Genomic DNA, 57,671 nt, shown 5'->3' on the forward strand with positions numbered 1-57,671 from the left:
CGGGACATCTAGCCAAGACTCGGTGAAGGGGGAATCTCCCGCTATACGAGAAGCGTTAGCGGGATGAGCGTCAATTTGCCGATAAAACGATTGTGGTGGGTCACACAATTACATTTACGTTTCCCGGTGTGGAAGCAGGGAAAATTGTGCGAGGGGCTGGTTGGTTAGGGATTGAAACGGGTGCCTACCATCGTCGCAGTGGCTGGTTGACGGCACTTGACTGGACAAATCAGTGGGTCTATCAAGTGAATGTACTCTACGGTGGTATCCGCCAAGGGGAATTGACTCAGTTTTTGGCGGATTTAGGAGATTGCTCCTACAATATCAGCTAGCGCTGGCGCCACGCCGACCACAAAAGACAAGCAATGCCGATATTAATGGCAATGTCCGCCACATTAAAGACAGGAAATTGAATCAAGCGAAAATCCAAGAAGTCAACCACCTCGCCCGTGAGAAAGCGATCAATGCCGTTGCCCAAGGCGCCGCCGAGTAAACAGCCATAGCCCACCTGCTGCCATCGATCTAATCTCGGACCTAGCACGGCCCAAGTGATCAGACCCAAGCTAACGATGAGAGACAACCAGCGCAACCAAACACTGCCATTGGCAAAGAGGCTAAAGGCCGCCCCAGTATTTGTAACGTAGGTAATGTGAAAGACACCGGGGATAATGGGCGTTGTTTGCGGTGGAATGGTTAGGGCATAGGTGGCCACAATCCATGCTTTCGTCAGGCGATCGCCAAACAGGGCAAGACCCGCAGCCCACCAAAAAATGGGATTCTTGATCTTGAGCTGCTGACGATTCATCGCGCAGGGCTGAGGGCAGCTACAGAGACCCGAGCTGCCACCTGTTGAGCGATCGCCCGCAGGGCTTGAGCGGAAGCAGACTGCGGCTGGGCAATGAGAATCGGCTGACCCAAATCTCCCCCTTCGCGAACCGGCAATTCCAAGGGGATCTGTCCTAAAAGGGGCACGCCCATTTCTGCCGCCAAGGCTTCGCCGCCGCCACTGCCAAAAATGTCATAGCGACGATTGGGCAGATCAGGGGGAATAAAGTAACTCATATTTTCCACGAGTCCGAGAATCGTGACCCCCAACTGCTGAAACATCCGCAATCCGCGCCGCGCATCCCCAAGGGCAACAGCTTGAGGCGTTGTCACAATCACCACCCCTGCCATCGGAACCGCTTGTGCCAGGGTGAGTTGGGCATCCCCAGTACCGGGGGGCAAATCCACAACCAGATAGTCCAGTGCGCCCCAGTCACTTTGGTAGAGGAATTGGCGAATAATGCCATTGAGCATAGGACCGCGCCAAATGACCGGCTGATCCCGATCAATGAGGAAGGCCATGGAGACCACTTTCAAGCCGTGGGCCACCGGCGGTACTAGGACATCGCCTCTGGCTTCCTTGCGCACTTCGACAATAGCTTCCTCTAGCCCCAGCATCGTCGGAACATTGGGGCCATAGATATCGGCATCAATCATGCCGACGGCTGCGCCGGCCTGGGCAAGGGCAAGGGCTAAATTCACCGCCACGGTACTTTTGCCGACCCCGCCTTTACCACTGGAGACGGCAATGATGTTTTTGACCCCCGCTACATCGGTGCGATCGGGCAGGCTCTTTTGCTGGGGTGTTTCGGCAGTAACCGCCACCTGCACATCCATGACCCCCGGCAGGGTAAAGACGGCTTTTTTGCAATCTTCGACAATAAATTCCCGTAGGGGGCAGGCGGGGGTTGTCAGCACCAGTGTAAAGCGAACCGTGCCATCCTCAATGGCAACATCGCGGATCATGTTCAACTCCACCAGCGATCGCCGTAACTCGGGATCTTCCACAGGGCGGAGAGCGGCCAAGACAGACTCGACAGTAAGAGGGGCACTCATGCAGGTGATTCGTTACATTCGCTACTTAGATAGCGATCGTACCACTGCCGGGCAGATTCCCCCGCCAACCACAGCAGCGATACAGCCCTGTGCCCAAGGATTCCATAGGCCTAAAAGAGCTAAGACCGCTCTCAGACAGGATTACATCACCCATATTTCAGAAAAGGGCGGTATTCTGGAAAGTACGAGCTATTTGGGATCAGAAGGACTGCAACGTTGACTCACTCCACCCTCCACCAACCCGATACAGCCACTGGCCAAGGCCTGCAACGCCAACTCATTGTCATTCTCGATTTTGGGTCGCAATACTCCGAACTCATTGCCCGCCGCATTCGTGAAACCCAAGTCTATTCCGAGGTCATTTCCTACCGTACCACCGCTGCGCAACTCGCCCAATTGGCTCCCAAGGGGATTATTCTCTCCGGTGGTCCTAACTCTGTTTATGACGAGAATGCTCCCCAATGCGATCCTGAGATTTGGAACCTCGGCATTCCCATCCTTGGCGTGTGCTATGGCATGCAACTGATGGTGCAACAGTTGGGGGGAACTGTGGAGCGAGCCAGCGCCGGGGAGTATGGCAAAGCAGCGCTCTTTATTGATGACCCCACGGATCTGCTCACCAATGTGGAGCAGGAAACGATTATGTGGATGAGCCATGGCGATAGCGTTACGGCACTACCCCCCGGTTTTCGCGTCTTGGCCCATACCCACAATACGCCAATGGCGGCGATCGCCCATCCGGAGCGGAAACTCTATGGCGTTCAGTTCCACCCAGAAGTGGTGCATTCCGTGGGTGGCATTGCCCTGATCCGCAACTTTGTCTATCACATTTGCGATTGTGAACCCACTTGGACCACCGCTGCCTTTGTCGAAGAAGCAATCCGGGAAGTGCGCGCCAAAGTGGGCGATAAACGAGTGCTCCTTGCCCTGTCGGGGGGAGTGGATTCTTCGACGCTGGCTTTTTTGCTCCACCGTGCCATTGGCGATCAACTCACCTGTATGTTCATTGATCAAGGGTTCATGCGCAAAGGGGAACCCGAACGACTCCTCAAGCTCTTTCAAGAGCAGTTTCACATCAAGGTGGAGTACGTCAATGCCCGCGATCGCTTCCTTGCCCAACTGGTGGGCGTCACAGACCCCGAAGAAAAGCGCAAACGCATTGGCCATGAATTTATCCGTGTTTTTGAGGAAGAGTCCCAGCGACTAGGCCCCTTTGACTACCTTGCTCAGGGAACGCTGTATCCCGATGTCATTGAATCGGCAAATACCAACATTGACCCGCAAACCGGTGAGCGCGTAGCAGTGAAAATTAAAAGCCACCACAATGTTGGCGGCCTCCCCGAAAACCTGCGCTTTAAGCTGGTGGAACCCCTGCGCAAGCTCTTTAAGGATGAAGTGCGCCAAGTGGGGCGATCGCTCGGTCTGCCCGAAGAAATTGTGCGACGGCACCCCTTCCCTGGCCCCGGTTTAGCGATTCGGATTCTCGGTGAAGTGACCCCTGAGCGCCTAGAGATCTTGCGGGATGCGGATCTGATTGTGCGGCAGGAGATTAACCGTGCCGAGATGTACCACGACTTTTGGCAAGCCTTTGCGGTGCTGCTGCCAATTCGCACCGTGGGGGTCATGGGAGATCAACGAACCTATGCCTATCCAGTGGTGCTGCGGTTTGTTACCAGTGAAGATGGGATGACCGCCGACTGGGCGCGGGTGCCCTACGACCTCCTAGAGCGCATTTCCAACCGCATTGTCAATGAAGTACCGGGGGTGAATCGGGTAGTCTATGACATTACCTCCAAGCCGCCCGGAACTATTGAGTGGGAGTAAATTTGCCAGAAGGGACAGCGATCGGTTTAAGTGGAAGAGATGGTGGTGTGAGTGATGTGGCATGAATGGCAAATGGTTGCTGGTCTTTGGTTTTAGTGCAAGTGCGTGGTTGCCCTTAGCAGCAACGGCGCAGTCTAGCCCATCCCAATGGCAAATTGAGGCTCGGCCAACAACCAATCCAACCTTTGAAGTGGCACCAACAGCGGAGGCTCCGCTCCAATGGCAAGCCGTTCCCGAACCGAGTAGCGATCGCCCTTGGCAGCCGGCAACGCCAGAAGAACTGGCACAACCTATTCTCCCCCCCGTGGCTGAGCAGGCACCGGCACCCATCATTGCCGAGGAACCTCAGTATCGCATTCCACCGTTGATGCGTCCGCCTACTCGTCTCTTCAACTTAGAGACCGCCAATATCCTGCCTGAGCAAAACCTTGAACTGCGGGGGGGATTCGCAATTACGATCCCCAAGTGGCCGGAGGCGGTGGCGGTCTGCAAATTTTCTATGGCTCCATTGACTATGCCATCAATCATCGCTTGCAAGTCAGCTTTAGTGGCAATTACTACGACGACCCCTTGGGACGTTTGGTGAAGGGGCTACAACCCGATCTTCAGTTGGGGGCGATCTCCGCCGGTCTCAAATACCAAGTGCATCGCGGAGATAATTTATCTGTGGCTGTAGCTGTCTCCCTAGAGGCGGTGCGGGTGCGATCGGACAATTTCCTCTTTGTGCCGGGGGCTGCGCGAGCGGGGACGTGGACAGTTTCAGCTTCGTTGCAAGCGCCGATGACCTATTCCTTTAATCCCCAGTTGCAGTGGCACTTTACACCCAACCTCACCTAACTTTCCCGATACCCTTAACAAGGGAGGGGACTTTTACGGCACGAACTTCAACTTCGGCACAGGCATCAGTTGGCAACCCCATCCTCGCTTTAACCTTTTTGCCGATGTCAATATGCCCATAGGCCTTGGGGGCAATGCCGTGCGCAGTAGTGATGGGGCGATCGTTAACCTGCCCGTGTGGAGTGCCGGTGTGCGCTTCCTTGTGAATCCATCAGTGAGTATTGATTTGTCAGCCACTAATGCCTTTGGGATCACTCCTGCAACCCGCACCTTGGCTTTTTTACCCGGTGCTGATCAAGTGGGTGTCATGGCAGGCTTGAGCTACGCCCCCAATATGGGACCTGATTTTGCGCCGCCCTTTTTGCCCAGTTTTCGCAGTGAGCCGCGGCAACCCCTCAGTGATCGCGATCGCCAGCTTTTGCTGAATGGTCTGACCCTTACCTCCCCGAGCACCCTTGATCCGGGGATGCTACACCTGCGGGGCAACAGCAGCACCACTGGAACCGGCTTTCAGGTGGGCTTTGTCTTGCCTACGATGCCCAATTTGCCATTGCCATTGAACAGTGGAAGCGCGGTGAAACGCTCATCGAAAACATCAACTACAGCGGTAACTTGCAGTTGGGGCTAGCGGCTAAGTTGCGTTTCCTCGATCAGGCTCAAGGGGATCCCTTTTCTTTGGCCTTTCAAGGCTCATTTAATCGTGGCATTAAGCAGGGGGGCGGTAGCAGTCGTTCCCTAGGGGGCTTGGAGTTGGCCTTTATGTATGAGCCAACCAAGAATGTGGCACTGCTGCTGAATCCCAAGGTGGGAATTTTTACCCCAGATCAAAGATCAAAAAGTGGTGGGTGGCGTGGGGGTCGGCCTCAATGTTGAGATAGTCCGTAACCTCCAATTCATGGCCAAAGCCACTCCTGTCTTTGGTCAAACGGGGGTCTATAGTGCTGGCTTGCGTTACGTTGATCTCTATGGATCAACAGCAGTCGGCAGCAGTATTCCCAATGCAGGTCTTGTTGGTCAAGGATCCTTAGGAGTAGGGGTCAACCTCCATTGGCTACTTGGCGGATCACGACAGCCAGAGAATTAAAGTCCTACAAGTTCAATAGTTGACTGTTAGTCCCCCCTCAAGAGCAATGAAGGGGGAAGTGGGCTACCGCCTAACTGCCATAGACGCCCTGATCGTCCCGTTGGAAGAGGCGCTTGATGTGCTCCCACGCCTTAACGAGGGCATTTTTTTCATCATTAGACTCCTTCAGAGCTTCGTTATAGGCTTCAACGAATTTAGACTAAGCGGCCTCCGAGAGATCTGCACGCACCTCTGGGGAAATATCCTCTGGGTCAGAAACTGCCCCTCAGGCTGACGCGGAATTTGCATTTCGGTAATCGCCACCTCTTGACCACCGGCAGATTGTAATAGGAGAAAAATCTCCCCTGCTTTGTCCTCAGGAACTTCAACAACCAGCAAAAACTCTCCCGCCTGTACCCGCGTTTGATAAATGGCGGCTTTGTCCTGCGGCATTCCTAAGGAGATCAATGCGGATCCTAGCCCAGCCCCTAAAGCACCATAAAGGGCACCACTTGTTGCTCCCAAGAGAGCAGGGGCCACAACGCCAATAATAAGGAATGAAGAGAACACCGACGCCGGTCAGCAGACTCAGCAGCGAACCAAACACCGAACCGTAAAGAGCACCAGTGGTGACGCCATCTAAAATAATATCTTTCTTAGTAATAAATCCACTAATACGGGCTTCAGACTGAAAATTACGGCCAATGATCGAAACATTTTCCTTGGGCACACCGCGATTCAAGAGCCGTTCAATCGCTTCTTTAACCTTGGCCTCTTCCTTGAAAGTGGCCGAGACACATTTCGTTGTCGGTTGAGCAAAAGTCGTATCCATGGGTTGATTTCCTCATCAAGACACATCCCCAGTATAGATAGGAGCAATCATCGTTGACACCGAACCTTTCAGACAAGGAAACAGTACCCTCTCCCCACTCGACTAATCGCGAGCAAGGTTTTCAAAACGAGTGTATTGGGGGTCAAAGAGGAGTTTGACTGTCCCCACCGGACCATTGCGGTGTTTGGCAATTAGGAGTTCACAAATGCCGCGATCAGGAGTGTCAGGGTTATAGTATTCATCGCGGTACAGCAGGATCACCAAGTCAGCATCCTGTTCGATGGAGCCGGATTCGCGCAAGTCTGACATCAGAGGGCGTTTATTTTGCCGCGATTCCACACTGCGGCTGAGTTGGGAGAGAGCAATCACTGGTACATTCAGTTCCCGTGCCAGTCCCTTGAGGGAACGGGTAATTTTCGAGAGTTCCTGCACCCGGCCTTCTGTGGTCTCTTCGCCGCCCATCAGTTGCAGATAGTCAATCAAAATGAGGCCAAGACCGTTGGGATGCTCGGCATGGAGACGACGAGCCGTGGAGCGAATCTCTCCAAGGGTAGGGTTGGGAGTGTCGTCAATGTAGATGGGCAGTTGGGAAAGAATCCCGATCGCCCGACTCAGGGGTTCCCACTGGTGTTGGCTAATGCGACCTGCTCGTAAATAGTTGCTGTCAATGCGAGCTTCACTGGCAAGGAGGCGTTGTACCAGTTGTTCTTTGGACATCTCAAGACTGTAAATGGCCACCCCCAGATTGTGAATTTCGGCAATGCGGCGGGCAATTTGCAGGGCGATCGCCGTCTTACCCATGGAAGGACGACCCGCAATAATGATCAAGTCCGATCGCTGGAAGCCTTGGGTCATATTGTCCAAGTCATAAAAATTGCAGAATAGACCCGGCTGAATATTGCCGATCGCCCGCTGCTCTAACTCCGTAAACGTGCGGGTGAGAATTTCATCAGTGCGGGTCAACCCCTGCTGAATCCGATCCTGCGTCACACTAAAGATCTGCTGCTCGGCCTGATCCAAGATCACATTCAATGAGAGGCTGCTATCGTAGCCCAACTTCACCACTTGGGTACCCGCTTCAATCAGCTTGCGGCGCAGGTATTTTTCCTTGACCAAGAGGGCGTAGCGATCAATATTAATGGCGCTAACGGTGCGCTCGACCAGTTCCGCCAGCTTTGTGTGACCTCCCACTTTTTCCAATAGGCCCTGATCCTGTAGCCAAGCAGTGATGCACAGGAGATCCGTAGGGCTGCCACGACTGTGGAGGGAAATAGCCGCCCGATAGATTTCGCGATGGGCACTGAGATAAAAGGCCTCGACCGGCAAAATATCCACCACACGGTTAATCGCTTCCGGGTCTAAGAGAATACCCCCCAAGATCCACTCTTCCGCTTCGAGGTTCTGGGGGGGAATAAGTTGACTATCGGGCTGGAAACTCGGTTCCTGAACCATCAGGGAAGTTAGCCCTAATCAGCAACCACTTGGATATTGAGTTTGACACTCACTTCGGGATGGAGCTTGATTTCAGCCGTGTAGGTGCCCAGTTTGCGAATCTCGGGCAAAATCATGTCACGGCGATCAATGGTTTCACCCGTAATCGCCTGGATCGCATCAGCCACATCTTGAGGCGTGACACTGCCAAAGAGCATATCCTTTTCGCCCACGGGCATAGAGATGGTAATGGTGGCCAGTTTTTCGAGGGTGGCTTTTTGTTTTTCCGCAGCGTCTTTGAGTTCGGCAAGCCGTTGCCGTTCTTTTTCTTGGAGCCGCTCTACCCGCCGTAAAGCATTGGGGGTTGCTGGCTCGGCAATCCCTCTGGGAAATAGGTAATTCCGGGCATAGCCGGGGGCGACTTCGACGACTTGACCCATTCGCCCGAGTTTATTGACAGTTTCATTCAGGACAACTTGCACCCGCTTTGCCATGGGGATCCTCTTTCATTGAACTGGATGGGTTAACAGCAATCGTCAGCGTTAGTGGCTACGGCTGCTATTTTAGGACAAATAACTATTGTATAGCCTCTAGGGTGCGAACACCTACGGTGCGCGACGCGATCGCGACAAAAAAGGGCAGAACGAGCGTTCCACCCTTGTACCGAGTTTGTTCAAAAGTTCAGGGTTCACTTACAGGGGATGGAAGAGCAAGTCGGGATAGAAGCGATTAAACTCAATCAAAATCCCGGCAGTAATCGTCATCCAAATGGCAGCCAGCACGGGCGCGGTGGAAAGATAGGTCAAAAAGTGTTTCATGGTACGTCGTCCTTATGACAATCAACGAACAGTGAAGCTAGCGAGGGGAAACAGTGATTTCGTTATCTTTGGCGGTAAGTTCACCCGATGCCAGCTCCTTAAGGGCGGCCAGCGGCCAAGCAAAACCTGTGAGCATGCATTTGATGGCAAGGGGCACATCAATAATGATTTCTTTTTCATTGGCCTCACCGCTGTTGCGCACAGCAATCAAGTAGGCGCGACCCACCCAGCCGATCCAGCCAGCAATGTACAGGAAGAGCACACTGGGAATGAGAAAATCACCGGCACGGCTGAGACGACCGTCCACCACGAGGTGGGGCAGACCCTCTTGGCCACAAAGAGCTTGACTGTAGCGCTCAAACCGTTTTTGACCGGAGGCGGGATCAGCGGTGGTATTCACAGCAGCGGCAGCACGTTTTTGAAAGGCAGGAGAATCTTTGCAGGGGACGAGTCCTGCCACATCAGCGGAGGCTAGAGGGGCAAAACCTAGCCACAGGGTCAAGACAAGGAGTAGGGTTAACAATCGACGCATGGAGTGTTGTCCTCAAATGCAGACAGGTCAAAGTGCATTCACGGGAGAGAGCAATCCCTCCCAAAGCTGCCATCATTTTAGCGGATGGGCTTCAACCCAACCCTAGGGGAAAGGTTAATAATTTTTACGAGGGCAAGCAGGGACTAATGCTTCCTCTGGCGATCGCTCTATGGTTGATCCGTGCTGCCGCAAAGACGCCCTCTATTGAGACCGACAAAGCTCCTTTGCTAGACTGGATCTATTGTTGGACTTGACTTTGAAACATTTGCACATCGGTGGCGCTGGGGGGAGAGCTGACCCACGGTGATTTCTCAAGTATGAAGAGTATTTCTCCTATTTTGTCCCCCATGGATGCTGACCTGACGTTTAACTTGCCCGATCAAAAAATTCTTGAAACCTTGCCTCCCCAACAATTAGTGGCGATTATTTTGCGTCAGCAGCAAATTATTAATCAACTGCGCCACACCCTCTCGCAGATTCCTAGCATCCCTGAGGTCATTCACCCCGATACCCCACCTCCTTCAGAACCCCATCTAGCACTGGTGAGCGAGGATGCGGTGTGCTACTTTCCCCTCACAGGGGGGAACTGCTGGACGATTGGCCGCAGTGAAGATAATTCGATTGTGCTCAGCGATCGCTGGATGTCACGGAACCATGCCATGATTCAGCGCATGGGGCAGGGGGAGTTTTATCTCATTGATCTGGGGAGTCGCAATGGCACGTTTGTTAATGGTCGCCGTGTGAGTATTCCCATTGCCCTACACAATGGCGATCGCATTACCTTTGGTCAAACAGAACTAGACTTTTTTAACGAGCCTTTTGCCCCTTTGTTTGCTGAAAATGCCACTTTGTCCTTGCCTCAATCCGAAGGTTCCTCCACGGCATTGCTCCATGTCCGCCGCCTGTTGACAGTTCTCGTCGTGGATATTCGTGACTTTACCAAGCTGACACGGCAACTTGAAGAGGAGCTACTGTCGGAGCTAATTGGCACGTGGTTTCATCGTGCCGGTGAGATTATCCGTCAATACGGCAGTTGGGTGGATAAATATATTGGCGATGCGGTGATGGCGGTTTGGATCCACGAAAGCGAAGAGATTGGCTATCAAGAAATTTGTCATACCCTCTCTGCCTTAGAGGATTTACGGCTGATGACGGGAGAACTGCACCAGCAATATCCCTTGCCGTGGCCACTGCGTATTGGTTCAGGCTTGAATACGGGCTATGCAATGGTGGGCAATACCGGGAGTGGCGATCGCCCCGACTACACGGCTCTCGGAGATACAGTGAACGCCGCCTTTCGGCTCGAGAGTGCCACCAAAACCATTGCCGCTGATCTAGCAATGGGGGCAACCACCTACCACTACCTTGTGCAGTCTTGTCCAACTCTTGTCCCCTTTCGACCGCAAGTGCTGAGCCTCAAGGGCTATGATGCTCCTGTACCCGCCTACGTGGGTACCTTTGATGACCTCCATGGGTTCCTTGCTCAAGCCCTCACAATTCGCGACACCCTACACTAGACACCCTAAAAAAAGCGATTAAGAGACAGTCTCCCTCTCATATTATTGAACAAACTTAGAACAAATTTAGCCTGCACTCCCCCATCCTCGCGTAGCAGGCAGGGGTTAAGGCGCGGCAATGAAGCGAAGCGGAGCTGCCAATAAATTAATCATCGTAGCCCTGATTCTCAATGTACTCACTTCCTAGCCATAATCAACAGCATGATAGTATAATTATTCATGGTATTTCAGTTGTTACCTTTGACGGTACTGTAATCCATCGGGAATTTATTACCTTGGAAGAGACATAGACCGCAGAGACAAACGACTGAAATCTGAATGGCAGTCAAAACATCGCTGCCAGAGGGATTCTTAAACTCACTTGCCGAAAGGACAGTGAGGAGTATGCGGGCAAACTTTCCCGATACTCACCTAGAAGCTGGGCTTGTCTGTGTGATCTGTAGACTCTCACTTCTCAGGTTAGCATAGACATCACCACCTCACCTCAGCAGGTGGTGTGAGCTTCATTCACCTGTAGGGGGGAGCCTAGACATCAGTCTGTTGTGGGCGCTATGCCTCAGGTTCCTCTGTCACCCTGCCAGTGATGGGCTACTGCCGCCTGCGCTTGCTGTGCGATGTGGTCAGTTCTTTACTTTGATTCTTAGATTCTTAATGAACCGCTGTTTTTCGTAATGACCTGTGAGATTTGGGAGGTAAAGGAATTATGCAACGTTTAGGCCGCTGGCTAGCACTGGCTTACTTCGTGGGCGTTAGCCTGTTGGGCTGGATCAACTGGAGTGCCCCAACCTTGGCGGCAACTGCATCCACGGAGGAAGAACTGGTCAATGTGGTAGATAAGAAGCTCGGTACTGCCTATGGCGAGAAAATTGACCTGAACAATACCAACATTGCCGCCTTCATTCAATACCGGGGTCTGTACCCAACTCTAGCGAAACTCATTGTTAAAAATGCCCCCTATCAATCTGTGGAAGATGTCCTAAACATTCCTGGTCTCACCGAGCGGCAAAAGGAAATCCTGCGGGAAAACTTGGATCACTTTACGGTGACTGAGGTGGAAACAGCTCTTGTTGAGGGGGGCGATCGCTACAATAATGGGCTATACAAGTAATCGCCCTTCTTAGATAAATTTTGGGTTAGCGTTGACTCCCGCAACTTCTGGATTTGATGTCTTAATCATTGGCAGTGGTGCTGCGGGTCTCAGTGCTGCCCTATCCCTTCCCTCTCACTATCGCATTGGCCTGATTACAAAAACTGACCTCCAGCAATCTGCTAGTGGCTGGGCGCAGGGAGGTATGGCTGCCGCTATTGACCCGGCGGATTCTCCCTTGCTCCATGCCCAAGATACCCTTGCTGCAGGAGCTGGCCTCTGCGATCCAGTGAGTGTGCAGTTTTTAGTTGAGCAGGCACCGGCGCAGGTTGAGAGGCTCTTGGCCATGGGGGTGGCGTTTGATCGCGCGGGCGATCGCCCAGCTTTAACCCTCGAAGCTGCCCATTCCCGTCCGCGGGTGCTCCATGCTGCTGACACCACCGGCCAAGCCCTGATTACGACACTGCTCGAACAGGTGACGGCTGCACCCCATATTACGCTCCTGCCGAATAGCTTTGTCTTTGATCTGTGGCTAGAGGGGGAGCAATGCTGTGGTGTGTGTCTCTTGCATCAGGGACAGCTTCAATGGCTGCGCTCAGGTGCGGTCGTTCTGGCCACCGGCGGTGGCGGTCAAGTCTTTGCCCAAACCACAAATCCTCCCTTGAGCACTGGCGATGGTGTGGCAATGGCATGGCGGGCTGGAGCACATATTCGGGATGTCGAGTTTTTCCAGTTTCATCCCACAGCTCTGGCGGTTGAGGGGGCACCGCGATTTTTAATTAGTGAAGCCGTACGGGGTGAAGGGGCACACTTAATCGACCACAGGGGTCATCGCTTTGTAACGGATTACCATCCGGCGGGGGAACTGGCACCCCGGGATATTGTGAGTCGTGCTATTTATCGTCACCTTCAGCAGAGTCCTGCCCCCCATGTTTGGCTGGATTTACGACCGATTCCCCGCGATCGCCTACACCACCGGTTTCCGAAAATCATTGCTGTCTGTCGGCAGTGGGGCATTGACGTTGAGCAGCAACCCATTCCCGTATCGCCGGCCGCCCATTATTGGATGGGGGGAGTCCTCACAGATCTACAGGCCAGAACCACCCTGCCCGGCCTCTATGCCGTTGGCGAAGTTGCCAGTACTGGTGTCCACGGCGCCAATCGCCTTGCAAGTAATTCCCTGTTGGAATGCTTCGTCTTTTCGGCTCAACTGGCTCATCTGCACCCGCAGCCTCTTCCGGCGGAGATCTCCCCGCCTCGCCAGCATGCCCTTGACGTTGAGCCGGTGAGCTTTCGGGGGTGGCGCCAAGATCTACGCGAACTGCTGTGGCAAAGTGCCGGCATTTGTCGCGATGCTCCAACGCTGATGGCCGCTCTGTCTCAAGTTAAGGAATGGCGCCAAGAACTTTTGACTCATCCGATTGCGATCGCCTTTCGTCAACTAGACCCTGCGCACTGCTATACCCTCAGCCATGAGGCTGCGCAATCCACCCTCTGGGAATGGGGGGAGCTACGCAATCTCCTAGACATTGCCTATTTAATTCTCAAGAGCGCCCTCTTTCGCGAGGAAAGCCGCGGAGGCCACTATCGCCAAGACTATCCCCAGCCCGATCCCAACTGGCAAACGCATACCCTGATTTGGGGCGAGCACTGGCAAAAAGCGGCGATTCAGGGCGTTCAGAGTAAACTATAGTGGCTATAGATTTCAAAAACTTTTTGCGGTGCTCTATTCCTATGATGCAGTCACGGCGTGTGCAGGAAAGTTTGGTAGGTCTGGTGATTCTTGCAGGCTTAGCGACATTGGGGGTCGGCCTTCTGTGGTTGCGGGGCAACCTTGCCGGTGCCAATAGCTACACCCTTGAGGTGGAATTGGATACCGCGCCGGGCTTGGCAGTGGGGACACAGGTGCGCTATCGCGGTGTCCAAGTGGGGCGAGTCACGGCGATCGGTTTTGATGCCAATGGTGTGCGGGTGAGTGTGCGCGTCAATAATGTATTGATTCCGCGTGGTGCTGTACCGGAAATTCGCCAATCGGGATTCATTGGTCAGGCCTTCTTAGACTTTACCCCCAAGGAGCGAGTACCCGAGATTCCAGAGGGGGTCACCGCCTTTGCTCCCAAGTGTCAGCCAGAGTTAATCTATTGCAATGGGGATCGCGTGACCGGCGTACGTACTGCCGGCCTAGAAGATTTAGTGCGAGCGGCAACCCGCTTTACCACCACCCTTGAGGAATCGGGGATTATCAACAACGCCAATACCCTCATTTTGGGCGCAACCCGCACCGTTAACCGTGCTGACCAATCGTTGACAAAGGTGACCACTGCCCTCGATAGCTTCAACGCCCTCAGCAGAGATGCCCGCGCCGAACTACGGAACTTTAGCACTGCATCTCAAGCCGTCACCCGTGCTGCCAACCAAATTAGTGAACTAGTTGAGGTCAACCGCAATACAATTAACTCTGCTTTACACAACATTGATGGGGCTGCCCGAGATCTGAGAACCACGCTCAATGCCCTTCGTCCTCTGACGAAGCAACTGGAGCAGGGAGAATTACTGGCTAATTTGGATCGGCTCATTAAAAATGGTGCAGAAGCCGCAGCCAATCTCAATAAAGTCTCTGGGACACTGAGTAGTCCGATTATCATGCTGTCGATCGCCCAAACTCTAGATGCCGCACGCGCCACATTTATCAATGCCCAAAAACTGACGAATGACTTGCTCAAACTCACCAGCGATGAATCCTTCCAGTCTGATTTGCGACGTCTCATTAAAATCCTCAGCCGCCTGCTGGCTTCAAGCCAAGACCTTGAGCAGCAATTCTTAGCACTCCATGCCACTTCCCTAGGAGAAACTCAGCTACTGCCCCCCAGCCCCACCCCCAGTCCAACGGTGGCGGCCATGCCAACCAACGAGGAAGAAGCCGCAATTACCAGTGATAGTAATACAAGTGATCCCTAGGCTGACAATGAGTGTACTGGAGTGCAATAATCCTCTAGATCAGACTACAACTAACGAGCAGTTTCTGTTCGACCCATGCGGGTAAAGCGGACTTCAATGCGGCGTCGGGAAACATCTGGATTGCGATTCGCCGGTGCTAATTCACCATTAAGTAGGTAGAGTTGACCCGCAGAGTAGGCACGGAATTGGAGGCCAGCCAGCTTGGGTTGTTTTGCTTGTGCTTTGCGGAGTTCGTTGGCGATCGCCAGTGCCCGCATTAGACCCAGATCAGCATTCGATCCGGGGATCAAACGATTTAATGCGTTGGTAGCTGCTGCCTGCTCGAGGAACATATCCAAGTTACTACTGCTGCCTTGATTGGGTTGGCCATCGGTATGCCCAATGATTTCCACCGTGTCAATGCCGTACAAGGTGCGAGTTTCAACAATTTTGGCAACTAAACTGTTCCAAATGTACTTGCGAAAGGCATCGGAGAGCTGCGCACTTCCGACCGAAAATCGAAACTTATCATTGTCAGGAATAAAGAGAATTGGCGGCGGGCCTTGGACTCTGCCTTGGCCTTTAACTTGTTGCTGCAATTCATGAATCTGTTTTTGATTAATGACGATAAAAATCAGCATAATAAAAGTAATCAGGCTTAAGATAAGTAAAGTGCCGGACATTAGATCCGTGTAGGACATCCAAGGGTTAAAGTCCTCTGGTTCCTGTTGCCAAGAGCGACGGAAGGGACGCATAAGCAATTACTTCGTTTGTGGGGCGGCGGGTGTAACTTTTTGGGAGAGGAGCACCAAATTGCGGTTTATTTGCTCCAAGGATTGAACAGCTCTCGTCATTGATTGGCTAGAGTCTTTGGTTTGTTGTTGCAACTGACTTAACTGCTCGTGGATTTGCTCTAGACCCTTCTCAAGGGCTTTGATCTGGCTTTGGCGATCGCCATCGCTGGCGGAGCGCTGCTTGCGATAATTTTCAAAGCTATTTTTGAGCGTGATTAACTGGTCGGTGAGGGATTTGTATTGACGATCTAACTGCTCTGTGACACGGGCAATTTTGTCTGCGGCTGTACTCAGTTGCTCCGCATGGGAGCCATTCTTTTCCAAAATGATTAATAACTGCTTTTGATTGGCTTGGTTTTGCTCGATGATATTAGACACTTCTGTGGAAAATTTGCTGACACCAAAACGCACTTGCCGCAGTTCCTCATTCCCCTGGAGGAGGTGTTGGCTAACATCACTACTGAGTCGCTCCATAGAGCGTAACATCGTTATCAATTCCTGTTGATTTTGGCTAAGGGTATTTTGTGCGCTCTGGGCGATCGCCAGCAGCTTCGCCAGTTGATCTGCGGCTTTTGCCAGTTCTGTGGACTTCTGCGCCACTTGCCAATTCACCTGTTCAATTTCGTTAACCAAGCCCAAAACTATTTCTTGAATATGTGTAAAGGTGCTCGTCGTCGTACTCAGATTGCCGGCAATCTCCTCAAAGTTCATATGGATACGATTAACCCGCTCTAGGGTGTCTGCAACTTTAGCAGTCAAGTCAATCACTTCGCTATTGAGTTGTTGCGATCGCGCCGCAGCTTCCGTCAACTGATCAATAAACCGGGCAAGTTGCTGTGCAGCTGTACTCAACTTCTCTCCAAATTGACTATCTTCTAATGCCCGCACTGCTGTCTGAAAAATATTTGCCCCGGCCACGAGATTACCCACGGCATTGTCAACTCTGGCAAAGACCCTCTCTGCCAGCTCAATATTTCTGTTGTGTGCTTGCCTAAGATTGGCCAATTCCCGCTCTAGGGGGGTTTCAATGGCTTTAGTAACCGTTTCGTGGAAATTCTCCAAGAAAACAGTAAAGTTGCGATCAATGGATTGAATCAACCGTCCGGTGGGGTTGCGTTTCTCACTGGCCAGCTCGTGATCTAAATACAGTTCTACCGCTGTGAAAAAATGCCGCCGCGCCAACGTCGTATTCCAAATAGAATTAACACAAGTCAGAAAGATGCCCAACGACAAGCTGACGACACTAGAGACAAAGGCCAATGACATTCCCCGCAAGGGGGCACGAAATTGCTCAATCAACTGTGAGAGCAATTGTACCGGCGCGTTTGCTTCGCTCACCTGAAGGTCAGCAATGGCAGATAAATTCCTCATTATACCATAGATATTGAGGGTGACTCCTAGAAATGTACCCAACAGACCAATGGCAATCAGTAAATTGGGCGTTACACGTGTCAAGTACTCAGCCTTCTCTAGAGACAATCCCCACAAGTGTTCTTGGGCAAGCGTGTAGTCCACTAAAGCAGCAGTGTTGATCTCGTCATACTTCTCTAAGCATCGAGTCATCCGCTCGCGCAACTGCCGAATTAAAGGGGGAGCTTGAGGAGTCTCACTGGCAACGGCCCAATCCCAGCGAATAAAGTACATTAAACGGCTAAACAGGCTCAGCCGCAGGGCAGCACTACAGAGAGCCGTCAGGGTCGGAATCCCAATAAAAAGTCGAAGGATCCACGAGTCTTGTACCTCTTCTAGAAAGAGATTAAATAGGTCCATAATTTTTCCTCGGAAAATGTTATTGCTGTTAATTGTCTTGATTGTTCCTGTGTTGCATATCAACATCCCGTTCCGTCAAAGGGGATGATTGCTTGAGTAATCGCTCAGTCTGAGGGATAGCCGAGGTCGAGGCCAAGGTTTTTCCCCAGTAATCCTCAATGCGTTTATCTAGTTCCTCAATTAACTCCTGAAGAATGCCTTTGCGGGCAATTCCGGTGAGGCCTTGAATTTCTGTCCCTGCCACAATGGGTACCATAGCAAAGTTAATGTGATCTGGCCGATAGGCACGAATTTCCTCAATTAAAGCCATGACATGGGGGCGATAGCTGTTTTCCCATTCTGCCCGATTACTCACCAAGAAATTAATCGCCTCATTCAGTTGTTGGCGCAGCATATCCGTTAAGGTCGTGGTGTGCTGGTCTTGGTTGCGAATCTCTACCCAAGTCAATTGATCAATAACAGCAGACCAATCATTGCCGAAGGTAATTTTCCTGCCGCCATTTTTTGGATTGAAGACAAGATTGTCGCCCTCTAGGGCAAACATTTTCAAGCCGAGGCACTTAAAAAATAGTTCCTGCACTTCCCGCACTACTTCTGGTGGGGGCGGCAAAATATCCGTGAGCGTAATCGTTTTATTGGTATGCAGACAGTCAAAATTGCCCGCCTCACCTCGGTTTTCGTAGGCATATTGGAAATTTTTCGCTGTCAAGTCATTGATTAACCGCAGGGGAAAGCCGGCATACTCCGTCATGAAAATCACTTGATGCTGCTCTGAAGCCGGCAATTGCACTCGCTGGGCATTCCCCAATAGCCCCGTTTCCGTCAGGAGTTGAGTAAAGGCCTGCACATAGGCATCCTCTGTGGCGGGTTGGTGGTAGGCAATAAAGACCGTTCGCTTATGGGGGGCGTTGTTGAAATAGCCGTCATTGAGATTCAGGGGCAGGAGAATGTCCGACTGGTTTTTCAGGGACGTTAAGTAGGCAATTAACTGCTCACGGCTGCCCATTTCCATAAAGCGTTGAATCGCCGATCCCCGCAGAGACAGCATCAATGTCGCAATCCGTCTGTCCACCACTTGATCAAGGGCAGCGGGAATTTCCGCCGGTGCAAACTGGGGTTTGAGGAAGTGTTCTAAACTCGGTGGTTCCTCTGCGCTGACAACCACTGCTTTTTGAATTACCTCAGTGGAAAGCTGGTTCAAGGCCAAGCGCCGCTCCCCTTCTCTGGGGGGAAGCACGGCATTAATCGCATGTTCGGTGTCTTGGGCATTGACAATGGGCAAGCCAATCCGCTCTTGGACATTGACTTCTGCTAGCTGTTCACTCCGCCGTTGCAGTATGAGGATATTTTCTTGGATAAAGGTGCGGAACTGCACCAATTGGGCAATTTTTTGATTGGTAAAAACAATTAGATCCTCTGTGGCTGAGCGCACTTGACGGCTCACCTGCGATTGGTAGTTTTGGCGAGCAAGAGTGACTACCTGATCCACAGCCACCCGAAAGGCAGTTTGAACTTTTGTCGTTTTGCCAAAGGGAAGAAACTGCCCCTGAATTGCCTGCACCTCATTTTGCAGTTGGGTGGTGATATTACGCAGTTCTGTATCAGCATTTTGGGGGCGATTGACCTCATATTGAGCACGAACACGCTCGAAGTTAGTCTTAAGTCCCTGTAGCCAGTTGATGGCATTGTCGAGGCCAAAGAATTCGTGATCCGGTTGCAGGATTTGCTCTAGGAATTGTTCAATACTGATTTTGATGTCATTGGTCACGTCTGACGTGTGTTCAACAATCGGTGTGAGCCAAACCCCCCGTTCTCTACTGTTGTCCGCAGGCCGCACAAAGTTGAGAAGTGCCATCGCATTCTGGGGAAACTGCGTTCTCAACATATCTTGCTGCCCACGGGATTGGGCTGCACTAATTTGACTATATTGATTGTTGCGCCAGCGTTCTAAGTTGGCACTTAGCGTTCCTCCTTGCACGGGGACGTTTTCCAACCGTTGTTTCAGCAGTTGCCCTAGATCATCTGTCCCCCAGTCAAGTTGACTCGTATAGAACTGTTGCATTTGGCTGTTACTGGGGGCTTGACCAAGACCATTTTTCCAGAACTCTAACACTTGAATTTTGATTTGGTTGGCGGCCAGCAAATTGATTTTGTCTTGGGGGAAGTAAATACTGGCCAATCCCATGGTCATGTAGCGCTGGCGATTCGGACGGGGATGTTTGTCATATTCTTCGGTGGAATCAATTGCTCTTAGATTGTCACGGGCAGAAACTGCGGCGGCAGCGGTGGCACTGCTACTCAAAAAGAGGCAAATTTTCTGAGCAATGGTGTTGGTGATTTTGCCCTTGGCGTTGGCATCTGTTGGTGGAATGATGAATGTACCGCCGGGGGTCGCATTGGAGATTAAGTAAGTATAGTCGTAGGGCGGGCGAGACTCTTCTAGACGGCGTTCGTTGGGGTATTGGGCATTAAAAATGGTGCCCTTGCGAGTATAGTAGTCTAGTTCCTTAAGAGCAGCGTAGCAGTTGGCCTTGACGACATCGTTGCCGCCGTAGAGATCGGGGCTGACGACGAAGTAGCCGTAGGTTTCAAAGTTAGGCACACTTGCAGCAAAGAGCCGCCGCAAAATGTAGCCGATATCGAGAAACGTACCGCTCCCCGTACCCCCGCAGAGAGAACCAGCTACAAAAACCCGCAAACCCGGTCTCACCTCAATGCCACGGGCAATCAGGGCAGCTGTATTGGCACCGACCACACGGCCATGGGCTTGGTTTAGAGCATGAACCACGTGCAGATAGTTCTTAAAGAGGGCAAAGCGACCCACCGCCCGCACGGCACCTGCTCCCTGCTCAATGGTGCTGAGATTGCGAATCAGTTGATCGGGAAACCATTCGAGAATATGGTCATCGGGAGTTTGCACATAGGCGTTTTTTTGCCGCCGATCGTAGTTCTGCTTGAATTCATTGACTTCGTTGAGGGCAACGCGGATATGGACTTCCTCGGCAGGGGTAAATTCAATACTTTGGCCTCGGTAAGGGGGAATCGGGCCACTGCGATCGGTATCGATCTGGACAAAGCTAATGATCGGTAGCTCTGCCAAGGAACCAAACTCTTCAATGATATTTTGGCGAATGCGAACCAGCACATCTCGCCCAGTGCCTCCTAGCCCCACGCAAATGACGGGCAGAACAGTCAAATTATTGTTTTCTGCGGTATTCGTCGTAAACATCCAGCCCCCTGTAGTCTGCTGCTCAACGAAAGCGATCAACCTTAAAGGATTACTTTATAGGATTATCCTGATGATTTCATCCTTGTATGCAAGGAGAACAAAGCTACGCTGTTTGGGAATCGTGATTGAACCAAAGATTGGCTGACCATCACAGGTCAAATCTCCTTCTAGAGCATGAATGATCAGGTTTTGGTTTCGCCGTTCAAGGGTAGCGATCGCCACCATACTGGGCAAGGGCACCATCAAAAACGTGCCAGTAACGTTACCACCCACACCAATTTTCTGGCCATGCTTGAGGGAAAAGTGATACTCTTGATCGCCCACTTGGACAGTGACAGACCAAGGAATTTGCTGCCGTAGCCAGTGTACAGCGAACCCCAATCCACCCCCTAAACCAAGAATCCCCAAGACACCGGCAAGCAGAATTTGCCACCATAGTTGTCCCCAGAGGTAGGCGTTCACTAGACAGACTTCTCCGCCACCGGGCTTGGGCGTACAGAATTCCTGGACGGTTGCTGGCACATCCACAACGGTTAACTGAAACTGCCCCGGTTGAATGCTGCGCTGCTGCATCGGCAAAGCTGCTAACCATTGGCTGCGCTGACTGGCCTCTGGCGTATTCACAAGGCCACAGCGACTCTTTGGTACCTCCTTCCACTGATGGGCTTGCCCTTGAGGAAGATTCAAAGGTGCATCTGTTAGCCAAATCACCGATTGGTTTTTGATCGGTTGCTGATTGTAGAGACGGTCTTGGTTGAGTTGCGCCAAATAGCGATAGATAAAGTGTTCGGCACACATAATATCGGTGCCCTGCTCCGTGCCCGCATTCATGGGCATAGCCTCTAAAATTTTGGGAATATCCCCAGACCCTTGGTATTCAAAGACCACAGGCGATCGCACCGTCATGGCGAAGGGCAGAATATGGACGGTATCTCCTTTGGTTAAGGTTTTTTCAATGATTTGCCGTAGGTGGAGCCGCCCCGGATCGTTGAGTCCGACACTTTCCGTAAGATCGATCGCCAGCACTACATCCCGACCGCCCCAACGGCCAACCCACGCCAGCCCGTCCTTTTGCTGGGGGGTGAGGGGACGATTGCCGGGAACCACAGGTGAATTCATAGTCAGCGGCTTAAATTGTGAGATTTCTGGGGTTAAGGGGGTCGCCTCTGTTTATCATAGACCTAAGGAATCAGTGCGTAGAGCCTCAATTTTAGAGTGATTGGTTGTTACTGGGGATACGACTCACCATGGAGAATGCCTTACCTGCGGTTTATCTGAGTGTGTTGATTATTCTACTTGGCGTCTCAGCTTGGTTTGTAGTCAAACAAATTCTCAAAACCCGTCGCATTGAATCTAGCTTGGCACGCCTCCAACGGAAACTGAAGCAGGAGCCGGGTACAACTCAGGAATACTTTGAGCTAGGCAGCATCTACCTCACCAAAAAACTCGCTAGTCAAGCAATTCCTCTGTTTCAAAAAGCCCTGAAGGCGGCTGAAAACGAAGGGGAAACCTATCTCGCCCCCATTTACAATGCCCTTGGCTACGCCTATTTCATGCAGGAGCAGTATGACTTGGCCATTCGCCAATACAAAGAAGCTCTGAAAAATCAACCGCAGTATGTGACTGCCGCCAACAATCTTGGTCATGCCTACGAGAAAAAGAATCTCCCCCAACCCGCCCTTGAGGCCTATCAGCACACGCTGAAATATGACCCCAACAACGCGATCGCCCAACGGCGGGTAAATTCCCTGAAAAAACGACTCAGTGGCGCAGCGGCTTGAGAAGACCTCAGGCAACAAAAAACTGGCTAGGACATTCCCCAACCAGTTCTCTACTCGCTACTTATATTTTCTAGGTATTTAGCTGGGTAAGTTAGCCCTCGGCTTAGGCGTCCCCTTCAATGTAGAGAAACAGCAACCCCATCACCACCGTGGGCATCAGCCAGCACACCACGGGAATAAAAATCCAAGGCAAAAAGGATGCAGCGTAAGATCCCATCATAATCAACGGTTCTCCTTCTGGGTGTTCAAAACTAAAGGGTGACCAAGGCTCTAGTTAAACAAGCCAGTCATGATGCCATCGACAACAGAGAAATTCTCAAGGAGGAAGAAGGCAACAAAAGCTGCCCCCATGGCACCCACAAAGAAGCCGGCCGTAAACTGGCTCCAACCTTCACCGGTTTTCAGGGGATCGCTGCTGCTGCCCCCTTTTTGAAAACTGACCAGCCCATAGGCGGCTAAACAGGCCGTGGCAATCAAAATCAGAGCGATACCAGAAATCAAACCGCCCAAGTTGGCCACATCGGAATCCCGCAGGGGACCGAGCTTGACCCAAGGACCAATTACGAAATAACCGTGAGCCATCCCCACTTCCAAGCCCCGCAGAATAGGGGAGAGGCCTTGACGATAGGCGGGGAGGTTGCCGATAAAGGTCTTGACGAGGCCAGAATCAGAAATGGGTGTTGATAAGTGCCCCACAAAGGGATCGCCATTGTATGGCTTGATCAGTTCTTCTGCCATGATTTTTATTTCCCTAGCATTCCGTTACGTCCGCGCACAGGCACAGACCTAAGTGGTTATTCTAGGCAAGGGCGGGCGATCGCGCGAGAGACAGCGTTCATCTCTTCAAGAAAGTTCATGTATCGCAACATCCCCTTACGCGGCCTTACCCCTGTCTTGGGTTAGTAGGTGGGTACGCTAGGATCGACTTCCTGACTCCAAGCGTTAATCCCCCCCTTGATATTGATCCCCTCAATGCCCGCTTGCTTGAGGATGCTAAGGGCTTTGGCAGAGCGTCCCCCCATTTTGCAGTGCACCAAGAGGCGGTGGCCGTTCACCAAACTGCGAATTTTTTCCACACCGGAACCATTTTCAATCTCCGACAGGGGAACAAGGACGGCGCCGGGAATCTTGGCAATTTCGTACTCATTGGGATTGCGCACATCCACAAGGACGTAGTCTTGGGCGCCACTGTCCATGAGGGCTTTGAGTTCCTGCACGGTCATTTCGGGAATTTCTGCCATTTGGGCGGCCTCCTGGGCTTTGGCTTGGCGAATACCACAGAATTCTTCGTAGTCAATGAGCTTGTCAATGACGGGTCGTTCGGGGTTGGGGCGCAGCTTCAGTTCACGGAATTTCATTTCTAAGGCGTTGAAAAGTAACAGGCGCCCGCTGAGGGTGGTGCCTTTGCCAAGGATGATTTTAATCGTCTCCGTGGCTTGGATAACGCCAATAATGCCCGGTAAAATGCCCAGAACACCCCCTTCGGCACAGGAGGGCACAAGACCCGGTGGCGGCGGTTCTGGATAGAGATCGCGATAGTTGGGTCCGCCTTGATAGTTAAAGACCGTGGCTTGGCCTTCAAAGCGAAAGATGGAGCCGTAGACATTGGGCTTATTGAGAAGCACACAGGCATCGTTGACCAAGTAACGGGTAGGGAAGTTATCGGTGCCGTCCACCACAATGTCGTAGTCTGCCATAATCTCAAGGGCATTGGCGGCGCTCAGCCGAGTTTCGTAGAGATCCACTTGGCAATGGGGATTGATCTCAAGGATGCGGTGCTTGGCCGATTGAATTTTGGGCTTGCCCACCCAGGAGGTGCCGTGGATCACCTGCCGTTGCAAATTGGAGCTATCCACCACATCAAAATCTACAATGCCAAGGCGACCTACCCCCGCCGCCGCCAGATAGAGCAACAGGGGGGACCCCAGTCCACCGGTGCCGATGCACAGCACACTGGCCGCTTTGAGGCGCTTTTGACCCTCAACACCCACCTCCGGCAAAATCAGGTGGCGGGAATAGCGTTCATAGTCGTCTTTCGTGAGTTCAATTTTGGAAAGATCTGGATTTAGCATGGCAACCCTTCGTCAAAAACGCAACTGATCTAACCCGGTCAGCAAGGGTGAGGGGATCCTCTCTATTGTACTCAGGGGCGCGACAGCGGATCTGCCAAGGTTTCAATGGTCAACACTTGGGGCGGTGTTGCATCCGGGGGATAGAGCAGGGTGAACTGCACTCGGCGAATTTCTTGGGGTTGCAGGGTTAGCCGCACCAAATCCTCTCCCTGCTGGCCTTGCCGTTGCACAAGGTGAATGATCCGACTCTGGGGGGTGCCATGATCATCGCGGAAGCGCAATCGGACACTGCCCCGGAAAAAGATGCGGTTGGGGGGTTCGGCAAAAAAACGTAATCCCTCGCCAGGGGCATCAAACTTGAGGGGAGTTTGGAGGGCAAGGCGCACCCTCTGGGGGCGATCGCCGGTATTTTGCAGCGGCAGAATCAAATCATATTCAACGCCGTAATTACCATGGGCAGCATAGGCCGTATCAGGATAACGTCGCACCAAAGGAGCCGTTTGAATTTGCCCTGTGCCCAACCGTCCTGCCACCAGCGAACTGATGGGATAGGAGAAGGCGGTACCCACTTCGGGAATCGGAATCGGCTGTTGCTGGGGATTATGCCAGCGGGAGCCAAGGGCAACACCTGCCACTCGGCCATAGACAATACTGCCGCCTTGGTGGGGGGGCGTGGGGGGGCGATCGCGGGGGGTGACGAGTTCCCCTTCTAGGAGGGTCTGCTGCCATTGCTCAAGGGTCGGCGGTTCCTTGCCAAAGCGGGCTAAACTGGCCAGATAAATCTCACCGCTACTGCGCGCCCGAATCAAGAGCGAACGGCCATTCAGAGGCGGATCGAGTCCCTCAACGGGAATCGGTAAATTGGCGATCAGGGCATAGCTGCCAGGGGAAATCACGATTTGCGCCGGCCAGCCCGGTTGTCGTCGTTGTTGCAGAATATCGAGCATGACGCGATCGCCCGGACCGGCAAAAATTTGCCCGAGATCATTGGCCTGTTGAGCGGGCAGGGGGCGAAAGGGAGCCTGCGGTTGGCTCAGGTAACTGGCGGCATGGATCAAATTTACCGTTACCGGTTTAGGGCCGGGGTTGTAGGCAAGAATTCCTAGGTAGAGGGGGGTGAGATCCTGTGGGTCGAGGGGCTTGGCAATATGGTGGGCAAAAATATCAAAGCGATCGCGAAAGGCAAAGTTCAAGTGGGCCTTGGGGTTGGCTTTACCTGCCGGCGGAAATGTGGAGAGGAGAATCCCCCCTCGCTGCACCACCTCGGGGCTATTGCTATTTAACACCGGCACCTGATCCAAGGCACCCGGCAAAGGGAGGACCCTTTGCGGTCTTTCAATCGTGGCCAGCGTCTGCGCCAGCACAGGGGACAGGATTACTAGAGCCGCACCGCTTCCTAACCGCCAACGCCAATCAATCGCCATGCCCTCGCCCTAGTAGCTGATTTGCAGCGTGACACTTGCCTCCACCTGCAATTCCCCAGCCACCACGGGGGTGCTATCGGCCATCGTTGCTGTGCGCACGGCAAAGGGTTTTTGGGGGGGTGTGGCCTGATGAATTTGAATGCTCACCACTTGGCGCGGTTGCAGATTCAGGGCACTCAGCACGGCTTGGGCTTGACTTTGGGCATCTTGGGTGGCGCGTTGGAGAGCAGTGCGCTGGGCTGCGGCAAGGGTGGCCTCCGGTGCCGTAAAGCTAATGTTCTCGATGGTGGTTGCACCGGCTTGCACCGCAGCGTCAAGGAGGGGGCCTACGCGATCGCTGGCAATGCGAAAGCTCACGGTATTGCGGCCGATGTAACCCAGCAAAATCCGCCGATTCTCCTTGTATTCATAGTTGGGCATGAGACTCAGCCCCGTGGTTTGCAGTTGAGTGACCTCCCGTCCCCGTAGAACCGCCAAGACGGCATTGGCTCGCCGCGCCACCTCCTGCTGCACCTCCTGAGCGGTACGACCCTGAACTTCAACCCCAAGGCTGACTTGCGCCAGCGTAGCGGCGATGGCTTCTGTGCCTCGACCGGTTACCGTTAGGAGAGGTTGGGTTTCTTGACTCATGGCGGGCTGCTCGGCAATGACACCAGACCCTGCCAACAGCAGAGCGGCAAGACCGAGGGTGTAAATGGGTGCTAGGGTAGGTTTCAAGGTGATCCTCACCCCCGTTGACTCCAGCTTCTTTATTTCCCCAGACTGCCGTCGGCCGGCGTGCTGTTCCCCTTTAGGAACGAATTGTATGAATCTTAATGAAATTTGTTCCCTGGGGAGTTTGGGCAGGAATCCCGCCTAGGATCACAATTTTATCTCCCTCGGTGGCTATCTGGCGCTCCTTGAGTTGGTTTTCGGCCACGGCAACCATCCCTTCAAAGGTCAGGGGGAGGGTTTCCAGAAGAATCGGCTTCACCCCCCAAAGCAAATTCAGCCGGTGATAGACGCGGGGGCGATCGGTAAAAGCAACAATCATGGGTTTGACCCGTTCCCCCGAAGCAATGGTTGCGGTATAGCCCGTTTCCGTAAAGCAGGCGATCGCCCGCAGATCGAGGATTTGGGTAATGGTCGTTAAGGCTTCCCCCAAGGCATGGGTCTCATCATTGCGGTAGGCGGGCATATTGTCAAACTCCAGGTTTGGCTCCACATCCGCCGCAATCCGCGCCAGCATCTTCACCGCCTGCACCGGAAAAGCCCCCACGGCAGATTCCCCCGACAACATTACTGCATCGGTCCCATCGAGAATGGCGTTGGCCACATCACTGACCTCTGCTCGGGTCGGGCGAGGGTGGTGGATCATACTTTCCAGCATTTGGGTTGCCGTGATGACGGGAATACTGCGGTAGTTGCACTCGCGAATAATTTGCTTTTGCAGCAGTGGCACCTTCTCCACCGGCATTTCCACGCCCAAATCCCCGCGGGCAATCATAATTGCATCCGCCACCCCCAAGATGGCCGAGAGGTTTTCCACCGCCTGCGGTTTCTCAATTTTGGCCAGCACTGGCATATCCCCGGCACCGTGGGCAGCAAGGTACTCTCGCAATTCCCAGAGATCCTCAGCGCGGCGCACAAAACTCAGGGAAATAATATCAACCCCCTGCTCAATGCCAAATTGAATGTCCTGCTTGTCTTTATCGGTAAGGGAAGGTAGCCGCAGACTCAGATCTGGCAAATTCACTCCCTTGCGACTTTTGAGTGTGCCTCCCTGCACCACCCGGCAGATCACCCGCCGCCCCTCAACCGCTTCGACCACCAATTCCAAGAGGCCATCATCCAAGAGCACCTGCATGCCCGGCTGTGCCTCTTCGGCGAGATACGGATAATCAATCCCAATGCCTTGCGTCTTTTCCTCACTGAGGGGGACGAGGGTCACCTGCTCCCCTTCCACTAGTTCAAGGCTGCCTTGGGGAAGCTCGCCCACCCGGATTTTAGGCCCTTGCAAATCTTGCAGGAGCGTTAGGGGGGTGGCTTCTGCATTGGCCACTTGTCGCAGCAGGGCAATGGTTTCGGCATGATCCTTATAGTCGCCGTGGGAGAAATTTAACCGCGCTACATTCATGCCGGCCGCCAGCATCTGCTGGATCACGTCCCGCGAGCGACTGGCAGGGCCAATGGTGGCGACAATTTTGGTGCGACGAAAAAGCATAGGAGAAGGGGATAATCGGTGCTCCCCTAAATCTTAGGCATGGGTCAGGGAATTCGGCGGTGTTCTGGTTTGCATTCGCCATTAAGTTTTGTGGCTCGAAGGATGTGGCTATAATTTGCCTCGTGGAGCTTACCTTGTGGAGGCCGCGATGACACGCCCCCTCACCCCCGATAATCAAACGCTTAGTCGTCCTTGGACTTGGCAAGATGGCCTGATTATTTTGGCCTTAATTGCCCTGATCTTTTGGATTGTCAATACCGCTGCTCAGTTTACAGGAGAGTACGATCCCACGATTACCATTGAGCTGAGTCCGGCAGTCTTGCCCAGTTACACCGCTCAAACGCTACTGCGGATGCTGATTGCCTACATTATTTCCTTGGTGTTTAGCATCCTCTATTCCTATCTTGCCTACTACAACCGCACTGCCGAAAAAATCCTGTTGCCTCTTTTGGATATTCTGCAATCGATTCCCGTGCTGTCGTTTCTACCGGGGGTGGTGCTGGCACTGATTGCCCTCTTTCCAGGGAGCCGGCTTGGGGTGGAATTGGCGGCCATTATCCTCATCTACACGGGGATGGCTTGGAACATGACATTTAGCTTTTACCAGTCTTTGATTGGTGTGCCCCGCGAACTGCGGGAGGTGGCAAAAATTTATCGGCTGGGGTGGTGGCAGCAGGTGTGGACACTGGATCTGCCCGCAGGCGCCATTGGTTTGATCTGGAATAGTGTGATGTCGGTGGCGGGCGGCTGGTTTTTCTTAATGGCGATCGAATCCTTTACCATTGGCGAGAAAACCTTTACATTGCCGGGGTTAGGTTCCTATCTGGCGGAAGCAGCCAACCAACAGGACTATGCGGCTCTGATCTATGGCTTAGCGGTCTTGATTGGCGTCATCATCATCATTGATATTTTGGTGTGGCGCCCTCTCATTGCCTGGGGTGAAAAATTCAAGATCGAGATGGTGGAGGCAGAAAACATCCCCAAATCGTTTGTGCTTGATTTCTTGCGGCGATCGCCCACGTTACGCGTATTCCATCAAAATATCTTTGCCCCCGCCTGGGAGCGACTCGATGAGCTGTTGCGCCCCAAACAGCCACGTCAATCCCTCGCACCCCAGAATGCTCAACAGAGTTGGCCGATAACACCGATCTTTTTGCTAATTTTTGCTGTCTTTGTGGGTTGGGGGGCGATTGCCTTCCTGCGGCAAATGTTCAGTGTTAGTTGGCAAGATTGGCAGCAAATTGGGCTGGGGGCGGTTCTAACGACGGTGCGGGTGATGGTGGCCTTGATCCTTTCGCTGTTGTGGACGGTGCCGGTCGGGGTGGCGATCGGTCGCAATCCTCGGGCCGCTCAAGTGTTGCAACCCATTGTCCAAATTGCGGCCTCGGTGCCGGCCACGGCGCTCTTTCCGGTTCTGCTGTTGGCGCTGGCCAATGTAGGTGGGGGTTTGGAGATCGGCTCTGTGGCGCTGATGATGCTGGGCACAATGTGGTACATTCTCTTTAATGTGATTGCCGGTGCCCAAGCCATTCCCACGGAGTTATTTGAAGCAGCGGTGGTCTATCAGCTCTCTTGGTGGCAGCGGTGGCGCAACCTGATCTTGCCGGGCATTTTTCCCTACCTGATTACGGGCATCATTACCGCGGTGGGCGGAGCGTGGAATTCCAGCATTGTCAGTGAATACGTGGAGTTTCAGAATCAAACGGAGCAGACCCTTGGCTTGGGGGCAATCATTTCTGAAGCGAGTGCTAAGGGGGATTTTTCCCTACTGATGGCGGCAACGGCAGTGATGTCGCTCTTGGTGGTTTTGACCAACCGCCTAGTTTGGCGCCCCCTCTACCGCTTGGCGGAAACGAAATATCAACTGTTGTAGGCGCCGGTCATGCGTGTCATTGGCCTGATGAGCGGTACCGCCGTAGATGGAGTTGATGCGGCCTTGGTGGAGCTAGCGGGGGGCGATCGCGACCTTCGGCTACAGGTGCTGAACTGTTGTACGGTGCCCTATCCCCCCGCCCTACGGCAGCAGATCCTCGAGATTTGCGGCGAAAAACCGCTGACCCTTGCGGCGTTGGCAGACTTAGATGAGGCGATCGCCGAGGCCTTTGCCCTTGCGGCTCAAACGGTTCAACAGGGCTATCCACGGGCAGATCTCATCGGTTCCCACGGTCAAACGGTCTTCCATCGTCCGCCGCGGGGCGATCGTCTAGGCTACAGTCTGCAATTGGGACGGGGGGATTGGATTGCCTGGCGCACCGGCATTACCACCATTGCTAACTTTCGCGCCCAAGATATTGCCTTAGGGGGGCAAGGAGCGCCCTTGGTGCCGCGGGTGGATTGGTGTCTTCTGAGTCATCCCAGGGAAGTGCGCTGTGTGCAGAACATCGGCGGGATAGGGAATGTTACCTATCTGCCCTCCCTCCACGCGGATCCCGATGGCCAAGGGGTCAGGGGTTGGGATACCGGCCCCGGCAATGTATTGCTGGATTTGGCCGTCACCGAGTTATCGGGGGGGGAATTGACCTACGATGCCGAGGGCGCGTGGGCACGGCAGGGCAAGATCATCAATTCATTGGTGGAGCACTGGCTGCAAGACCCCTTCTTTTGCTGCCCACCGCCGAAGTCCACGGGGCGGGAATACTTTGGCCTAGCCTTTTGGCAGCGATGTCGCACCGATGCCGCTGGTTTGTCTGCTGCGGATATTTTAGCCACGCTCACGGAATTTACGGCCCGCAGTATTGTTGAAAGCTATCGCCGATTTTTGCCCCAACAGCCGCAGCGGCTCTTCCTGTGTGGCGGGGGTGCCCACAACACCTTTCTCAGGGAACGCCTTCAGGTGCATTTCGGGGAAATTCCGGTAGAAACCACTGCAACGGCCGGGATACCGGTGGATGCCAAAGAGGCGATCGCCTTTGCAATTCTCGCCTACTGGCATGAGATGGGTTTGGCGGGGAATTTGCCCCAAGTCACCGGGGCGCGGCAAGCAGTTCCTTTGGGTCAGCGTTGGGTGGCACAGCCATGAACACCTCCTTGCCGACAATTGTGACCACAGCTGAAATGCAGGCCATTGAGGGGGCAATGTTCACTGCCGGCTTCCCCGTTCCCGCCCTAATGGAAAAGGTGGGACAGCGCCTCAGCAACTTTCTCCAGCGGGAGTTTCCAAGGGCACAGTACCCCCGCGTCGGGGTTTTGGCCGGTCCGGGGCACAACGGCGGCGATGCCTTGGTGGTGGCGCGGGAACTGTGGCACCGCGGCTATGGGGTCACCGTCTGGCAGCCCTTTGAGCGCCTCAAGCCCCTGACGGCGGATCATGCCCGCTATGCCCGCTTTCTCGGTCTTCCCTTTGTCGAGACGGTGGCGAGCTTGCAGGCAGTTGACCTCGTCGTGGATGGTCTTTTTGGTTTTGGCCTAGAGCGGGAACTGACGGGGGAACTTGCCGGTGCCATTGCTCAGATCAACGGTTGGCGGCAGCCCCGGGTGAGTATTGATGTCCCTTCGGGACTCCACAGTGATACGGGGGCTGTTTTGGGCACGGCCATTCAGGCCGATCGCACCCTCTGTTTAGGGCTGTGGAAGCGGGGGCTACTGGTGGAGGAGGCACAACCTTGGGTGGGGCAGGGGGTGTTAATCCCCTTTGACATTCCTCCTGCCATCATTAGGGAGGTGTTGGGCACCACGCCGCGGCGATATTGCTTAGATGCTTCCTGTTGGCAAGAGTTGCCCCTGCGGCGATCCCCCATTACCCACAAGTATCGGCAGGGTCAGCTTTTACTCATCGGCGGCTCGGCTCAGTTTGGCGGCAGCATTCTCCTCAGTGCCCTCGCTGCCCGCTGTACCGGTGTGGGGATGTCGGTAGTGGCGGTGCCTGAATCCCTCAAACCCCTTGTGCTGGCACGAGTGCCGGAGGCCATTGTGGTGGGCTGTCCCGAAACTGCAGCGGGGGCGATCGCTCACCTACCGGCGAGCGTAGATTTAAACCGTTTCTCCGCCATTGCCTGTGGACCGGGGTTGACCCCTGAGGCGGTGCCCGTGGTGGAAACCGTTCTGAAGGCCGGGCGATCGCTGGTCTTGGATGCCGATGCCCTGAATATCTTAGCCCGGCTCACCCCTTGGCCCTTGCCGAGTTCTACAATTCTGACGCCCCACTACGGCGAGTTTCGGCGCCTTTTTCCAGACCTTGTCGCCGGCGGGGGCGATCGCCTTGATCAAGTCACAGCAGCTGCTCGTCGCACTAATGCCGTTGTCGTTCTCAAGGGGGCACGGACGGCCATTGCCTCTCCCACCGGTGACCTCTGGATCAACCCCCAGAGTACCCCTGCCCTTGCCCGAGGGGGAAGCGGCGATGTCCTCACCGGACTCATCGGCGGCCTTTTGGCGCAGCAGGAGACCCTTAGCGCAGCGTGCGGTGGTGTCTGGTGGCATGCCCAAGCCGCCATTCAGGCCGAGCGGGCGCAAACGTCTTTAGGCGTCTCTCCCGAAGAACTGATTGCCCACCTGTTACCCACCTTGCGAACTGCCCTAACTACTGGCATTTAGTTTTTGCGCCAAGAGTTGATTGGTCAGCTTGGGATCGGCACGTCCGCCGGTCTTTTTCATCACTTGGCCAACAAAGAAGCCTTGGAGCTTTGTCTTTCCTGCCCGGTATTGCTCTAGCTCGTTGGGATGTGCCGCCAGCACTTCATCAATGACCGCCTCTAGAGTAGCCACATCGGAGATTTGGCTGAGGCCTTTTTTCTCCACGAGAGCTTTGGGGGAGCCACCCTGAGCCAGCAATTCCGGCAGCAGATCCTTGGCCATTTTGCTGCTAATTGTGCCGCCCTCAATCAGCTGGATGAGTTCCGCCAATTCGGCGGGTTTCAGCGCCAGGGTCTCGATCCCTCGTTTTTGTTCCTTGAGATAGGCCGTTATATCCCCCATGATCCAGTTAGCCGCCGGTTTCGGGGGTGCTCCGGCAGCAACCGTGGCTTCAAAGTATTCGGCAACCGTCCGCTCATCGGTGAGGACGCGGGCATCTTGGGGGGGTAAGCCCCACTCGGTCTCGTAGCGGTGACGCTTTTGCGCCGGCAGCTCCGGTAGCTCTGCCCGCCATGCTGTCAGTTGTTCAGCACTGACTTCAATAGGCCCTAGATCGGGTTCGGGAAAGTAGCGGTAGTCACTGGAGCCTTCCTTGACGCGCATGGTGCGGGTTTGCTGGGTGGCCTCATCCCAGAGGCGGGTTTCTTGAACGATGGGTTCCCCTGCTTTGACGGCAGCCACTTGCCGCTCAATTTCATAATCAATGGCGCGTTGAAGGGCACTAAAGGAGTTCATGTTTTTAATCTCCACCTTCGTGCCAAAGGTGGTGCTGCCCACGGGGCGCACGGAGATATTGACATCGCAGCGCAGGGATCCCTCCTGCATATTGCCGTCGCAAACCCCCAGGTACCGGAGAATGCGCCGCAGCTCTTGGGCATATTCCGCCGCCTCTTGACCTGTGCGCAGATCCGGCTCAGAGACAATTTCAATCAGGGGAACGCCGGCGCGATTCAAGTCCACAAGGGAGTAGGTGGAACCCGACAGGCGATCGCTCCCCGCATGAACCAGCTTGCCGGCATCTTCCTCCATGTGCAGGCGAGTAATGCCGATTTTTTTACGGCGCGCCGTGCCATTTTCGTCCACCAGTTCAATCTCAAGGTAGCCGTGCCGGGCAATGGGCAGGTCGTATTGGGAGATTTGATAGTTTTTCGGCAAGTCCGGATAAAAATACTGCTTGCGATCAAACTTGCTGTAGGGGGCAATCTGACAGTTGAGGGCCAAGCCCGCTTTCACCGCATATTCGAGAACCTTTTCATTCAACACCGGCAGTGTCCCCGGCAAACCCAAACAAACAGGGTCAATATTGGTATTCGGGGGTGCGCCAAACTGGGTTGAGCTGGGGGAGAAAATTTTGGTTTGGGTACTCAGCTGGCAGTGAATCTCAAGGCCGATTACCGCCTCATAGGTGAGACCGGCGGGATCCACGGGGGTGGGTTCAGGGGCAACGGTTACTGCGGCCTGTTGTGTCGAGGCTAACTTCGTGGATTTCGACGTTTTTGATGTCTTTGATGCTTGCCGTTTACTTGATTTTGCCTTTGCCATGAAAAACTCCGCAGGGGTACCGCCACTATAAAGCAGCTTAGTCAGGGGGGGAATTGAGGGTCAAGGGTTAAGAACGATGATTACGCTCCTCCATGGGCACATAGGGCTGATTGTGGGCACCCGTATAGATTTGGGTAGGACGGTAAATACGATTAGTTTCGAGTTGCTCCTTCCAGTGGGCTAGCCAACCGGCCACGCGGGCGATCGCAAACACGGGGGTAAACAGGTCACTGGGAATTCCCAGCCGCCGATAGACCAGCCCAGAGTAAAAGTCCACATTGGGATAAATTCCCTTATCACTGAGATACTCACCCACCACTTCTTCCAGCTTAAGGGCAATGTCGTAGTAGCGATCGCCCCCGAACTTATCGAACAACTGCTCTGCAAGTTTCTGCAAAATCGTGGCGCGTGGGTCTTTAACCTTATAGACACGGTGACCAAAGCCGGAAATTTTTTTCTTGTCGCGGATGCATTTTTCCACATAGGGGCGGACGTTCTCGACACTGCCGATTTCTGCCAGCATGTTGATCACATCCTCATTGGCACCGCCATGGAGCGGCCCTGCCAGCGTTCCCACCGCCGAAGCCACCACAGCATAGGGATCCGTCAGAGTCGAAGCCGTCACCCGCGCCGAGAAGGTGGAGGCATTCATCGTGTGCTCCGCATGCAGAATTAGGCAAATATCAAACACCCGCGCCGCAAAGGGATCAGGACGCCGCTCATTGAGCATATAGAGGAAGTTGGCCGCATAGTCCAATTCATCACAGGGCATGACCGGATCGTTGCCCTTGCGGATCAGTTGAAACGCCGCCACCATCGTTGGAATTTTCGCTAAGAGGCGGATCACCGCTGCCCGAATGTACTCTGGATCATCCAAGACCCGCCGCGAATAGAATAACCCCAGTGCTCCCGCCGAGGCCTGAAGGGCATCCATGGGGTGGCCACTGTCGGGGAAGCATTTCATCATGTCGCGAATGCGATATTTGACACGGCGATGATAGGTAATATCGTGTTCAAAAGCGGCCAACTCCTCCTTGGTCGGCCAGTAGCCCCAAATCAACAAGAAGGCAGTTTCCAAAAACGTACTTTTTTCCGCCAGTTCCTGAATCGGGACACCGCGATACTCAAGAATGCCGGCTTGGCCATCCACATAACTAATGGCCGATTGGGCAACGGGAATACCGTCAAGACCGGGGCTAAATTTGCAAGCAACCATGCCAAGGGGTCCTTAGAAACAGGCCAACTCAATCGCAATTTATCAATTTTAGGGGAGAGGGGAAAGATGTTGGTATATTAAGCTGCTCCACCACTTTCCTGAAGTTTTGCAACGTTTGATCAGTCTCGGAAAACCGCCTCGCTACGATCGCGATCGGACATCAAAATGCCTTTGCCCAAGGAGTTGACGCAATGAAACTTGCCTACTGGATGTATGCAGGGCCTGCCCACATTGGTACCCTGCGCATTGCCAGTTCCTTCAAAAATGTTCATGGCATTATGCACGCGCCCCTTGGGGATGATTACTTCAACGTCATGCGATCAATGCTCGAGCGAGAGCGCGACTTTACCCCTGTCACCGCCAGTATTGTCGATCGCCACGTCTTGGCGCGCGGCTCCCAAGAAAAAGTGGTGGACAATATCACCCGCAAAGACATTGAAGAGCACCCTGATTTGATTGTCCTCACCCCCACCTGTACCTCCAGCATTCTTCAGGAAGACTTACAAAACTTTGTCCAGCGAGCCAGCCTCAGCACCACTGCCGATGTCCTTTTGGCGGATGTCAATCACTATCGGGTCAATGAGTTACAGGCCGCCGATCGCACCCTTGAGCAAATTGTGCAGTTTTATATTGACAAAGCCCGCTGTCAAGGCACCTTAGTGACCAGCAAAACCCCCACCCCTAGCGTCAACATCATTGGCATCACCACCCTTGGCTTCCACAACCAGCACGACTGCCGCGAGCTTAAAAAACTCATGGCCGACCTTGGTATTCAGGTAAACCTTGTCATTCCTGCGGGTGCCAGCGTCCACGACCTTGCCCGACTGCCCCAAGCATGGTTTAACCTTGTTCCCTATCGGGAAATTGGCGGCCTTACAGCCCAGTACCTAGAAAGCGAATTTGGTCAACCAAGCGTCTGCATTACGCCGATGGGTGTGGTGGAAACCGCCCGCTGTATCCGTGCCATTCAAGCGGTGCTCAATGCTCAAGGTGCCAATGTGGACTACGAAGCCTTTATTGAGCAGCAAACACGGGAGGTGTCCCAAGCCGCTTGGTTCTCCCGCTCCATTGACTGTCAAAACCTGACGGGTAAAAAGGCAGTTGTCTTTGGAGACAATACCCGTGCAGCGGCAATGACGAAAATTCTCAGTCGGGAAATGAGCATCCACGTTGTTTGGGCGGGAACCTACTGCAAATACGATGCCGACTGGTTCCGCGCAGAGGTGGCAGACTTTTGTGACGAGGTACTGATTACCGATGACCACACAGTGGTGGGGGACGCGATCGCCCGTGTTGAACCCGCTGCCATCTTTGGCACGCAAATGGAACGCCATGTGGGCAAACGCCTTAACATTCCCTGTGGCGTGATCGCTGCCCCCATCCACATCCAAGACTTTCCCGTGGGCTATCGGCCTTTCTTGGGGTATGAGGGCACCAATCAACTGGTGGATTTAATCTACAACTCCTTCACCTTGGGCATGGAAGACCACCTGCTAGAGATTTTTGGTGGCCATGACACTAAAGAAGTGATTCATAAAGGACTTTCCGCCGACTCGGATTTGACATGGACAGCCGATGGGCTAGCCGAATTAAACAAGATTCCCGGCTTTGTGCGTGGCAAGGTGAAGCGCAACACCGAAAAATTTGCCCGCGAACAGGGGATTAGCGAGATCACCGTGGAAGTCCTCTATGCCGCCAAAGAAGCCCTAGGGGCTTAAGCCTCACCTCTGGAACCTGCATGAACCTGACCGTTGCAGCGTATACCGATCGGCATTCAACAACCAATTGCTATGGTATCGCTGAAACGCATCATTGCCCTTGGTTTACTAGCAGCAGGGGTTGGCTTTGCGCCGGGTGCCCTTGCCCAGCGGTTACCCCGTTTACGCCAAGGCATGAGCTATGCCGATGCCCGTCAACATCTCATTGAGCGCGGTTGGCAACCCGTCGTCAATCCAGCAATGGTAAATCCAGCAACAACGACGCCGATTGTGGCCTATCTGCTCAGTCAAGGCTATAGCGAACTGATGGGCTGTCAACTGGTGGGGGTGGATATCTGCGCCTTTCAGTTTCGTAATCGCAAGGGGCATCTTTTGGAAATTGCCACCGTAAATTTGCCCGTTTTCCCTGGTGGCACGGTTACCAGTTGGGCACTGCGGAAGAATTCCCCTTAGGCCATTCTTGCGTATAATGAGGAGCCGTAACCTTTTTTCAGGAACCGCAGTATGGTGTCTTCTCCGATTAAACCTGAAGCCCCTGTTCGTCACGATGTTAAGGATTTGAGCCTTGCACCCTTGGGACAGCAACGGATTGAATGGGCAAGACGGGAGATGCCTGTACTGCGTCAGATTCGCGATCGCTTTGAGAAAGAAAAGCCCCTTGCGGGAATTCGCCTAGCCGCCTGCTGTCATGTGACCACTGAAACTGCCAATCTGGCGATCGCCCTCAAAGCCGGCGGTGCCGATGCCGTTCTCATTGCCAGTAATCCCCTCTCCACCCAAGACGATGTGGCCGCTAGCCTAGTGGTGAACTATGGCATCCCGGTCTTTGCCCAAAAAGGCGAAGACACCGCCACCTACAGACGCCACGTAAACATTGCCCTTGATCACCGTCCCAACATCATCATTGATGACGGCTGTGATGTAGTCGCCACCCTTGTAAAAGAACGCCAGCACCAACTCGGTGACATTATCGGCACCACCGAGGAAACCACCACCGGCATTGTCCGCCTCAAGGCCATGTTCCGCGAGGGTGTCCTCACCTTCCCAGCCATTAATGTCAACGATGCCGACACCAAACACTTCTTCGACAACCGTTACGGCACCGGTCAATCTACCCTAGATGGCATCATCCGAGCAACAAATATTCTCCTTGCCGGGAAAACGGTGGTGGTGGCCGGCTATGGCTGGTGTGGTAAAGGGACAGCCCTGCGGGCACGGGGTATGGGTGCCAATGTGATCGTGACGGAAATTGATCCCGTGCGAGCCATTGAAGCCGTCATGGATGGCTTCCGTGTCATGCCGATGCTTGAGGCGGCGCCCCTTGGGGATATTTTCATTACCGTGACGGGAAATAAGCATGTGATTCGGGCAGAGCACTTTGCCGTTATGAAAGATGGCGCAATGGTGGCCAACTCCGGTCACTTTGACATTGAAATTGATCTTGCCACCCTGAAAACCCTCGCCAAAGAAGTCCGCGTCGTGCGCAACTTCACCGAGGAATACATTCTCCCCAGCGGTAAATCCATCATTGTGTTAGGGGAAGGCCGCCTGATTAACCTCGCGGCCGCCGAAGGCCACCCCGCCAGTGTTATGGATATGAGCTTTGCCAACCAAGCCTTGGGCTGCGAATACCTCGTGAAAAATAAAGGCCAGTTGGCTCCGGGGATCCACCCCATTCCCGCTGCCGTAGATCAAGAAATTGCCCGTTTAAAACTCCAAGCCATGGGCATTGCCATTGATACCCTCACCCCTGAGCAGGTGGAGTACATGAACTCTTGGACATCAGGCACCTAGGGAAAACCACCACCCTCGAAAGAGCAAGACCAAATCCACGCCCTTCTGGAGTTCAAGCCAAGACGGCAGGGGGGATGTTTAGACTTGGGGAATAATTTTCAGGCGTGAGGTTGGCAGCTCTTCTTCAAGCGTGGTATCCTCATCCGTGAGCGGTGCAACCGGCCGACTCAGCAGAGTGCGGATGAAGTTCGGCAGTGCAAAGACCCCCCGATGCGTCTCACCGTTGTAGAAGCGGAGGTCAGAAATCCCCCTTGTGGCAATTCGCTGCTCTACCTCTGCGGCGGTGAGGGTACAGGGGTCACAGCTTTCCGAGGCGGTCGCCATTCCCCACAATGTACCGTATAGGGGAATATACACGGAATAGGGACGGACAATCGGGAAAACCTGCCGCAGCGTCGTCACCAAACGAGCATAGGTGGTAGGTCGCGCAATCGGGGATTCTACATGTAGAGCCAGCAATCCTGCTGCTGCCAGATGCTGCTTGCAAACGTGGTAAAACTCTTGGGTGTAGAGGTTCAGGGAAGGACCTTGGGGATCGGTGAGATCGAGAATGATTAAATCAAACTGGGCACTTGTATTTTCCAGATAGGCACGACCATCACCAATCATCAGCTTGAGGCGGGGGTCTTCAAAGGCACCACGGTGAATAGTGTCTAAATGCTGACGGCAGACCTCAACGACCTCCTCATCTAACTCCGCCAAAACAACCTGCTCGATGGTGGGATATTTGAGCACTTCCTCGGCTGCACCACCATCGCCACCGCCAATAATCAAGGCTGACCGTGGTGCCGGATGTGTTATGGCCGCCGGATGAATCAGATTCTCGTGGTAGAAAAACTCATCCGCCTCCGAGGTCATAAAGAGATGATCCAGACACAGAAACTTCCCAAAGTGAGCAGACTCATAGAGCGCCAGTTCTTGGTAACGAGTCTTCTTTGTGAATAGGCAGCGATCGGCTCGAATAAAGTAACCAGCAGCAGCGTTGAGCTGCTCTAGGAGATACAGATGATGGGTTGTCATTGCTAATCCCTCTAATTCTAATGTGGAACCTTGAATACCGCTGGTTATTCCCGCTCTACGCATTGGGTACGGGGCAACTCAGGGTCGAACACTGCAACCAGTTGGTCAAACAGCGCTTGCGCTTTGCCCCGATTGTCTTGACTGTAGTTACAGACGTACACGTCTAAGGTGACGTAGCGCTTTTCCGGCCAAGTGTGGATGGCTAGATGGGACTCCGCTAGGACAACGGCGCCGGTGACACCCCCTGTTTCTCCAAATTGATGAAATAGCTCGCCCAAAACCGTTAGACCGGCTTTACGCACCGCCTCTAGGCATAGTGTTCTGAGGCAATGACGGTCTAGAAAGTAACGAATGTCACCGCGACACCCATATAAGTCACCGATGAGATGAATCCCTAAACGAGGCTTAACAGGCTGCATCGCAGCCACAGGACTATACATCATCGCTGCTCCTCCTAAAAACAACCACGATAGCAACACGTACCTTACGGCACGCATTACCCCAGCAATGAAGGTTGAAGTGCCTTCACTGCCAAAACGTATAATCCTCCTCCTTGCAGAGGTTGAAGGTGGCTTGCTGAGGACAACCCTTTGCCTCTTAAGCCATGTTTTTGTTGCCAGCGAATGCTAGCTTTTGCTTTTTTGAAATAGAGGTCAGAGAGTAAAATTGCCGACTAAGTCTGTTATTTTATCTGAAAATTAGTTGCTTGTAAAGAATAAGCAAAGACTCTGTTGCCAGCAAAGACGGTGAGACAGTGCTTCTAACTCAGGTAAGCAGTATGGACTCAGCCAGCCCACAAACCCTAACGCATAAGAGCATCAGCGCTATCCAGTCCTTCTGGTGCCCATAGCGTCTTGCCACCAAACTCTCTCTTTCCACTCGCCAGTTAAACCCCGTCTCATTACCACAGCACCCCCAGAGACCGTGCAGCAACAACTGACCAAGGTGCCCCACCACAGGCTAACTAGGGAAAAATGGGCAGTCCTGACTCCTCTACAACGTTTTGTCCTTGTGAAACTTAGCCAACCCGGCCACGAAAATTGCAATTTTTGGCCAGCATTGCAGGAGTTTGGTCTTACCTAAACGGCTAGGACAGTTGCAGCGGCATTTTTTACTAATGTAGTATGGACTCGTGCCAACAAGGGTGCCCACTAAAAAACCTTGGGGCACACTAAGGGCGATCGCCCCCACTAATACCAGTTCTTTGTAAAATTGACCTTAATAAGCAGGTCTCAAAATTAAATTGGTGTAACTAACGGGCATTTTCCAAAGCTGTGGGGCAACGTTGCGTCAGCGTAAGCATTAGGCCAGTGTTAATTCGACAATCTTATCAAAGCGGAATGTTTTCACCAGTTGCTGAAGGCCTGCAATCAAGGCAGCTTCCTCGGGCGGAATTTCAGCAATCAGTTCGCGAACGCGCTTGGCATTGAGCTTTTTGGCAGCTTCCTGGAGTTCAGTAATCCAAGGGCGGGGCATTACCATTAAGGCGGCTGGATCAAGCACCTGCGGACGGGGAGCATTCGGGGGAGGCGGCGTATCCTCGTAGGCATACTCTAGGTTTAACTGGGCGGCCAGCCGTTCAAAAATCGTTTGGGGACGGAAGGGCTTGGCAATGTAGTCATCACACCCCAGATTGAGGAGTTCTAGCTTGTCCTGCTCAAAACCACTGGCGGTGACGGCAAGAATTTTGGTGGGGAAAATCCTTTCGCCGCGGCGCAGGCGATCGCCCATTTCTTTCTTGATCTGGCGTGTTGCCGTTTTACCGTCCATCACCGGCATGCGGATATCCATAAGAATCGCATGGGGCTGCCATGTCCGCCAGATCTCCACTGCCTCTTGACCATTGCAGGCTTCTTGGCAGCGAAAGCCTACCGGTTCTAGGAGCTGGGTCAGGAGTTGGCGATTTTCGTCAATATCATCCACCACCAAAATCCGCACCTCGGCGGTGGGCGATCGCAGGCCAACCACGGTTTGTGTCTTTTCCTCCTGTAGCGCTTGCGGATCCCCTAGGCCAATGTTGATCTCGAAGTAAAAGTGACTTCCCTGCCCCTTGGTGCTGCGTACCTGAATATCGCCCCCCATCAATTGCACAAACTGGCGGCTAATGGCCAAACCCAGACCTGTGCCTTCGCTGACCTTTTTACTGCTATCGGTTTGCACAAAGGGCTGAAAGAGCATTTTTAACTCTTCCGGGGTCATGCCAATCCCCGTGTCACTGACTGCAAAGGCTAGGCGGGGCGGATGCTGCGCTTTGTAGCTGACCTTGAGGGAGACACCCCCTTCTTTGGTGAATTTAATGCCGTTGCCAATGAGGTTCACCAACACTTGGCGCAGCTTCATTTCATCGGTGATCACCGCCAGCGGCAGGTCGGGCGCCAGATCAAAGACCAGACGCAGACCCTTGGCCTCAGCCCGCACCTTGAGCATGTCTTTGAGGGTTTGCAGCATGCGCCGCAGATCAAAGGTGGTTTCCTGAAGGGTGACCCGACCCGCCTCAATTTTGGCCATGTCAAGGACATCGTTAATCAGACCCAACAGGTGTTCACCACTGCGGTTGATCTTTTCAAGGGTTTGCCGCTGCGCCGGTGCAAGGGTGCGATCGCTCAGCAAAATTTGACTAAAGCCGAGAATGGCATTGAGGGGAGTGCGCAGTTCATGGCTCATATTGGCTAGGAAAATACTTTTGGCTTTGTTGGCGGCTTCGGCGGCTTCCTTGGCCTTGAGTAGCTCCCGCTCCGCTTGCTGGCGCTGATGAGCGGCAAGGGCGATCGTGACAATATCCGCCACATTGGAGACAAAGCTGCGTTCCTCCACCAGCCAAACCCGATGCTCACCAATACTCTCGACACAGATCACCCCCAATAATTGGCCATTAAAGATGATCGGAGCATCCATGCGAGAATGCACCCGTTGGAGTTTGGCATACTCCCGCAGTTCGTGGGTGCGCGGATCCGTGAGTAAATCATTGATCACCAAGGGTTCTCCGGTGCGCAAGAGTTTTAAGTAACTGGGGTAGGTGGGCTGGGTGAGGTACGTGGGCTGGGCAGGGTTATTGGCAGACGGATCGTATTGGGCGACGCATTTCAGCCGATCCTCTTGGAGTTCCCAGACGGATGCTCGCCCCACCCGTAGTGTTGTTGCCGTGACCTGAATAATCTCCTGCAACGCCAAGCGAAAGTTCCCCTGCTGCACGTGGGGAGATTGGCTCAGTTGCACAAGAGCAAGATTGTGGTCATGGAGTACCCGTTCCTTTTCTAAAAGTCGCTGATTGGCAGCCTCAAGGGCAGCAGTACGGTGAGCCACCTCCTCTTCTAGACGTTGGTTAAAACGATGCAACTCACTAAAGCTCTCCTGAAGTTGGCCAGCCATGTCCAGAAACGTGCGGCCCAAATTCCCCAGTTCATCTTGGCTTGTTGTATTCAAATCCGCCTCAATCTCTAGATCACCAGCGGCAATTTTGTGAGCGGCGGCATTGAGCTTTTGAATCGGGCGCACAATGTAACTGGTGACGATCCACGTTACAAGACTCATCAAGGCAAAGGACACCCCTAGAATCAGCAGACCTGAGCGCGTTTCTGCATGGATAAAGTCAAGAAGGGTCGCTTCATCTAGACGAATCGCCAGACTCCAGCCCGCTTGGGCAATCGGCGCATAAAAGACCCACTGCCGCTCCTCAGAAGTCCAATCCGTCATCCAGAGATGGCCACTTTGACCCCTGATCATGGCTTTGCCTAGAGCCTCTAGATCACTGCGATTTTCTTCCTTGGCAATGTAGAAAATGGATTGGCCAATGAACTGGGGATCACCATGAAAGAGAATCCGTCCCTTGCGATCCAGTACAAAAAACTGCTCCTCCTTGAGGCCTTGGATGTGAATTTGCTGTTGCAGGGTTTCCAACGCCACATCCACTGTGGCTACCCCTCGCACTTTCCCTTGGCGGCGAAAGGGAACGGCATAGGTCACCATCCAGACATTCCCTGCCCCCTCATCAAAGTAGGGATCACTCCAGCGGGGTTGGCCGGTGCGGATCGCTTCACTATACCAGTCCCATTGGGGTTGCGTGTAGTCGTAGATGCGGCCTGTGTCTTTTTGTACTAGTGTGCCGTTGTTTTTATAAACATAGGGGGCAAAGAGCCGTTTGCGGGGAGAAAAGCTGTAGGGGGTAAAGGCGATCGCCCCGCCATAGACCAGATTGTTCATTGCCACATTGCGGCGGAGCAAGGAATACAGTTCCTGCTCACCGGCCATCGGGAAAGCTTCTAGGGCATGGGCTGTGGCCGTCGCCAACACCGCCATTTCCTCTAGGTTGTCATCAAATTGCGTCGCATAGAGCGACACCATGGTCTGCTGCCATTCTTCATAATCGGCAGTACTGCGGCGAATCACCCGCCCGCGAATGTAGAGAAATAGGCCTGTGTAGATGATGACAATCGGTAGGAGCGTCCCCAGCAACAGCTTGTGGCGAAAGGATAGCTTGCTGAGCATAGCGATCGCCCTCCGTAGGCTTTCCCCTTACTTAATTTTAGGCTGCCTCAAAAAGGCCAACTCTCTAGGAAAGGGGACTCAGCACTTTGCTATCCGCAGCCATTTCCCCTGCCACTTCCGGCGTATTCGCTTCTGAAGGTGGTACCACTTGCCAGAAGAGGGGTAAATAGCACTCCCACTGCTCCAGAATTCTCGCCGCCTTGGCACTGCCGGTGCGCTCATGGTGGGCCGTAATGAGTTGCTTCAGTTGAGCCGCCCCAACCGCCGAGGTGACCCGCTGGAGCTTGACAATTTCGGGGTTGACTTTGGCGGGAAAGTTGCCCACCTCATCCAAGATATAGGCCAGCCCCCCGGTCATACCGGCACCCACATTGCGACCCGTCGTCCCCAAGACCACCACGACACCCCCCGTCATATACTCGCAACAGTGATCTCCTGCCCCCTCGACAACGGCAGAGGCTTTGGAGTTGCGGACGGCAAATCGCTCACCAGCTCGGCCATTGGCAAAGAGAAACCCGCCGGTGGCGCCATAGAGGCAGGTATTGCCGATGATCACGTTGTCGGCAGCCGCGTAGGGGGCATTGGCAGGGGGCTTGATGATGATTTCCCCGCCGTGCATCCCTTTGCCCACGTAGTCGTTGGCTTCGCCGGTGAGCTTGAGGATCATTCCCGGTAGGTTGAAGGCGCCAAAGCTCTGGCCGGCACTGCCTCGGAAGTTAAGGGTAATCTGACCTTCAAAGCCGCTGTCGCCGTATTTTTTGGCAATGACACCGGCAATGCGCGCCCCCACGGTGCGATCAGTGTTGACAATGGGCAGCTCCAGTTCAACGGTTTGCTGCTTCTCAATAGCGGCTTGCACCTCTGGGCGTGCCAAAATTTGATCATCGAGAACAGCACCGTTACTGTGAACGGTTTCGTGCTGCAACCAGCGGCGATCGCTGTGCGTATCGGTCAACTTGGTTAGGCAATCCAGATTCAGAGGGCCTGTTTTCGTCAGGGTGACATCCTGCCGCGGCACCAGCAGATCGGCGCGGCCGATGATCTCGTTGAGGCTGCGATAGCCCAGTTTGGCGAGAATGGAGCGCACCTCCTCGGCAATAAAGAGGAAGAAGTTCACCACATACTCAGGGAGGCCGGTGAAACGCTGACGCAGCTCCTCTTTTTGGGTGGCGACGCCCACCGGGCAATTGTTGGTGTGGCAGATGCGCGCCATAATGCAGCCCTCGGCAATCATGGCCACCGAGCCAAAGCCGAATTCCTCAGCACCCATCAGAGCCCCCATGACCACATCCCAGCCACACTTGAGACCCCCGTCTACCCGCAGAATCACCCGATCCCGCAGTTGATTTTCAAGAAGAACTCGGTGAACCTCCGTTAGCCCCAATTCCCACGGACTGCCGGCATGCTTAATGGAACTCAAGGGGGAAGCCCCGGTGCCCCCATCGTGACCGGAAATTTGAATCACATCGGCGTTGGCCTTGGCCACCCCGGCGGCAATCGTACCGATGCCAATTTCTGCCACCAGTTTCACGGAGACTTGCGCTTGGGGATTGATCTGGTGCAGGTCAAAGATCAGTTGCGCCAAATCCTCAATGGAGTAGATGTCGTGGTGGGGCGGCGGTGAAATCAAGGACACACCCGGCTTGGATCGCCGCAACATGGCAATGTAAGGGCTGACCTTGCTGCCCGGCAGTTGACCGCCTTCCCCCGGTTTGGCGCCCTGGGCAATCTTGATCTCAATTTGCTGGGCATTGATCAGGTACTCAGGGGTCACTCCAAAGCGACCGGAGGCCACCTGTTTGATGGCCGAACTGGCGGTATCGCCGTTGCGCAAGCCCCGCAGATGGGGAAATTGGGGAGAGCGTCCCTCGGCATCCACATCCGTGAGCACTTGGAAGCGAATCGGATCTTCGCCTCCTTCGCCGGAGTTGGATTTACCACCAAGGCGGTTCATGGCGATCGCCAGCACCTCATGGGCTTCCCGCGAAAGGGCACCCAAGGACATGCCGCCGGTACAGAAGCGCTTGACGATTTCCCTAGCGGGTTCCACCTCCTCAAGGGGAATACTGGGGCGATCGCTCCTAAACTCCAGCAAATCCCGTAAAGCGGTGGGAACGCGCTCCGTTAACTGGCGACGATAGACCTCGTAGTGGTCATAGCGATTGCTGCTGACGGCCCGGTGGAGCGCCTTGGCCATTTCCGGGTTGTTCATGTGGTACTCGCCACCGGGGCGGAATTGGACAAAGCCAAAGTTCTCCAGTTTTTTGGCGGTGAGTTCGGGGAAAGCCCTTTGGTGAAAGGCAATGGTTTCTTGGGCCAGATCTTTGAGGGTCAGGCCGCCCACCCGCGAGGTGGTGCCGATGAAGGCTTTGTTGAGCAAATCGTCGCCAATGCCGATGGCCTCAAAAATCTGGGCGCCGCGATAGCTGGCAATCAGGGAAATCCCCATCTTAGAGAGAATTTTCAGAAGTCCATCTTCTACGGCTTTGCGGTAGTTGGCCTGCACCTGTTGGAGGGTCAGTTGCGGTAGTTTGCCCTTGGCCATCAGGTTCTGGGTGCGATCGCTTTGCCACCACTGGCGGATGGTTTCCCAAGTCAAATAGGGACAGACGGCCCCTGCGCCATAGCCGATGAGGCAGGCAAAGTGATGGGTGCTCCAGCATTGGGCCGTTTCCACCACAAGGGAGACGCAACGGCGAATGCCTTGGGCAATCAAATGGTGGTGAACTGCCCCCACCGCCAACAGGGGGGGAATGTAGGAGGTGTCGGCATCCAGCAGATGGGGTTCGCCGGCCGAATTGTGGCGATCGCTGAGCACAAGGATTTCTGCACCCCCTTTGACCGCGGCGGCAGCCTGTTCACAGAGCCGATCTACGGCGGCCTCCAAACCCGCCGGCCCTTGAGCAATGGCAAACTGGGTCGAAAGGCGGGTGGTGCCAAAGGGTGCCCTGAGGATCTCCTCTAGCTCCGCTTCATTGAGGAGGGGAGAGTTCAACTGCAACAGGCGCGCATCCTCCGCCCGCTCAAGCAGCAGGTTGCCCCGCTTACCAAGGCGAGTCACCAGCGACATGACAAGTTTTTCCCGCAGCGGATCAATGGCGGGATTGGTCACCTGGGCAAAGCGCTGCTTGAAGTAGTCGTAGAGCAGGTGCGGCTGGCTCGAAAGAACAGCCAAGGGAATGTCATCCCCCATACAAAACGTGGGTTCCTTGCCGTCCTTGGCCATGGCCTCAATGATCATTTCCACATCTTCGGCGCTAAAGCCAAAGGCCATTTGCTGTTGTAAACAGGTCTGGGGTTCAAGGGTGAGGGTTTCGCCGTAGGGTTGAGGCGCCAGTTCTTGGCGATAGGTTTTCAGCCATTCCCCGTAGGGCTGCTGCCGGGCTACCCCCTGTTTGATTTGCCCGTTGGTCAGCAGTTCCTGATGTTCCAAGTCAACGGCAATCATCTGCCCAGGCCCTAGGCGGCCTTTTTCAATCACCGTTGCTTCATCAATTTGAATGCTGCCGACCTCGGAAGAGACAATCACCAGATCGTCGTTGGTGAGGGTGTAGCGGGCAGGGCGCAGGCCGTTGCGATCGAGGGTGGCGCCGACAATTTTGCCGTCGGAAAAGGCCACCAAGGCAGGACCATCCCAAGCCTCTTGCAGGCCGCTGTAGTATTCATAAAAGTCCACCACCTCCGGGTGATCCGCCAAGTCCGGCTGGTTTTGATAGGCTTCGGGAATCAGCATCATCATTGCCTGCAAGGGCTGCCGTCCCGATTGCACCAGCAGCTCAAGAACACTGTCGAGGTTGGCGGAGTCACTGTTTTCGGCATTGACGATGGGCAGCAGATCCCCAAAGGCTTCCCCCCAATAGGGATGGCTCAGTTGCGCTGCCCGCGCCCGCATCCAGTTGATATTCCCCAAGAGGGTATTGATTTCGCCGTTGTGCCCCAGCATACGCATCGGTTGAGCCAAGGGCCACTTGGGCATGGTGTTGGTGCTAAAGCGACGGTGATAGAGGGCAAAGGGGGTGGTGTATCTAGGGTTCTGGAGATCCTCGTAAAACTGCGCCAGCACCGCCGATCGCACCATGCCCTTATAGACAATCGTGCGGTTTGAGAAGGAACAAATATAAAAGTCTTGGCGCCAGTCCGCCGGGGTTTGGGCGATCGCCCGCTCAATGCGTTTGCGGGTCAAATAGAGCTGCCGCTCCAGTTCATCGCCGCTGGCTTTACTCGATGCCACAAAAAGTTGCTCAATTTGCGGCTGAGTCTGTTTAGCTTGCACCCCCAACACCTCGGAATTCACCGGCACCGCCCGCCAGCCCAACAGGCGCAGTTCATTTTCACTGAGGACTTTTTCCACAATGGCCTTGGCTGCTGCAGTTGCCGCCCCGCGGGGCAAAAAGATCATCGCCACCCCAATCCGCTGCCGTGGCACACCAAACTCCGGCAACAGCTCCCACGGAATGGCCGTCATAATGCCCGCACCGTCCCCCGAGTCGCGATCGGCGCTACAGCCTCCTCGGTGTTCCAAGCAGGTCAACCCCTCAAGGGCTTGGGTCAAGATGCGGTGACTGGCCACTCCTTTGCGATGGGCCACAAAACCCACACCACAGGCATCTCGTTCGGCCACAAGCCAAGGCTGTCCATGGTAACCAACTTGACGCACAGGGGAAGAGAAGGCGGATTGTTGCATGGGTCTGAAGACACTTCATCAACTGAGGGGGCAAAACGTTGTCTTGGCAACAGCTACCCGCTCTAGGGACTGAAAAACGCCGCGACTCTCACCTCGGAGCCAAGGCGACAGTATAGAGATAGGGAAGTGCTGGCAGTGGAGCAACGTATAGGGTCTTTCGCTATTATAGGGGTTTCCCTTGGATTCAGAAACGCCAAGGCCAGAGATTGTCAGGGCCGACTCCTTCTCGGCAAATAGACCAAGACCGGCACCGGATGCCCTCCCTTAGTTTGGCGGGACGATATGAGAGGAGATTGCGTGATATTCCTCTGGCCGTAGTACGGTGTCGTATAGACCAATGTTTTCGCCTTCATGGCGGTTGATCTCCATGTAAACTAGGCTGGGGTCTTCGTAGCGCTTAAACTTGTACACTGCATCGTTCATTAAGGCACTGTTGAAAACACCCAGCCCAACGAGTTGCTCAAAATCTTTCTTGCTAATGCCGGTAACCCGCTTAAAGAGTTCCGGCTCCAATTGGAGAATCACATCGCGCAGCGCACGCTCGCGGTAATCGGTGAGATAGAGAAAGATGGGGATGCGCGTAGCAAGCTTGATCAGCTTCTCTTGGATTTCCTTGCGCTTGCTTTTGAACTCTTTTTCTTCTTCGGTGAGTTGCTGTTTTTCCTCGCGGGAGAGTTTGCCATCGTTGACCTTACGCTTCATTTTATTGACCGCCTCCGACTTGTTGATCACAAGTTCAATGTCCTGTCTCAAGTTGCGGAAGCCCTCGATGCTCATCAACGCCTTCATTGCCGCCTCGTCCGCCATGAGTCGCCGTAGGGTATCGTTGTCCACATTGACCAGCAGGGCGCTCTCCCAGCGGCGCGCCAAGAGGGTGGCAGTGGTAGAGCTTATGGCCATCTCCAAGACCCCCGCCGCATCAATCTGCTGCATGGAACTGCCTTCATAGGCCAGCACCGGCAGGAAGCGAATGAACTCTTCCACTTTCTTTTCTGGGTCGTCTTCATTGACACTGAGATGAATGCTATAGTCGGCAATTTGGCGTAGCGCTCGCTCAGGGGCAAAGTCGAAAACATAGCACTCTGGCTTGAGAATTTCTTCTTTATTGGGTGAACACCCATCGGGATTTTTGACCGTCCATGGACTTTGCACACGAAATGCCGCTTGGAAGTAAGTTTCTGGACTGGACATATTGCATAGCATGAAAATTCCTGTCCAAGGGCGCACCGTCACCCCTGTCATGAGTTTGCCGCAGGTGAGGGTGATGGTCTTTGTCTTCAGCGGGTCGTCCATTGCCTGCAGCACAGGCGTCAGCGCATTGACACCGATGCCGGCTTCTTGGCCGGCGGCTACAATCACCCTGTAATCGTGATAAAATTGGTTGTTGCGCCGTGTTAATAGGTTGCGCATGGCATAGCAGGCTGCCACGCTGGGCAAAAACCACACCGTATGGGTGAGGATCTCGAGTAAGCTCCCCTTAGAAAATGGCAATGGCGGTCGCTGATTTTTTGCCAGTTTGAGTTCATCAATACTGGTTGGCAAATACTTGCCGCGAATCAGATCCAGCCACTTTTGTACCTCGTCTTCGTGCTTGAAACGGGCACACTCACCGACGCCCTCAGCGGCAAAGAATTCATTGAGGTCAAACTCATTAAACTCCCCCTGCAATGCTACCTGCCGAATTTCCTCCGGCAGCTGGTAGGTCAGCAGCACCATGCGCGGCAGAGCGGCGTAAGGATTCGGACCCTTTGTGCTGTCCCATTCGGCTTTGGCGCGCTGCTCGTCGGAGTACGTCCAGTTGTAAATCTGTTCCTCTATGAATTCACCGCTGGCAATGGCGCGAAACGGTGTACCGGAGAGGTACAGGTAGTGATTTGCGGTAATGGGCAGTATGTCTTCATCGAAATAGTCAATGCCCTCGCCCTCACCTGCCTTACACTCACGATCGTCCTCGGCCTCGAACAGGTCTTTGGCTCTCTCGCGCCAGGCGCCATAGTGATACTCATCAAAAATCACGCAGTCCCAGTGTAGGGCATGCACCCATTCATTTTTGGTCTTGATGCCGCCAGTGGAGCGGTTGCGACCTAAGTAGTCCTGAAATGAGCCGAAGCAGACGATGGGCTTGCTCTTGTCAGCTTGATCATAGGTCAGTCCGCCCGGTTTGATGAACTGCCAACCCTCAAAATCCACATGTGTGCGCAGGTCTTCTTCCCAGGCACTTTGGACGGCGGGCTTGAAGGTAATTACAAGGATTTTTTTCCACTCCATTTCTTTGGCGAGTTGATAGGCAGCAAAGGTTTTGCCAAAGCGCATCTTGCAATTCCACAAAAAGTGGGGTGGTTTGCCGTTTTCGCGGCGATAATTTTTGAAATAGGCTTTCGTCTTTGCAATCGCCGCTTGCTGTTCGGGGCGCAGAGGGAAGTTCTGACTGCGCTGCTCTTCTAGTTGCCCACCTTGCCGCACTGCGTTAATGGCGGCCTTGACCTGCTCGACGGTGCAACGGAACCATTCGCCGTCTTCTTGCAAAATGCCGTGGCTACACAACATGCGGTGCACTTCGTGATCCGTGAAGATTGTGCCGTCATTGCGGATGGCGTCTTCTTCCAGCACAATTCGATAGGGCAATTGGCCGGGACGCTTTGTTGGATATTGCTCGGCAACCCGTTCCTGCACACTTCTTGTTGTATAGCCAACTTTGAGCAACCCCGCAAATTGCGGATGGGTATCTTCGTAGGCGTAAATCTTGGGGGTGACCTTGGGGCGGGGTTGGAAGAAGTCGTTTGTCATCAGGTCAATCTTCAGATCTCAAGATTACCGTCTTGCAAAAATGAAATGTTTAGTTATAATATAAGCTGCCACTGGATGAAACTCGGCTCCATGCCGTGTGGCAGTGGAACTACGGTTGCCACTGCTCTATATCCTTGGCACTTTACCTTGCTTACGCCAAGCCAAAGCAGGTGCAGAGAGTGGCTTTGTTTTGATTGTAATATGCGCCATAATTTGCGGTGCGCTTATCGTCAATATCTTGCACAAGGCGTACTGCGTCCTAAGTGTCCGTTAGCGGTTGGTTACTCGTCCTCGGACTCTCCATTGGGTTCGTCAACGCCGTTTGCGCCGTCGTTGTTCATCTGGCGGATTTTGGATTCGATAAAGGCTATCTCATCTGCCGTCAAACCGTAGCGCTTGTAGAGTTTCTCATCTGTCCATCGAGTATTCATATCCAAGATGGGAACAAAAGCGTAACTATCTTTTGTAATGTGATGGGAATACATAAATTGAGATACGAGAAAGCGGAAGAATCTGGTTTTCATATAGGCCACCAAATTCTCGGCCTCTTGCTGAGAGTTGTAAGCGCCAATAACCAGATAGGTTTCAGTGCAAATAAAACCGGGTGGCAAGATATCTATTTTTGAAAATACTCTTCGTCTTCCGTCAGAGCCTGGATTTCCCGCGTGATCGTAGCCAACATACGACGTAATCACCTTCCATTTATCAATCATTTCAATGCCGACCTTAATATCCGTTCGCCAATAGAGTCCTTCACCGTCCTGACAGCGTAAGATGAGGTCTCCGGACTCTTGTGGCTTAGCGTTAGTTGGCAGGCCAAAGGGTTTTCTACTTGACACTCGCTCGCTCATACTTCGCTCTTTCTGTGCCAGCACCTTGCGTACAATGGATACCGCTTGGCTATGGCGAATAAAAGTTGAAAACTCGTCGAGCTTCCGCTCGGCGGTAACGCTTTGTCCTTTGCTGACATTGGTCACTTCACACAACCCGCGCCGATCGCGTTCCCAAAGGAAATAGCACACGCCGCCCGCAATATCCACACCGGGAAAGACCTCGGAGGCATCTTCAAAATCCACCAGCTTACGAAGGCGGTCATCTTCCAGCATCTCTTTTCTGAAACTATCGAGGCCTTTTCCACCGCCAAACCACCTCGAGGGAATGATCATCAGCAAATAGCGTGGATTTAGTTTCTTTGCTTGTTGTACAAATCGGTTGTAGATGGGAACCGCACTTTTACCAAATCCCCCATCGCTCAACTGATACGGTGGATTGCCAATGATGACATCGAATTTCATGTTAAAAATTTCCTCAGGTTTCTCGGTATGGATAAACTCGTAGGCATGGGTTTCCAGTTCGGAGCCGCGGTCATAGTTGGCTTGACTTGCCCCGCAGTAGATGCATCGCCCGTCTTTCCAAGTGTGCTCGGTGCGCTGATAGCGGATATTGCCCTCAGGTGTGGTAAAGGCAGTACAGATTGAGTATTTGCCGTTGGCGGTCTTAGAGCAATAAAGAGAGCGGCGCGAGATCAGTGCCGTTAGTTCGGTGATAGCGATGCCAAAGAGTTGCTGCGTCATGATGTGGTTGACCCGTTCTTGGCGATCCGGAATTTGGGTCTTTAGGCCTTTATCAAGCCGTTTGGCGATTTCCCGCAAAAAGACCCCCGATTTGGAGCACGGATCGAGAAAGCGGGCATTCGGGTCACACCACAGGTCAGACGGCAGTAAATCCAACATCTGGTTGGCCACCCGTGGTGGGGTAAAGACCTCATCGCTGGAGAGGTTCGCCAAGCAGGAGAGGACATCGGGGTTGTAGTCGGCGATCGGCATAAATTATTTTCTCAACAAAAAATCTCTGGTCAAACATTCAGGCGGCACGTTTTGTTCCTGCGGTAAGTAAATGGAAACTGGAATTTCCATTTTAGAAAAGTAACGGCACATCAGCGGCTCTATCTCCTTCCAATTCAAGCCGCCCAGCGAACAGCCAGCGATTGAATTCCTTCAGTGCGATACTTTGATTATCGGGCAGACAATCGTTGTGTTATAGATGGGCGTGAACGAGATGCCCCGCTCCATCCCCTGCTGATGGGAAAGAATGCCATGCTGAAAAATAGACGGCAGATTGTCAACGTTGGTGATGTAAAAGAGATTTTTGACCGTGCGTTTTGACATTGCTATTCCTCTCCAATTTCTAGAAAATGCACCGGCGGGTACTCCTTCACCGGCTCTGGGATGAAGACTTCCTCACCTGAATCAGAAAAGAGGGGCAGTTCGCGCATAGACGCCCGTTGCACCATCTCGTGAAAGGCGAAATCGCGCCGCTTGAGCCGACTGCCACTCACCAGCGACCACTCGGAAAAGATAATCGGCTGCGGATTTTCGCCAACGGTTTGTAGCGAAAGGGCATCACCATGAACAATGTTGCGGCTGAGGATGTAGCGCACCGTTGCGCGGCAGGCGGCCTTGGTCTTTGCGCCAAAAAGAGCAGTGTAGGCTTCGTCGAAGGTTTGGTAGAGCCGTCGGCGGCATTCCTCGACATTATCGGCCAAAATGTCAATGCCGTAGAGGGAAGAAACCGCCAACACGGCATAGCGTTCGTAGTCTAGCTGGCTTTTGGCGTAGTATCTTTGCACCACCTGTAGCTTCCGCCGCAGCACTTCAACCAGAAAATTTCCTGTGCCGCAGGCCGGCTCTAGAAACCGCGAATCAATCCGCTCGGTTTCCTGCTTAACTAAATCGAGCATTGCCGCCACAATGTGCGGGGGAGTGAGCACCTCCCCATAGTCGGCAACCCGCTGCTTGGATTTGATGTGTCTGTTTGAGTGCATTGTCGGGTGTCTGCGTGGTGGAGGGGGTTGCAAAATTGATTATCAACCGGCAACAATTTTCCCACGCCTTGCCCTAGGCTGGCGGTAAACCCTTGCTCCCTTGCGTCTTGGTGTTGTCATTTCGTTGAGTTTTATCGAGTTTTGTCTAAGTAACAAAGGCAATCGCCGGGTTCTCTTTTCGGTCAGGGTCTTCTTAAAAGAGGGGGCGGGGCGGGCGTTTAGACCGTCGTGGTATCATAAAGGCTTCATAGGACAACAGTAAAACACGCCCATGAGCTTTGCTGCCGATTCTTCTCGGATCATTCCCACCGAGCTGAAGGATGAGATTTCGCGCTCATATCTTGAATATGCCATGAGCGTCATTGTGGGGCGTGCCCTTCCCGATGCTCGCGATGGTCTTAAACCGGTGCACCGCCGCATTCTCTACGCCATGCACGAGTTGGGGCTGACCAGCGATCGCCCCTTTCGTAAATGTGCCCGCGTAGTGGGGGAAGTCCTAGGGAAATATCACCCCCACGGCGATGCCGCGGTCTATGATGCCTTGGTGCGGATGGCGCAGGACTTTTCCATGCGGCACCCCCTGATTGAGGGGCATGGCAATTTTGGCTCCATTGACAACGATCCGCCGGCAGCAATGCGCTATACCGAATGTCGGCTGCAAGCTTTGGCCAGCGAAGCCCTCCTGCAGGACATTGAGCAGGAAACGGTTGATTTTGTGGACAACTTTGACGGTTCGCAACAGGAACCGTTGGTTTTACCGGCACGGCTGCCTCAACTGCTGCTCAACGGTGCCGCCGGGATTGCCGTGGGGATGGCCACCAACATCCCGCCCCATAACTTGGGGGAACTGGTGGATGGACTGGTGGCTTTGATCCATAATCCCCAGATGAGCGATCGCGAGCTCATGCGCTACATTCCGGGGCCGGATTTTCCCACCGGCGGGCATATCCTTGGCCAAGGGGGAATTGAAGAAGCCTACACCACCGGGCGTGGGTCAATTACGCTGCGGGCTGTGGCCAGGATTGAAACCCTCGAAGCCCCCGGTCGCCAACCCCGCGAGGCTATTGTGGTGACGGAGTTACCCTACCAAACCAACAAGGCGGCGCTGCTGGAAAAAATTGCCGAGTTGGTCAACGAGAAAAAAATTGAGGGCATTGCCGACCTGCGCGACGAAAGCGATCGCGAGGGGATTCGGGTTGTGATTGAGTTAAAGCGGGATGCCTACCCGCGTGTGGTGCTCAACAATCTCTACAAGCAAACGCCCCTCCAGGTGAATTTTGGCGCCAACATGCTGGCGATTGTCAACGGTGAGCCGCAACTGCTGACCCTCAAGCGCAGCCTAGAGGTGTTCCTCAGTTTCCGCGAGGAGGCGATCGCCCGCCGTACCCGCTATGCTCTGCGCAAGGCCGAAGAACGGGATCACCTGCTCCAAGGGTTGCTTGTGTCCTTAGCCAATCTCGATGCCGTGATTCAACTCATTCGCCGTGCCGGTGACACGACCCTTGCCCGCCAGCAATTGATGCAGACCTATGCCCTCAGTGAAGCCCAGGCCGATGCCATTTTGCAGATGCAACTGCGGCGCCTCACCGCCCTAGAGGCGGCAAAAATTGAGCAGGAGCATGCGGATTTGCAGCGACAAATTGCCGACTACCGCGATATTTTGGCCAATCGGCAGCGCGTCCTAGAAATTATCGAAAAAGAAGTCACCGAACTCAAGGCCAAGTTTGCCACCCCTCGGCGATCGCTGATTGTGCAGGCGGATGGCGAAATTAGTGACACCGATTTAATTGCTAACGATAAATCCGTCATTCTCGTTACCCAGCAGGGCTACATCAAGCGGATGCCCGTGGATACCTTTGAAGCCCAAAGTCGCGATGGGCGAGGTCGCAAAGGAGCAGAGATTAAAGAGGATGATGCCGTTGAGCATTTCTTTAGCTGCAATGATCACGATCGCATTCTTTTCTTTAGCGATCGCGGTTTAGTGTATGCGTTGCCCGCCTACCAAGTTCCCAGTGGCTCGCGTCAAGCACGGGGCACCCCCATTGTCCAACTGCTGCCTATTCCCCGCGAAGAAAAAATTACCTCTGTCATTGCTGTTCAAGAGTTTAGGGAAGATGAGTATCTAGTGATGCTCACCCGCAAGGGCTTCATTAAGAAAACTGCGCTGGCAGCCTTTAGCCATATCCGCACCAATGGCCTAATTGCTATTTCCCTTGAAGAGGGAGATCAACTGCGGTGGGTGCGGCGAACCCGCGCAGAGGACACCATTATCATCGGCTCACGGCAGGGCATGGCCATTCATTTCCGCGCCAGTCACGATCAACTGCGCCCCCTTGGCCGCGCCACGCGGGGGGTCAAATCCATGAGCCTGCGAGCAGGGGATGAACTGGTGGGAATGGATATTCTGCCGGCGGCGATCGCCAACCGTTTTGCCACCACCCCTGAGGATGACAGTGTAGAAATTGAAGACACCGAGGAGACAGTGGCTCAAAGTGAAGGCCCTTGGGTGCTGGTAATCACCACCAATGGCTACGGCAAGCGAGTACCTGTGCAACAATTTCGGCTGCAAAACCGTGCCGGGATGGGCATTACCGCCACCAAGTTCAAAGCCAAAAGTAATGAGGATCAACTCGCCGCCCTGCGGATTGTCAATGCCGAGGATGAACTGATGATTGTTACCAGTCGCGGCATCATTATTCGCCAGAAGGTGATGGATATTTCCTCGCAGTCGCGATCGGCCACGGGTGTCCGTCTGCAACGCCTAGATGAGGATGATGCGATTGTCACAGCAGCGGTCTTGCCCCCTGGTAGCATGGAGGCAGAGGAGGATTGAGCACCACAGTCTTTCTCACGGGTGCCAGTGGCTTTGTCGGTACCCATGTGACCCAAGTTCTCGCAGACAAGGGCTACCGTGTCCGTGCCTTGGTGCGGCAACCTGAGCAGGCCGCCCATCTCAAAGCGTGGGATGTGGATTTGGTGCAGGGAGATTTACGCACC

General features: G+C 53.7%; 47 protein-coding genes and 2 pseudogenes (1 of these 49 running past the window's edge). 22 read left to right on the top strand and 27 right to left on the bottom strand.

Features of this window, described 5'->3' with window-relative positions:
- Nucleotides 1-74 precede the first annotated feature (74 nt).
- Nucleotides 75-332, top strand: a pseudogene (locus ACK4IR_RS05430) (serine/threonine protein phosphatase); the annotation flags it as partial.
- On the opposite strand, the gene lspA reads toward ACK4IR_RS05430, so the two are convergent.
- A complete protein-coding gene (lspA, locus tag ACK4IR_RS05435) occupies nt 329-805 on the bottom strand; it encodes a signal peptidase II (RefSeq protein WP_409873186.1) in 477 nt (158 codons plus the stop codon). The pseudogene ACK4IR_RS05430 and the gene lspA sit on opposite strands and share 4 nt — an antisense overlap.
- Nucleotides 802-1,881, bottom strand: a complete 1,080-nt coding sequence (locus tag ACK4IR_RS05440) for an Mrp/NBP35 family ATP-binding protein (RefSeq protein ID WP_409873188.1) — start codon at nt 1,879-1,881, stop codon at nt 802-804. The genes lspA and ACK4IR_RS05440 overlap by 4 nt, the downstream gene beginning before the upstream one ends.
- Between ACK4IR_RS05440 and ACK4IR_RS05445 the strand changes: the two genes are divergently transcribed.
- The 7 genes from ACK4IR_RS05445 (at nt 1,880) to ACK4IR_RS05475 (ending at nt 5,626) form a co-directional block, all read left to right on the top strand.
- Nucleotides 1,880-2,101, top strand: coding sequence for a hypothetical protein (locus ACK4IR_RS05445; RefSeq protein WP_409873189.1), 222 nt, complete (start codon nt 1,880-1,882; stop codon nt 2,099-2,101). The two genes, ACK4IR_RS05440 and ACK4IR_RS05445, sit on opposite strands and share 2 nt — an antisense overlap.
- Entirely contained in the window at nt 2,098-3,705 is a 1,608-nt protein-coding gene (gene guaA, locus ACK4IR_RS05450; RefSeq protein ID WP_409873190.1) for a glutamine-hydrolyzing GMP synthase, read from the top strand. Before ACK4IR_RS05445 ends, guaA begins: the two co-directional genes overlap by 4 nt.
- 61 nt (nt 3,706-3,766) lie before the next feature.
- The gene (locus ACK4IR_RS05455) at nt 3,767-4,291 is read left to right on the top strand and encodes a hypothetical protein (protein WP_409873191.1); all 525 of its coding nucleotides are present in this window, start codon (nt 3,767-3,769) and stop codon (nt 4,289-4,291) included.
- On the top strand, nt 4,288-4,542 hold the full coding sequence (locus tag ACK4IR_RS05460; RefSeq protein ID WP_409873193.1) for a hypothetical protein: 255 nt from the start codon (nt 4,288-4,290) through the stop codon (nt 4,540-4,542). The genes ACK4IR_RS05455 and ACK4IR_RS05460 overlap by 4 nt, the downstream gene beginning before the upstream one ends.
- A 112-nt stretch (nt 4,543-4,654) precedes the next feature.
- Nucleotides 4,655-5,170, top strand: a complete 516-nt coding sequence (locus tag ACK4IR_RS05465; protein WP_409873194.1) for a hypothetical protein — start codon at nt 4,655-4,657, stop codon at nt 5,168-5,170.
- Between the two features lie 8 nt (nt 5,171-5,178).
- The gene (locus ACK4IR_RS05470) at nt 5,179-5,415 is read left to right on the top strand and encodes a hypothetical protein (protein ID WP_409873196.1); all 237 of its coding nucleotides are present in this window, start codon (nt 5,179-5,181) and stop codon (nt 5,413-5,415) included.
- Complete coding sequence (locus ACK4IR_RS05475; RefSeq protein WP_409873198.1) at nt 5,381-5,626, top strand: hypothetical protein; 246 nt, start codon at nt 5,381-5,383, stop codon at nt 5,624-5,626. Before ACK4IR_RS05470 ends, ACK4IR_RS05475 begins: the two co-directional genes overlap by 35 nt.
- 70 nt (nt 5,627-5,696) lie before the next feature.
- Here ACK4IR_RS05475 and ACK4IR_RS05480 read toward each other — a convergent pair.
- From ACK4IR_RS05480 to ACK4IR_RS05500, 5 genes and pseudogenes are all read right to left on the bottom strand, one after another.
- Nucleotides 5,697-6,437 (bottom strand): annotated as a pseudogene (locus ACK4IR_RS05480) (ChaB family protein).
- A 102-nt stretch (nt 6,438-6,539) separates the two neighbouring features.
- On the bottom strand, nt 6,540-7,889 hold the full coding sequence (gene dnaB, locus ACK4IR_RS05485) for a replicative DNA helicase (RefSeq protein ID WP_409873200.1): 1,350 nt from the start codon (nt 7,887-7,889) through the stop codon (nt 6,540-6,542).
- A gap of 14 nt (nt 7,890-7,903) precedes the next feature.
- Nucleotides 7,904-8,362 carry a 50S ribosomal protein L9 gene (gene rplI, locus ACK4IR_RS05490; protein ID WP_409873202.1) on the bottom strand — a complete coding sequence of 153 codons (459 nt, stop codon included), beginning with the start codon at nt 8,360-8,362 and terminating at the stop codon, nt 7,904-7,906.
- Nucleotides 8,363-8,560: 198 nt separating this feature from the next.
- On the bottom strand, nt 8,561-8,686 hold the full coding sequence (gene psaJ, locus ACK4IR_RS05495; RefSeq protein ID WP_011058244.1) for a photosystem I reaction center subunit IX: 126 nt from the start codon (nt 8,684-8,686) through the stop codon (nt 8,561-8,563).
- 37 nt (nt 8,687-8,723) lie between these two features.
- Nucleotides 8,724-9,218 carry a Photosystem I reaction center subunit III gene (locus ACK4IR_RS05500; RefSeq protein ID WP_409873203.1) on the bottom strand — a complete coding sequence of 165 codons (495 nt, stop codon included), beginning with the start codon at nt 9,216-9,218 and terminating at the stop codon, nt 8,724-8,726.
- A gap of 317 nt (nt 9,219-9,535) precedes the next feature.
- Here ACK4IR_RS05500 and ACK4IR_RS05505 point away from each other — a divergent pair, with 317 nt between their 5' ends.
- The 4 genes from ACK4IR_RS05505 (at nt 9,536) to ACK4IR_RS05520 (ending at nt 14,780) form a co-directional block, all read left to right on the top strand.
- Nucleotides 9,536-10,735 carry an adenylate/guanylate cyclase domain-containing protein gene (locus ACK4IR_RS05505; RefSeq protein ID WP_409873205.1) on the top strand — a complete coding sequence of 400 codons (1,200 nt, stop codon included), beginning with the start codon at nt 9,536-9,538 and terminating at the stop codon, nt 10,733-10,735.
- A 703-nt stretch (nt 10,736-11,438) separates the two neighbouring features.
- Entirely contained in the window at nt 11,439-11,843 is a 405-nt protein-coding gene (psbU, locus tag ACK4IR_RS05510; protein ID WP_409873206.1) for a photosystem II complex extrinsic protein PsbU, read from the top strand.
- Nucleotides 11,844-11,874: 31 nt separating this feature from the next.
- Entirely contained in the window at nt 11,875-13,515 is a 1,641-nt protein-coding gene (nadB, locus tag ACK4IR_RS05515) for an L-aspartate oxidase (protein WP_409873207.1), read from the top strand.
- Nucleotides 13,516-13,556: 41 nt separating this feature from the next.
- Entirely contained in the window at nt 13,557-14,780 is a 1,224-nt protein-coding gene (locus ACK4IR_RS05520) for an MlaD family protein (protein WP_409873209.1), read from the top strand.
- 50 nt (nt 14,781-14,830) lie between these two features.
- Here the strand turns inward: ACK4IR_RS05520 and ACK4IR_RS05525 are convergent, their stop codons facing one another.
- The 4 genes from ACK4IR_RS05525 to ACK4IR_RS05540 are packed head-to-tail and all read right to left on the bottom strand — an operon-like array spanning nt 14,831 to nt 21,671.
- Nucleotides 14,831-15,514: a flagellar motor protein gene (locus ACK4IR_RS05525; protein ID WP_409873211.1), complete on the bottom strand. Its 684-nt coding sequence runs from the start codon at nt 15,512-15,514 to the stop codon at nt 14,831-14,833.
- Nucleotides 15,515-15,520: 6 nt separating this feature from the next.
- The gene (locus tag ACK4IR_RS05530; RefSeq protein WP_409873212.1) at nt 15,521-17,323 is read right to left on the bottom strand and encodes a hypothetical protein; all 1,803 of its coding nucleotides are present in this window, start codon (nt 17,321-17,323) and stop codon (nt 15,521-15,523) included.
- 28 nt (nt 17,324-17,351) lie between these two features.
- Nucleotides 17,352-20,552 (bottom strand): tubulin-like doman-containing protein, encoded by a 3,201-nt coding sequence (locus ACK4IR_RS05535; protein WP_409873214.1) that lies wholly within the window; start codon nt 20,550-20,552, stop codon nt 17,352-17,354.
- Between the two features lie 54 nt (nt 20,553-20,606).
- Entirely contained in the window at nt 20,607-21,671 is a 1,065-nt protein-coding gene (locus ACK4IR_RS05540) for a VWA domain-containing protein (RefSeq protein ID WP_409873215.1), read from the bottom strand.
- A 128-nt stretch (nt 21,672-21,799) separates the two neighbouring features.
- Here ACK4IR_RS05540 and ACK4IR_RS05545 point away from each other — a divergent pair, with 128 nt between their 5' ends.
- Nucleotides 21,800-22,333: a tetratricopeptide repeat protein gene (locus tag ACK4IR_RS05545; RefSeq protein ID WP_409873217.1), complete on the top strand. Its 534-nt coding sequence runs from the start codon at nt 21,800-21,802 to the stop codon at nt 22,331-22,333.
- Between the two features lie 103 nt (nt 22,334-22,436).
- Here ACK4IR_RS05545 and ACK4IR_RS05550 read toward each other — a convergent pair whose 3' ends face one another.
- The 6 genes from ACK4IR_RS05550 to pyk all read right to left on the bottom strand — a co-directional run bounded on the left by ACK4IR_RS05550 (nt 22,437) and on the right by pyk (nt 28,032).
- Nucleotides 22,437-22,553 carry a photosystem I reaction center subunit VIII gene (locus ACK4IR_RS05550; RefSeq protein WP_149820283.1) on the bottom strand — a complete coding sequence of 39 codons (117 nt, stop codon included), beginning with the start codon at nt 22,551-22,553 and terminating at the stop codon, nt 22,437-22,439.
- 50 nt (nt 22,554-22,603) lie between these two features.
- The gene (locus ACK4IR_RS05555) at nt 22,604-23,071 is read right to left on the bottom strand and encodes a photosystem I reaction center protein subunit XI (protein WP_409873219.1); all 468 of its coding nucleotides are present in this window, start codon (nt 23,069-23,071) and stop codon (nt 22,604-22,606) included.
- A 161-nt stretch (nt 23,072-23,232) separates the two neighbouring features.
- Nucleotides 23,233-24,405, bottom strand: a complete 1,173-nt coding sequence (gene moeB, locus ACK4IR_RS05560) for a molybdopterin-synthase adenylyltransferase MoeB (RefSeq protein ID WP_409873220.1) — start codon at nt 24,403-24,405, stop codon at nt 23,233-23,235.
- 71 nt (nt 24,406-24,476) lie between these two features.
- A complete protein-coding gene (locus ACK4IR_RS05565; protein ID WP_409873222.1) occupies nt 24,477-25,829 on the bottom strand; it encodes a DUF3370 domain-containing protein in 1,353 nt (450 codons plus the stop codon).
- A gap of 9 nt (nt 25,830-25,838) precedes the next feature.
- Entirely contained in the window at nt 25,839-26,546 is a 708-nt protein-coding gene (locus ACK4IR_RS05570) for an SIMPL domain-containing protein (protein ID WP_409873224.1), read from the bottom strand.
- A 73-nt stretch (nt 26,547-26,619) separates the two neighbouring features.
- Nucleotides 26,620-28,032 (bottom strand): pyruvate kinase, encoded by a 1,413-nt coding sequence (gene pyk, locus ACK4IR_RS05575; protein ID WP_409873226.1) that lies wholly within the window; start codon nt 28,030-28,032, stop codon nt 26,620-26,622.
- Nucleotides 28,033-28,180: 148 nt separating this feature from the next.
- Here pyk and ACK4IR_RS05580 point away from each other — a divergent pair, with 148 nt between their 5' ends.
- Genes ACK4IR_RS05580 through ACK4IR_RS05590 form a run of 3 tightly spaced genes read left to right on the top strand, consistent with a single transcriptional unit; the run spans nt 28,181 to nt 32,565 of the window.
- On the top strand, nt 28,181-29,905 hold the full coding sequence (locus ACK4IR_RS05580) for an ABC transporter permease (RefSeq protein WP_409873227.1): 1,725 nt from the start codon (nt 28,181-28,183) through the stop codon (nt 29,903-29,905).
- Nucleotides 29,906-29,914: 9 nt separating this feature from the next.
- Nucleotides 29,915-31,051: an anhydro-N-acetylmuramic acid kinase gene (locus tag ACK4IR_RS05585; protein WP_409873229.1), complete on the top strand. Its 1,137-nt coding sequence runs from the start codon at nt 29,915-29,917 to the stop codon at nt 31,049-31,051.
- Complete coding sequence (locus tag ACK4IR_RS05590) at nt 31,048-32,565, top strand: NAD(P)H-hydrate dehydratase (protein ID WP_409873231.1); 1,518 nt, start codon at nt 31,048-31,050, stop codon at nt 32,563-32,565. The genes ACK4IR_RS05585 and ACK4IR_RS05590 overlap by 4 nt, the downstream gene beginning before the upstream one ends.
- On the opposite strand, the gene gatB is transcribed toward ACK4IR_RS05590, so the two are convergent.
- Nucleotides 32,548-34,146 carry an Asp-tRNA(Asn)/Glu-tRNA(Gln) amidotransferase subunit GatB gene (gatB, locus tag ACK4IR_RS05595; protein WP_409873233.1) on the bottom strand — a complete coding sequence of 533 codons (1,599 nt, stop codon included), beginning with the start codon at nt 34,144-34,146 and terminating at the stop codon, nt 32,548-32,550. The genes ACK4IR_RS05590 and gatB overlap by 18 nt on opposite strands.
- A 67-nt stretch (nt 34,147-34,213) precedes the next feature.
- The gene (locus ACK4IR_RS05600) at nt 34,214-35,362 is read right to left on the bottom strand and encodes a citrate synthase (RefSeq protein WP_409873235.1); all 1,149 of its coding nucleotides are present in this window, start codon (nt 35,360-35,362) and stop codon (nt 34,214-34,216) included.
- Nucleotides 35,363-35,553: 191 nt separating this feature from the next.
- Here ACK4IR_RS05600 and bchB point away from each other — a divergent pair, with 191 nt between their 5' ends.
- From bchB to ahcY, 3 genes are all read left to right on the top strand, one after another.
- Entirely contained in the window at nt 35,554-37,080 is a 1,527-nt protein-coding gene (gene bchB / locus ACK4IR_RS05605) for a ferredoxin:protochlorophyllide reductase (ATP-dependent) subunit B (RefSeq protein ID WP_409873237.1), read from the top strand.
- Nucleotides 37,081-37,152: 72 nt separating this feature from the next.
- A complete protein-coding gene (locus tag ACK4IR_RS05610) occupies nt 37,153-37,533 on the top strand; it encodes a hypothetical protein (protein ID WP_409873239.1) in 381 nt (126 codons plus the stop codon).
- Between the two features lie 51 nt (nt 37,534-37,584).
- Nucleotides 37,585-38,874, top strand: a complete 1,290-nt coding sequence (gene ahcY, locus ACK4IR_RS05615; RefSeq protein WP_409873240.1) for an adenosylhomocysteinase — start codon at nt 37,585-37,587, stop codon at nt 38,872-38,874.
- A gap of 78 nt (nt 38,875-38,952) precedes the next feature.
- On the opposite strand, the gene speE is transcribed toward ahcY, so the two are convergent.
- Together speE and speD are read right to left on the bottom strand one after the other, a co-directional pair.
- Entirely contained in the window at nt 38,953-39,894 is a 942-nt protein-coding gene (gene speE / locus ACK4IR_RS05620; protein ID WP_409873242.1) for a polyamine aminopropyltransferase, read from the bottom strand.
- 44 nt (nt 39,895-39,938) lie between these two features.
- The gene (speD, locus tag ACK4IR_RS05625) at nt 39,939-40,337 is read right to left on the bottom strand and encodes an adenosylmethionine decarboxylase (RefSeq protein WP_409873244.1); all 399 of its coding nucleotides are present in this window, start codon (nt 40,335-40,337) and stop codon (nt 39,939-39,941) included.
- Nucleotides 40,338-40,734: 397 nt separating this feature from the next.
- Here speD and ACK4IR_RS05630 point away from each other — a divergent pair, with 397 nt between their 5' ends.
- Nucleotides 40,735-40,977: a nitrate reductase associated protein gene (locus ACK4IR_RS05630; RefSeq protein WP_409873246.1), complete on the top strand. Its 243-nt coding sequence runs from the start codon at nt 40,735-40,737 to the stop codon at nt 40,975-40,977.
- A 219-nt stretch (nt 40,978-41,196) separates the two neighbouring features.
- On the opposite strand, the gene ACK4IR_RS05635 is transcribed toward ACK4IR_RS05630, so the two are convergent.
- The 6 genes from ACK4IR_RS05635 to ACK4IR_RS05660 all read right to left on the bottom strand — a co-directional run bounded on the left by ACK4IR_RS05635 (nt 41,197) and on the right by ACK4IR_RS05660 (nt 54,674).
- On the bottom strand, nt 41,197-44,379 hold the full coding sequence (locus ACK4IR_RS05635; RefSeq protein ID WP_409873248.1) for an ATP-binding protein: 3,183 nt from the start codon (nt 44,377-44,379) through the stop codon (nt 41,197-41,199).
- A 64-nt stretch (nt 44,380-44,443) separates the two neighbouring features.
- On the bottom strand, nt 44,444-49,063 hold the full coding sequence (locus tag ACK4IR_RS05640; RefSeq protein WP_409873249.1) for a glutamate synthase-related protein: 4,620 nt from the start codon (nt 49,061-49,063) through the stop codon (nt 44,444-44,446).
- A 264-nt stretch (nt 49,064-49,327) separates the two neighbouring features.
- Complete coding sequence (locus tag ACK4IR_RS05645) at nt 49,328-51,850, bottom strand: GIY-YIG nuclease family protein (protein WP_409873251.1); 2,523 nt, start codon at nt 51,848-51,850, stop codon at nt 49,328-49,330.
- A gap of 281 nt (nt 51,851-52,131) precedes the next feature.
- Entirely contained in the window at nt 52,132-53,676 is a 1,545-nt protein-coding gene (locus ACK4IR_RS05650) for an Eco57I restriction-modification methylase domain-containing protein (RefSeq protein WP_409873253.1), read from the bottom strand.
- A 171-nt stretch (nt 53,677-53,847) separates the two neighbouring features.
- On the bottom strand, nt 53,848-54,018 hold the full coding sequence (locus ACK4IR_RS05655; RefSeq protein ID WP_409873255.1) for a DarT ssDNA thymidine ADP-ribosyltransferase family protein: 171 nt from the start codon (nt 54,016-54,018) through the stop codon (nt 53,848-53,850).
- Nucleotides 54,019-54,020: 2 nt separating this feature from the next.
- Entirely contained in the window at nt 54,021-54,674 is a 654-nt protein-coding gene (locus ACK4IR_RS05660) for an SAM-dependent DNA methyltransferase (protein ID WP_409873257.1), read from the bottom strand.
- Between the two features lie 271 nt (nt 54,675-54,945).
- Between ACK4IR_RS05660 and gyrA the strand changes: the two genes are divergently transcribed.
- Both gyrA and hpnA read left to right on the top strand, forming a co-directional pair.
- On the top strand, nt 54,946-57,507 hold the full coding sequence (gene gyrA / locus ACK4IR_RS05665; protein ID WP_409873259.1) for a DNA gyrase subunit A: 2,562 nt from the start codon (nt 54,946-54,948) through the stop codon (nt 57,505-57,507).
- Nucleotides 57,504-57,671: the beginning of a hopanoid-associated sugar epimerase gene (gene hpnA / locus ACK4IR_RS05670; RefSeq protein ID WP_409873260.1), read on the top strand. Its footprint extends 822 nt past the window's final position; only the first 168 of its 990 coding nucleotides appear in the window; it begins with the start codon at nt 57,504-57,506; its stop codon lies beyond the right edge, outside the window. Before gyrA ends, hpnA begins: the two co-directional genes overlap by 4 nt.

Origin of the sequence: Thermosynechococcus sp. (assembly GCF_046299635.1) — a bacterium.
GTDB lineage: Bacteria > Cyanobacteriota > Cyanobacteriia > Thermosynechococcales > Thermosynechococcaceae > Thermosynechococcus.

Coding starts and splice junctions, on each gene's coding strand:
- lspA (WP_409873186.1), bottom strand. CDS start 805: ATGAATCGTCAGCAGCTCAAGATCAAGAATCCCATTTTTTGGTGGGCT.
- ACK4IR_RS05445 (WP_409873189.1), top strand. CDS start 1,880: ATGCAGGTGATTCGTTACATTCGCTACTTAGATAGCGATCGTACCACT.
- ACK4IR_RS05440 (WP_409873188.1), bottom strand. CDS start 1,881: ATGAGTGCCCCTCTTACTGTCGAGTCTGTCTTGGCCGCTCTCCGCCCT.
- ACK4IR_RS05455 (WP_409873191.1), top strand. CDS start 3,767: ATGAATGGCAAATGGTTGCTGGTCTTTGGTTTTAGTGCAAGTGCGTGG.
- ACK4IR_RS05465 (WP_409873194.1), top strand. CDS start 4,655: ATGCCCATAGGCCTTGGGGGCAATGCCGTGCGCAGTAGTGATGGGGCG.
- dnaB (WP_409873200.1), bottom strand. CDS start 7,889: ATGGTTCAGGAACCGAGTTTCCAGCCCGATAGTCAACTTATTCCCCCC.
- rplI (WP_409873202.1), bottom strand. CDS start 8,362: ATGGCAAAGCGGGTGCAAGTTGTCCTGAATGAAACTGTCAATAAACTC.
- psaJ (WP_011058244.1), bottom strand. CDS start 8,686: ATGAAACACTTTTTGACCTATCTTTCCACCGCGCCCGTGCTGGCTGCC.
- ACK4IR_RS05500 (WP_409873203.1), bottom strand. CDS start 9,218: ATGCGTCGATTGTTAACCCTACTCCTTGTCTTGACCCTGTGGCTAGGT.
- ACK4IR_RS05505 (WP_409873205.1), top strand. CDS start 9,536: ATGAAGAGTATTTCTCCTATTTTGTCCCCCATGGATGCTGACCTGACG.
- psbU (WP_409873206.1), top strand. CDS start 11,439: ATGCAACGTTTAGGCCGCTGGCTAGCACTGGCTTACTTCGTGGGCGTT.
- ACK4IR_RS05520 (WP_409873209.1), top strand. CDS start 13,557: ATGATGCAGTCACGGCGTGTGCAGGAAAGTTTGGTAGGTCTGGTGATT.
- ACK4IR_RS05525 (WP_409873211.1), bottom strand. CDS start 15,514: ATGCGTCCCTTCCGTCGCTCTTGGCAACAGGAACCAGAGGACTTTAAC.
- ACK4IR_RS05530 (WP_409873212.1), bottom strand. CDS start 17,323: ATGGACCTATTTAATCTCTTTCTAGAAGAGGTACAAGACTCGTGGATC.
- ACK4IR_RS05535 (WP_409873214.1), bottom strand. CDS start 20,552: ATGTTTACGACGAATACCGCAGAAAACAATAATTTGACTGTTCTGCCC.
- ACK4IR_RS05540 (WP_409873215.1), bottom strand. CDS start 21,671: ATGAATTCACCTGTGGTTCCCGGCAATCGTCCCCTCACCCCCCAGCAA.
- ACK4IR_RS05545 (WP_409873217.1), top strand. CDS start 21,800: ATGGAGAATGCCTTACCTGCGGTTTATCTGAGTGTGTTGATTATTCTA.
- ACK4IR_RS05550 (WP_149820283.1), bottom strand. CDS start 22,553: ATGATGGGATCTTACGCTGCATCCTTTTTGCCTTGGATTTTTATTCCC.
- ACK4IR_RS05555 (WP_409873219.1), bottom strand. CDS start 23,071: ATGGCAGAAGAACTGATCAAGCCATACAATGGCGATCCCTTTGTGGGG.
- moeB (WP_409873220.1), bottom strand. CDS start 24,405: ATGCTAAATCCAGATCTTTCCAAAATTGAACTCACGAAAGACGACTAT.
- ACK4IR_RS05565 (WP_409873222.1), bottom strand. CDS start 25,829: ATGGCGATTGATTGGCGTTGGCGGTTAGGAAGCGGTGCGGCTCTAGTA.
- pyk (WP_409873226.1), bottom strand. CDS start 28,032: ATGCTTTTTCGTCGCACCAAAATTGTCGCCACCATTGGCCCTGCCAGT.
- ACK4IR_RS05580 (WP_409873227.1), top strand. CDS start 28,181: ATGACACGCCCCCTCACCCCCGATAATCAAACGCTTAGTCGTCCTTGG.
- ACK4IR_RS05585 (WP_409873229.1), top strand. CDS start 29,915: ATGCGTGTCATTGGCCTGATGAGCGGTACCGCCGTAGATGGAGTTGAT.
- ACK4IR_RS05590 (WP_409873231.1), top strand. CDS start 31,048: ATGAACACCTCCTTGCCGACAATTGTGACCACAGCTGAAATGCAGGCC.
- gatB (WP_409873233.1), bottom strand. CDS start 34,146: ATGGCAAAGGCAAAATCAAGTAAACGGCAAGCATCAAAGACATCAAAA.
- ACK4IR_RS05600 (WP_409873235.1), bottom strand. CDS start 35,362: ATGGTTGCTTGCAAATTTAGCCCCGGTCTTGACGGTATTCCCGTTGCC.
- bchB (WP_409873237.1), top strand. CDS start 35,554: ATGAAACTTGCCTACTGGATGTATGCAGGGCCTGCCCACATTGGTACC.
- ACK4IR_RS05610 (WP_409873239.1), top strand. CDS start 37,153: ATGGTATCGCTGAAACGCATCATTGCCCTTGGTTTACTAGCAGCAGGG.
- ahcY (WP_409873240.1), top strand. CDS start 37,585: ATGGTGTCTTCTCCGATTAAACCTGAAGCCCCTGTTCGTCACGATGTT.
- speE (WP_409873242.1), bottom strand. CDS start 39,894: ATGACAACCCATCATCTGTATCTCCTAGAGCAGCTCAACGCTGCTGCT.
- speD (WP_409873244.1), bottom strand. CDS start 40,337: ATGATGTATAGTCCTGTGGCTGCGATGCAGCCTGTTAAGCCTCGTTTA.
- ACK4IR_RS05635 (WP_409873248.1), bottom strand. CDS start 44,379: ATGCTCAGCAAGCTATCCTTTCGCCACAAGCTGTTGCTGGGGACGCTC.
- ACK4IR_RS05640 (WP_409873249.1), bottom strand. CDS start 49,063: ATGCAACAATCCGCCTTCTCTTCCCCTGTGCGTCAAGTTGGTTACCAT.
- ACK4IR_RS05645 (WP_409873251.1), bottom strand. CDS start 51,850: ATGACAAACGACTTCTTCCAACCCCGCCCCAAGGTCACCCCCAAGATT.
- ACK4IR_RS05650 (WP_409873253.1), bottom strand. CDS start 53,676: ATGCCGATCGCCGACTACAACCCCGATGTCCTCTCCTGCTTGGCGAAC.
- ACK4IR_RS05655 (WP_409873255.1), bottom strand. CDS start 54,018: ATGTCAAAACGCACGGTCAAAAATCTCTTTTACATCACCAACGTTGAC.
- ACK4IR_RS05660 (WP_409873257.1), bottom strand. CDS start 54,674: ATGCACTCAAACAGACACATCAAATCCAAGCAGCGGGTTGCCGACTAT.
- gyrA (WP_409873259.1), top strand. CDS start 54,946: ATGAGCTTTGCTGCCGATTCTTCTCGGATCATTCCCACCGAGCTGAAG.